The 54,810-nt window shown below is 65.8% G+C and carries 56 protein-coding genes and 1 pseudogene (2 of these 57 running past the window's edge); 24 read left to right on the top strand and 33 right to left on the bottom strand.

Annotated features, from left to right (window positions below; translation table 11 throughout):
* Together AC3A4M_RS12660 and AC3A4M_RS12655 are read left to right on the top strand one after the other, a co-directional pair.
* On the top strand, positions 1 to 452 hold the 3' portion of the coding sequence (locus AC3A4M_RS12660; RefSeq protein ID WP_498736070.1) for an IclR family transcriptional regulator. Its footprint begins 343 nt before the window's first position; the window shows 452 of its 795 coding nt (coding positions 344-795); its start codon lies off the left edge, out of view; its stop codon occupies positions 450 to 452.
* A gap of 47 nt (positions 453 to 499) precedes the next feature.
* Positions 500 to 1,243, top strand: coding sequence for a maleylpyruvate isomerase family mycothiol-dependent enzyme (locus AC3A4M_RS12655; RefSeq protein WP_498736069.1), 744 nt, complete (start codon positions 500 to 502; stop codon positions 1,241 to 1,243).
* 13 nt (positions 1,244 to 1,256) lie between these two features.
* Here AC3A4M_RS12655 and AC3A4M_RS12650 read toward each other — a convergent pair whose 3' ends face one another.
* The 4 genes from AC3A4M_RS12650 to AC3A4M_RS12635 all read right to left on the bottom strand — a co-directional run bounded on the left by AC3A4M_RS12650 (position 1,257) and on the right by AC3A4M_RS12635 (position 4,903).
* Positions 1,257 to 2,762, bottom strand: a complete 1,506-nt coding sequence (locus tag AC3A4M_RS12650; RefSeq protein WP_498736068.1) for an acyl-CoA synthetase — start codon at positions 2,760 to 2,762, stop codon at positions 1,257 to 1,259.
* A gap of 105 nt (positions 2,763 to 2,867) precedes the next feature.
* Positions 2,868 to 3,527 carry a pentapeptide repeat-containing protein gene (locus tag AC3A4M_RS12645; protein ID WP_498736067.1) on the bottom strand — a complete coding sequence of 220 codons (660 nt, stop codon included), beginning with the start codon at positions 3,525 to 3,527 and terminating at the stop codon, positions 2,868 to 2,870.
* A 62-nt stretch (positions 3,528 to 3,589) separates the two neighbouring features.
* The gene (locus AC3A4M_RS12640; protein ID WP_498736066.1) at positions 3,590 to 3,994 is read right to left on the bottom strand and encodes a hypothetical protein; all 405 of its coding nucleotides are present in this window, start codon (positions 3,992 to 3,994) and stop codon (positions 3,590 to 3,592) included.
* 204 nt (positions 3,995 to 4,198) lie between these two features.
* Positions 4,199 to 4,903, bottom strand: a complete 705-nt coding sequence (locus AC3A4M_RS12635; protein ID WP_498736065.1) for a transglycosylase family protein — start codon at positions 4,901 to 4,903, stop codon at positions 4,199 to 4,201.
* Between the two features lie 674 nt (positions 4,904 to 5,577).
* Between AC3A4M_RS12635 and epsC the strand changes: the two genes are divergently transcribed.
* Entirely contained in the window at positions 5,578 to 6,165 is a 588-nt protein-coding gene (gene epsC / locus AC3A4M_RS12630; RefSeq protein ID WP_498736064.1) for a serine O-acetyltransferase EpsC, read from the top strand.
* A gap of 81 nt (positions 6,166 to 6,246) precedes the next feature.
* Here epsC and AC3A4M_RS12625 read toward each other — a convergent pair whose 3' ends face one another.
* Entirely contained in the window at positions 6,247 to 6,792 is a 546-nt protein-coding gene (locus AC3A4M_RS12625) for a hypothetical protein (RefSeq protein WP_498736063.1), read from the bottom strand.
* Between the two features lie 303 nt (positions 6,793 to 7,095).
* On the opposite strand from AC3A4M_RS12625, the gene AC3A4M_RS12620 reads away from it, so the two are divergent.
* Complete coding sequence (locus tag AC3A4M_RS12620; RefSeq protein WP_498736062.1) at positions 7,096 to 7,593, top strand: GNAT family N-acetyltransferase; 498 nt, start codon at positions 7,096 to 7,098, stop codon at positions 7,591 to 7,593.
* A gap of 3 nt (positions 7,594 to 7,596) precedes the next feature.
* Here AC3A4M_RS12620 and AC3A4M_RS12615 read toward each other — a convergent pair whose 3' ends face one another.
* On the bottom strand, positions 7,597 to 8,913 hold the full coding sequence (locus AC3A4M_RS12615; RefSeq protein ID WP_498736061.1) for a hemolysin family protein: 1,317 nt from the start codon (positions 8,911 to 8,913) through the stop codon (positions 7,597 to 7,599).
* 183 nt (positions 8,914 to 9,096) lie between these two features.
* Here AC3A4M_RS12615 and AC3A4M_RS12610 point away from each other — a divergent pair, with 183 nt between their 5' ends.
* Both AC3A4M_RS12610 and AC3A4M_RS12605 read left to right on the top strand, forming a co-directional pair.
* Positions 9,097 to 10,590 carry a DUF4389 domain-containing protein gene (locus AC3A4M_RS12610; RefSeq protein ID WP_498736060.1) on the top strand — a complete coding sequence of 498 codons (1,494 nt, stop codon included), beginning with the start codon at positions 9,097 to 9,099 and terminating at the stop codon, positions 10,588 to 10,590.
* A 92-nt stretch (positions 10,591 to 10,682) separates the two neighbouring features.
* Entirely contained in the window at positions 10,683 to 11,357 is a 675-nt protein-coding gene (locus AC3A4M_RS12605) for an endonuclease/exonuclease/phosphatase family protein (RefSeq protein ID WP_498736059.1), read from the top strand.
* Between the two features lie 67 nt (positions 11,358 to 11,424).
* Here the strand turns inward: AC3A4M_RS12605 and AC3A4M_RS12600 are convergent, their stop codons facing one another.
* Entirely contained in the window at positions 11,425 to 12,408 is a 984-nt protein-coding gene (locus tag AC3A4M_RS12600) for a hypothetical protein (protein ID WP_498729845.1), read from the bottom strand.
* A gap of 157 nt (positions 12,409 to 12,565) precedes the next feature.
* Here AC3A4M_RS12600 and AC3A4M_RS12595 point away from each other — a divergent pair, with 157 nt between their 5' ends.
* The 3 genes from AC3A4M_RS12595 to AC3A4M_RS12585 all read left to right on the top strand — a co-directional run bounded on the left by AC3A4M_RS12595 (position 12,566) and on the right by AC3A4M_RS12585 (position 14,633).
* Positions 12,566 to 13,051 (top strand): hypothetical protein, encoded by a 486-nt coding sequence (locus AC3A4M_RS12595; protein ID WP_498736058.1) that lies wholly within the window; start codon positions 12,566 to 12,568, stop codon positions 13,049 to 13,051.
* 80 nt (positions 13,052 to 13,131) lie between these two features.
* Entirely contained in the window at positions 13,132 to 13,626 is a 495-nt protein-coding gene (locus tag AC3A4M_RS12590) for an ABC transporter substrate-binding protein (protein ID WP_498736057.1), read from the top strand.
* Positions 13,623 to 14,633, top strand: a complete 1,011-nt coding sequence (locus AC3A4M_RS12585) for a cation diffusion facilitator family transporter (protein ID WP_498736056.1) — start codon at positions 13,623 to 13,625, stop codon at positions 14,631 to 14,633. Before AC3A4M_RS12590 ends, AC3A4M_RS12585 begins: the two co-directional genes overlap by 4 nt.
* 33 nt (positions 14,634 to 14,666) lie before the next feature.
* On the opposite strand, the gene AC3A4M_RS12580 is transcribed toward AC3A4M_RS12585, so the two are convergent.
* Entirely contained in the window at positions 14,667 to 15,290 is a 624-nt protein-coding gene (locus tag AC3A4M_RS12580) for a GNAT family N-acetyltransferase (RefSeq protein ID WP_498736055.1), read from the bottom strand.
* A gap of 52 nt (positions 15,291 to 15,342) precedes the next feature.
* On the bottom strand, positions 15,343 to 15,966 hold the full coding sequence (locus AC3A4M_RS12575; protein WP_498736054.1) for a LysE/ArgO family amino acid transporter: 624 nt from the start codon (positions 15,964 to 15,966) through the stop codon (positions 15,343 to 15,345).
* A gap of 124 nt (positions 15,967 to 16,090) precedes the next feature.
* Here AC3A4M_RS12575 and AC3A4M_RS12570 point away from each other — a divergent pair, with 124 nt between their 5' ends.
* The 3 genes from AC3A4M_RS12570 (at position 16,091) to AC3A4M_RS12560 (ending at position 17,477) form a co-directional block, all read left to right on the top strand.
* Complete coding sequence (locus AC3A4M_RS12570; protein ID WP_498736053.1) at positions 16,091 to 16,285, top strand: DUF2795 domain-containing protein; 195 nt, start codon at positions 16,091 to 16,093, stop codon at positions 16,283 to 16,285.
* A gap of 46 nt (positions 16,286 to 16,331) precedes the next feature.
* Positions 16,332 to 16,880, top strand: a complete 549-nt coding sequence (locus AC3A4M_RS12565) for a LysE family translocator (RefSeq protein ID WP_498736190.1) — start codon at positions 16,332 to 16,334, stop codon at positions 16,878 to 16,880.
* A 135-nt stretch (positions 16,881 to 17,015) separates the two neighbouring features.
* On the top strand, positions 17,016 to 17,477 hold the full coding sequence (locus AC3A4M_RS12560) for a DUF3817 domain-containing protein (protein WP_074700475.1): 462 nt from the start codon (positions 17,016 to 17,018) through the stop codon (positions 17,475 to 17,477).
* 12 nt (positions 17,478 to 17,489) lie between these two features.
* Here the strand turns inward: AC3A4M_RS12560 and AC3A4M_RS12555 are convergent.
* From AC3A4M_RS12555 to AC3A4M_RS12540, 4 genes and pseudogenes are all read right to left on the bottom strand, one after another.
* A pseudogene (locus tag AC3A4M_RS12555) lies at positions 17,490 to 18,368 on the bottom strand (2-hydroxy-3-oxopropionate reductase); the annotation flags it as partial.
* Between the two features lie 58 nt (positions 18,369 to 18,426).
* Positions 18,427 to 18,948 (bottom strand): metallophosphoesterase family protein, encoded by a 522-nt coding sequence (locus AC3A4M_RS12550; protein ID WP_498736052.1) that lies wholly within the window; start codon positions 18,946 to 18,948, stop codon positions 18,427 to 18,429.
* Positions 18,948 to 19,424 carry a TetR family transcriptional regulator gene (locus tag AC3A4M_RS12545; protein WP_169995448.1) on the bottom strand — a complete coding sequence of 159 codons (477 nt, stop codon included), beginning with the start codon at positions 19,422 to 19,424 and terminating at the stop codon, positions 18,948 to 18,950. Before AC3A4M_RS12545 ends, AC3A4M_RS12550 begins: the two co-directional genes overlap by 1 nt.
* A gap of 109 nt (positions 19,425 to 19,533) precedes the next feature.
* Positions 19,534 to 22,632, bottom strand: a complete 3,099-nt coding sequence (locus AC3A4M_RS12540; protein WP_498736051.1) for a replicative DNA helicase — start codon at positions 22,630 to 22,632, stop codon at positions 19,534 to 19,536.
* Positions 22,633 to 23,232: 600 nt separating this feature from the next.
* Here AC3A4M_RS12540 and AC3A4M_RS12535 point away from each other — a divergent pair.
* The gene (locus tag AC3A4M_RS12535; RefSeq protein ID WP_498736050.1) at positions 23,233 to 23,976 is read left to right on the top strand and encodes a hypothetical protein; all 744 of its coding nucleotides are present in this window, start codon (positions 23,233 to 23,235) and stop codon (positions 23,974 to 23,976) included.
* 39 nt (positions 23,977 to 24,015) lie between these two features.
* Positions 24,016 to 24,453 (top strand): DUF1801 domain-containing protein, encoded by a 438-nt coding sequence (locus tag AC3A4M_RS12530; protein WP_498736049.1) that lies wholly within the window; start codon positions 24,016 to 24,018, stop codon positions 24,451 to 24,453.
* Positions 24,454 to 24,536: 83 nt separating this feature from the next.
* Here the strand turns inward: AC3A4M_RS12530 and AC3A4M_RS12525 are convergent, their stop codons facing one another.
* The 14 genes from AC3A4M_RS12525 to AC3A4M_RS12460 all read right to left on the bottom strand — a co-directional run bounded on the left by AC3A4M_RS12525 (position 24,537) and on the right by AC3A4M_RS12460 (position 37,086).
* Positions 24,537 to 24,845 (bottom strand): hypothetical protein, encoded by a 309-nt coding sequence (locus tag AC3A4M_RS12525; protein WP_498736048.1) that lies wholly within the window; start codon positions 24,843 to 24,845, stop codon positions 24,537 to 24,539.
* Positions 24,846 to 24,908: 63 nt separating this feature from the next.
* Positions 24,909 to 25,748 carry a PhzF family phenazine biosynthesis protein gene (locus AC3A4M_RS12520; RefSeq protein WP_498736047.1) on the bottom strand — a complete coding sequence of 280 codons (840 nt, stop codon included), beginning with the start codon at positions 25,746 to 25,748 and terminating at the stop codon, positions 24,909 to 24,911.
* Between the two features lie 78 nt (positions 25,749 to 25,826).
* The gene (locus AC3A4M_RS12515) at positions 25,827 to 27,464 is read right to left on the bottom strand and encodes an alkaline phosphatase D family protein (protein ID WP_498736046.1); all 1,638 of its coding nucleotides are present in this window, start codon (positions 27,462 to 27,464) and stop codon (positions 25,827 to 25,829) included.
* Positions 27,465 to 27,650: 186 nt separating this feature from the next.
* Positions 27,651 to 28,100 (bottom strand): 50S ribosomal protein L9, encoded by a 450-nt coding sequence (gene rplI / locus AC3A4M_RS12510; RefSeq protein WP_074700463.1) that lies wholly within the window; start codon positions 28,098 to 28,100, stop codon positions 27,651 to 27,653.
* Between the two features lie 25 nt (positions 28,101 to 28,125).
* On the bottom strand, positions 28,126 to 28,365 hold the full coding sequence (rpsR, locus tag AC3A4M_RS12505) for a 30S ribosomal protein S18 (protein ID WP_026543915.1): 240 nt from the start codon (positions 28,363 to 28,365) through the stop codon (positions 28,126 to 28,128).
* Positions 28,366 to 28,425: 60 nt separating this feature from the next.
* Positions 28,426 to 28,983 (bottom strand): single-stranded DNA-binding protein, encoded by a 558-nt coding sequence (locus tag AC3A4M_RS12500; RefSeq protein ID WP_498736045.1) that lies wholly within the window; start codon positions 28,981 to 28,983, stop codon positions 28,426 to 28,428.
* Positions 28,984 to 29,079: 96 nt separating this feature from the next.
* On the bottom strand, positions 29,080 to 29,385 hold the full coding sequence (rpsF, locus tag AC3A4M_RS12495) for a 30S ribosomal protein S6 (protein WP_498729869.1): 306 nt from the start codon (positions 29,383 to 29,385) through the stop codon (positions 29,080 to 29,082).
* A 252-nt stretch (positions 29,386 to 29,637) separates the two neighbouring features.
* Positions 29,638 to 30,054 (bottom strand): hypothetical protein, encoded by a 417-nt coding sequence (locus AC3A4M_RS12490; RefSeq protein WP_498736044.1) that lies wholly within the window; start codon positions 30,052 to 30,054, stop codon positions 29,638 to 29,640.
* 98 nt (positions 30,055 to 30,152) lie between these two features.
* Positions 30,153 to 30,905 carry a response regulator gene (locus AC3A4M_RS12485; protein ID WP_498736043.1) on the bottom strand — a complete coding sequence of 251 codons (753 nt, stop codon included), beginning with the start codon at positions 30,903 to 30,905 and terminating at the stop codon, positions 30,153 to 30,155.
* Positions 30,898 to 32,157 (bottom strand): sensor histidine kinase, encoded by a 1,260-nt coding sequence (locus AC3A4M_RS12480; RefSeq protein WP_498736042.1) that lies wholly within the window; start codon positions 32,155 to 32,157, stop codon positions 30,898 to 30,900. Before AC3A4M_RS12480 ends, AC3A4M_RS12485 begins: the two co-directional genes overlap by 8 nt.
* 22 nt (positions 32,158 to 32,179) lie before the next feature.
* Positions 32,180 to 33,025: an ABC transporter permease gene (locus tag AC3A4M_RS12475; RefSeq protein ID WP_498729874.1), complete on the bottom strand. Its 846-nt coding sequence runs from the start codon at positions 33,023 to 33,025 to the stop codon at positions 32,180 to 32,182.
* Between the two features lie 4 nt (positions 33,026 to 33,029).
* The gene (locus tag AC3A4M_RS12470) at positions 33,030 to 34,043 is read right to left on the bottom strand and encodes an ABC transporter ATP-binding protein (protein WP_498729875.1); all 1,014 of its coding nucleotides are present in this window, start codon (positions 34,041 to 34,043) and stop codon (positions 33,030 to 33,032) included.
* A gap of 179 nt (positions 34,044 to 34,222) precedes the next feature.
* Positions 34,223 to 35,407 carry an MFS transporter gene (locus tag AC3A4M_RS12465; RefSeq protein WP_498736041.1) on the bottom strand — a complete coding sequence of 395 codons (1,185 nt, stop codon included), beginning with the start codon at positions 35,405 to 35,407 and terminating at the stop codon, positions 34,223 to 34,225.
* Entirely contained in the window at positions 35,404 to 37,086 is a 1,683-nt protein-coding gene (locus tag AC3A4M_RS12460; protein ID WP_498736040.1) for an ABC-F family ATP-binding cassette domain-containing protein, read from the bottom strand. Before AC3A4M_RS12460 ends, AC3A4M_RS12465 begins: the two co-directional genes overlap by 4 nt.
* A 498-nt stretch (positions 37,087 to 37,584) precedes the next feature.
* On the opposite strand from AC3A4M_RS12460, the gene AC3A4M_RS12455 reads away from it, so the two are divergent.
* Positions 37,585 to 37,989: a DUF7793 family protein gene (locus AC3A4M_RS12455; RefSeq protein WP_498736039.1), complete on the top strand. Its 405-nt coding sequence runs from the start codon at positions 37,585 to 37,587 to the stop codon at positions 37,987 to 37,989.
* 40 nt (positions 37,990 to 38,029) lie between these two features.
* On the opposite strand, the gene AC3A4M_RS12450 is transcribed toward AC3A4M_RS12455, so the two are convergent.
* Both AC3A4M_RS12450 and AC3A4M_RS12445 read right to left on the bottom strand, forming a co-directional pair.
* Complete coding sequence (locus AC3A4M_RS12450; RefSeq protein ID WP_498736038.1) at positions 38,030 to 40,873, bottom strand: helix-turn-helix transcriptional regulator; 2,844 nt, start codon at positions 40,871 to 40,873, stop codon at positions 38,030 to 38,032.
* Between the two features lie 69 nt (positions 40,874 to 40,942).
* Entirely contained in the window at positions 40,943 to 41,770 is an 828-nt protein-coding gene (locus AC3A4M_RS12445) for a fumarylacetoacetate hydrolase family protein (protein WP_498736037.1), read from the bottom strand.
* A gap of 228 nt (positions 41,771 to 41,998) precedes the next feature.
* Between AC3A4M_RS12445 and AC3A4M_RS12440 the strand changes: the two genes are divergently transcribed.
* Together AC3A4M_RS12440 and AC3A4M_RS12435 are read left to right on the top strand one after the other, a co-directional pair.
* Complete coding sequence (locus AC3A4M_RS12440; RefSeq protein ID WP_498736036.1) at positions 41,999 to 42,250, top strand: hypothetical protein; 252 nt, start codon at positions 41,999 to 42,001, stop codon at positions 42,248 to 42,250.
* Between the two features lie 134 nt (positions 42,251 to 42,384).
* A complete protein-coding gene (locus AC3A4M_RS12435) occupies positions 42,385 to 42,564 on the top strand; it encodes a hypothetical protein (RefSeq protein WP_169995410.1) in 180 nt (59 codons plus the stop codon).
* A 140-nt stretch (positions 42,565 to 42,704) separates the two neighbouring features.
* Here AC3A4M_RS12435 and AC3A4M_RS12430 read toward each other — a convergent pair whose 3' ends face one another.
* Both AC3A4M_RS12430 and AC3A4M_RS12425 read right to left on the bottom strand, forming a co-directional pair.
* The gene (locus tag AC3A4M_RS12430; RefSeq protein ID WP_498736035.1) at positions 42,705 to 43,364 is read right to left on the bottom strand and encodes a response regulator; all 660 of its coding nucleotides are present in this window, start codon (positions 43,362 to 43,364) and stop codon (positions 42,705 to 42,707) included.
* A complete protein-coding gene (locus AC3A4M_RS12425) occupies positions 43,361 to 44,779 on the bottom strand; it encodes a sensor histidine kinase (RefSeq protein ID WP_498736034.1) in 1,419 nt (472 codons plus the stop codon). Before AC3A4M_RS12425 ends, AC3A4M_RS12430 begins: the two co-directional genes overlap by 4 nt.
* A 176-nt stretch (positions 44,780 to 44,955) precedes the next feature.
* Here AC3A4M_RS12425 and AC3A4M_RS12420 point away from each other — a divergent pair, with 176 nt between their 5' ends.
* From AC3A4M_RS12420 to nagA, 3 genes are all read left to right on the top strand, one after another.
* Complete coding sequence (locus tag AC3A4M_RS12420; protein WP_498736033.1) at positions 44,956 to 46,056, top strand: ABC transporter permease; 1,101 nt, start codon at positions 44,956 to 44,958, stop codon at positions 46,054 to 46,056.
* Positions 46,057 to 46,104: 48 nt separating this feature from the next.
* Complete coding sequence (locus tag AC3A4M_RS12415; protein ID WP_498736031.1) at positions 46,105 to 46,797, top strand: ABC transporter ATP-binding protein; 693 nt, start codon at positions 46,105 to 46,107, stop codon at positions 46,795 to 46,797.
* A 70-nt stretch (positions 46,798 to 46,867) separates the two neighbouring features.
* Positions 46,868 to 48,046, top strand: a complete 1,179-nt coding sequence (gene nagA / locus AC3A4M_RS12410) for an N-acetylglucosamine-6-phosphate deacetylase (protein WP_498736030.1) — start codon at positions 46,868 to 46,870, stop codon at positions 48,044 to 48,046.
* Between the two features lie 63 nt (positions 48,047 to 48,109).
* Here the strand turns inward: nagA and AC3A4M_RS12405 are convergent, their stop codons facing one another.
* Positions 48,110 to 49,606: a phytoene desaturase family protein gene (locus tag AC3A4M_RS12405; protein ID WP_498736029.1), complete on the bottom strand. Its 1,497-nt coding sequence runs from the start codon at positions 49,604 to 49,606 to the stop codon at positions 48,110 to 48,112.
* Positions 49,579 to 51,036, bottom strand: coding sequence for a glycosyltransferase family 87 protein (locus AC3A4M_RS12400; protein ID WP_498736027.1), 1,458 nt, complete (start codon positions 51,034 to 51,036; stop codon positions 49,579 to 49,581). The genes AC3A4M_RS12405 and AC3A4M_RS12400 overlap by 28 nt, the downstream gene beginning before the upstream one ends.
* A gap of 109 nt (positions 51,037 to 51,145) precedes the next feature.
* On the opposite strand from AC3A4M_RS12400, the gene AC3A4M_RS12395 reads away from it, so the two are divergent.
* The 4 genes in view from AC3A4M_RS12395 to AC3A4M_RS12380 are tightly spaced (at most 6 nt apart) and all read left to right on the top strand, a layout consistent with a single transcriptional unit that may run on beyond the window.
* The gene (locus AC3A4M_RS12395) at positions 51,146 to 52,369 is read left to right on the top strand and encodes a cytidylyltransferase domain-containing protein (RefSeq protein ID WP_498736026.1); all 1,224 of its coding nucleotides are present in this window, start codon (positions 51,146 to 51,148) and stop codon (positions 52,367 to 52,369) included.
* Positions 52,369 to 53,283 (top strand): N-acetylneuraminate synthase family protein, encoded by a 915-nt coding sequence (locus tag AC3A4M_RS12390; protein ID WP_498729896.1) that lies wholly within the window; start codon positions 52,369 to 52,371, stop codon positions 53,281 to 53,283. The genes AC3A4M_RS12395 and AC3A4M_RS12390 overlap by 1 nt, the downstream gene beginning before the upstream one ends.
* A 6-nt stretch (positions 53,284 to 53,289) precedes the next feature.
* Positions 53,290 to 54,261 carry a glycosyltransferase family 2 protein gene (locus AC3A4M_RS12385; protein WP_498736024.1) on the top strand — a complete coding sequence of 324 codons (972 nt, stop codon included), beginning with the start codon at positions 53,290 to 53,292 and terminating at the stop codon, positions 54,259 to 54,261.
* Positions 54,258 to 54,810, top strand: partial view of a polysialyltransferase family glycosyltransferase gene (locus AC3A4M_RS12380; protein WP_498736023.1) — the beginning only. Its footprint extends 899 nt past the window's final position; only the first 553 of its 1,452 coding nucleotides appear in the window; the start codon lies at positions 54,258 to 54,260; its stop codon lies beyond the right edge, outside the window. Before AC3A4M_RS12385 ends, AC3A4M_RS12380 begins: the two co-directional genes overlap by 4 nt.

Genomic DNA, 54,810 nt, shown 5'->3' with positions numbered 1-54,810 from the left:
TCGGCACGCAGGTACGCTTCCTCAGCACCGTTGAGGGCTCGAACATCCTGCGGATCGGCGACCGGCAGGGAACGGTGCTGCCCGCGAATTCCGCCTCGGGAGGCAAGGCCATCCTGGCGGAACTGGACCTGGAAGTGCTGGAGCAGTTGTTCCGCACCAACAATGCGGACATCAGCGGCGCCGCCATCCCCGCCGCCGACTACCCCGCCTTCCTGCAGGAACTCGACGCCATCCGCGCCAATGGGTTCGCCGCCAACTTCGAAGGAACCGAGGAAGGCGTCAGCGCCCTCGGCGCAGCCATCCATGACGCCGCCGGAGTAGTGGTCGGCGCCATAAGCGTGGCCATTCCGACAACGCGCTTCCGCAAGCAGTTCGACGCCGGCCTGGTCCAGGAAGTGTTCAAGACCCGCCAAGCGCTCGAAGCTGACCTGGGATCGGCGTTCGCCGGGTAGGGTCGTGGGTACCGTTGAATCTAAACGCCTCTCGGCAAGGAGCACCCATGGCAGCGAGTCATGACTTGGCCACCGACCCCGCTCTGCAGGAAGCGCTGCTGACCGCGCGCCGCGGGACCGAGTTTTTCGGCCGCAAGCTCAACGAACTGCCCGACGACGCGTTCCAGGCGCCCTCGCTGCTGCCGGACTGGACCCGCGCCCACGTCATTGCACACGTAAGCTACAACGCCCGTGCGATCGCCCGCCTGATGAAGTGGGCCAACACCGGCATCGAAACTCCCATGTATTCCTCCTGGGACGCACGCAACGCGGAAATCGAGCACGGCGCCGCCCTGGCTGCCAAGGAACTGCGGGACCTCTATCAGGACTCCGCCACGCAGCTCGACGCCGCCTGGCGCGACACACCGCCGGACGCCTGGAAACACAAGGTCAAAACCGCCCAGGGCCGGGCCGTCCCCGCCGCGGAAACCGTGTGGATGCGCACCCGCGAAACCTGGATCCACGCCGTCGATCTGGACAATGGTGCTGCCTTCGACCAGCTCCCCGCCAACGTCCTCAAACGCCTGCTCCAAGAGATCACCGGAGCCTGGCAAAGCCGCGGCGACGGCAAAGACCTGCTCCTCAAAGTCTCCGATAACCCAACCGTGCTCGAATTCGGCGACCTCGACTCCGACAATCCCGAAGTCATCACCGGCACCCTCGCCGACGTCACCGCCTTCGCTGCCGGCCGCTCCACCAAAGGCATCACCTCCAGCAAACAGCAAAGCCCGACGGCGCCCCGCTGGCTCTAGTAGCTAGTCGGCATCAGGCATTGGCGCGCAGCGCGTGCTTCTGGATCTTCCCGGTGGCGTTGCGGGGCAGCTCGTCGACGAGCACGATGTCGCGGGGCACCTTATAGGTGGCCAGGCGCTGCTTTAGCTCTTCGCGCATCGCTTCGCTGGTCACGTGGGTATCGGGCACGAGGACAACGAAGGCCCGCCCGGTCTCGCCCCACTTATCGTCCGGCACGCCGATAACGGCTGCCTCCTGCACGCCTGGGACGCTGAGCAGGGCGTTCTCCACCTCGGCGGGGTAGACGTTCTCGCCGCCGGAGATGTACATGTCCTTGACCCGGTCCTTGATGTACATGTAGCCGTCCTCGTCGACTACGGCGATGTCGCCGGAGTGGTACCAGCCGCCGTCGAGGGCCTTTGCGGTCTCCTCGGGTTTGTTCCAGTAGCCGGCCATGACGTTGGGACCCTGGACGATGACCTCACCGGGAACCCCGGGCGGGACGGGCTTGCCGTCGAGGTCCACCACCTGGTTCTCGGTAAAGAAGTGGGCACGGCCCGCAGATCCCGCCTTGGCCAAGCCGTCACGGGGTTCAAGCATGCAGACGCCGGGGCCGGTTTCGGTCATCCCGAAGCCCTGCATGATGGCGACCTTCTTGTCCTGCCAGGTCCGGATGGTCCGCTCCGGCAGCGGCGAGCCGCCCACCATGAACCCGCGCACGGTGGAGAGGTCTGCGGTCGGAAATGCCGGATCGCTGCTCAGGGCGTCGAGCATGGCCGGCACCAGGAACGACGATGTCACCCGGGACTGTTCCATCTCGGCCAGCACGGCCGCGGCCTTGAACGTCCGGTGGATGATGATGCGCCCGCCCAGCGTGAACGTGGGCAGCGTCATCATGTTCAGCCCGGCGATATGGAACAGCGGGGCGGCGGCAAGGTGCACCTCGTCCTGACGGAGATTCTGGCCGATCAGCGCGTTGACGTACTGGTAGAACAGATTGTTGTGCGTCAGCATCGCCCCCTTGGGGCGGCCGGTGGTTCCTGAGGTGTACATGATCAGGGCGAGGGCCTCGAGATCGACGTCGACCTGGACGGGTTCTCCGCTTCCGGCGGCCAGGAAGTCCTCGAAGAGAGCTCCCGGACCACCGCCGTCGACGCTGAGCCACTGCCGAATCTCGAGCTCGGCGGCGAGTTCCTCGGCGTTGCCCCGCTGGTCCTCACCGAAGACCACAACGGTGGCGCCGCAGTCACGCAGGATGTAGTCAATCTCGGGCTTCCGGAGCCGGGGGTTGATCAGTACGCAGACCGCGCCGATGAGGCCGGCGGCGAAGAACGTTTCCAGCAAGGCAGGATGGTTAAACCCTGCGTAGGCCACCCGGTCGCCCTTGGAAACACCGGCACTGGCCAGGGCATTGGCCAGCCGCGTGACGCGCTGATCGAACTCACGATAGGTCCGTTCCCGGCCTTCGAAGACGATGCAGACATCGTCCGGGCGGACCTTGGCGCGGCGGGCGGGCCATGAACCAATGCCGAGATTCACTGCAACTCCTTCGTAGCGGGATCACGTTTTAAACCATTGGAACAGCCTTTTATTGATATTGTCAACGATTTAACCGGAAAGCTACGCAGGGCGAGGTAGCCTCCCTTAACCTTCCACGCGGATGCCGAGCTGTTCGGCAAGAATCGGTGCCAGCAGGTTCAGCTGATAGTCATCCACTGTTGCGCCTTTAAGTCCGCCGACGCCGCGGATCATACTGAATTCGCTGCTGCGCAGGTCGAATTCTTTAAGGACCGCGTCGGTCACGTCCAGTGTCCCGATGCGGCAGTTCCGCAACGCCACGCGCAGACCGCGGGCACCGGCGAGGTCCAGCTCGTCGATAATGCAGTCCGAGATCAGCACGTCCGTGAGCTTGGAGCTGCGCAGATTCACGTAGCCGAGTTTGCCGCCGTCGAAATGGACGGACTGCAGCGCCGAGTCGAAGACTTCGGCAGAGCCGAGCCTGGTCCGGGTCAGTTCAATGTCCCGCCAGCTCGAGCGGGCGGCACTGAAGACCGGCGCGTACAGCTCCTCGAACCGGCAGTCGGTGAACCGGGCGCCGCGCAGCTGGGTTCCGTTCAGGGCGACGGAGAGCATCTCGCACTCCAAAAACGTGATGCCGGTCAGATCCAGCCCGTCCAACTGCACGTTGGTGTAGCGCCGCCCCTCGCAATGGTCCCCGCTGAGCAGATCCGCAGAGTCGAGGTCTTCGAGATTCGCCAGCCGGACCGGATCCAGCCTGGGGGCCGCCGTCGCACTTTTTGCCATGCTGCCATCCCATCACATCCGGAAAGGACAATCGGCAGACCCAACGCCCTCCCCCGGTGCGGCTACGCCTGCCCAGCCACGGCCAGCGCGGTGAGCTCACCGGCCTTGAGCACCCCGAAGGCGAATGCCAAGAGCGCGGGCACCAGCAGCGACGAGAGGCGGAACGCATGCCCCTTCTTCCAGCGCCACAGCGCCAGCACTGCCACCGACAGGCCATAGGCGAGCGCAATCAGCGCCGTCACGGAGCTTCCTTGACCCCAGAAATAAGGAAGGCAGACGACGGCGGCAAGCAGCAGTTCGGCGATGCCCACCCGACGCTGGACGGCGGGACGGGGCTCGTCCGCATACAGAAACCACGGGAACCGGACGATGTTGGTCAAAGCACTGCCCAGCAAGAGCGCGACAAACGCTATATGGGCAAACGCCACGATAATTTCGTAAACCCCGTACCCGTCATTGGCCACCATTATGTCCCGCACACTTTCGTCCGATTGATCGTTCCTCTAGGAGGAACCGGCGGATGCGCAGTCCTGTTCCAAAACAGCTGCCGGTGAGACCGACGCCACTTCGGCCCCAGGGCAGCAGAAAGCCCCGCGCAGTTGGGGGGGAAACGCGGGGCTTTCTTGGGTAACTGCGCGGCAAAACGCAGTTGGTTTTAGGTCAGCTGGGCCTTAGTTGGCCGGCAGCTGCAGTACCTGGTCAACGAAGATCAGGTTCGGGTTGCCGACGGTGTCAGCGTTGGCTGCGTGCAGTGCCTGCCAGCCGCCCTCGATGCCAAGCTCGGTGGCAATGGTGTTGAGGGTATCGCCAGCCTGGACGGAGTAGGTCTCGCCGCTGACGGCAACCTGGGCCTGGGCCGGAGCCTGAGCGGCCGGCGCCTCGGCAACCGGGGCCTGCTGGACCGGGGCCTGCTCGACGGGGGCTTCCTGGACCGGAGCCTCAACGGGGGCCTGTGCCACGTTGTACTCGGCAGGTGCTTCCTGGACCGGTGCCTCGGCAGGTGCCGGTGCCGGCGCTCCGCCGCCGCCGCTCAGGCCGAGCTTGGCCGAGCATGCCGGCCAGGCGCCCCAGCCCTGGGTGGCCTGGACCTTCTCGGCTACGGCGATCTGCTCAGCCTTGCTGGCGTTCTGCGGGCTACCGCTGCCGCCGAATGCTGCCCAGGTGCTGGGGGTGAACTGCAGTCCGCCCGAGAAGCCGTTGCCGTTGTTGATGCTCCAGTCGCCGCCGCTTTCGCATTCGGCCAGGGCGTCCCAGGTGGCGGTGTCGGCAGCGTTGGCCGGCGTTCCGACCATGGCTACACCGGCACCGGTGAGGGCTACTGCCGCAAGGCCTCCGCGCAGGGCACGGCTGAAGTTCTTGTTCTTATTTGAGTTCACGATGCTCCGCAGGGCCACCTTCGCTCCATCCGTCCCCGGACTTCATCACGCCGCCGTCAACCACTCGTTAGATCGAGGTCATTACCGACGTCTGCCATGTTGACGGCATTTGGTGTTGGGCAGCGCCGAGCATATTCGATTTTCAGTAAGTCTGCCGGTTAGGATCCGGCTCCCCTGAGCGGGTTGCATCCCCGCACAAGCCGCCACGTTACCGGACCGTTATCAACGATGCAAAATCGTGATGAATCGTTCCGCGTGTCGCGCCGCGTGTCGTGCGTGTGCCGCTCGCCGTTTTGCTCGCTGCGCCGGGGGCAGCAGGAGGACCATTCCGACCGGCTCACGGCGAGGACATTTTCGGCTAGTTTCCAATGTTGCTGAAAGCGCTTGATGTACCGTCTCACCTGCAGAAACACTCAAAGAGTACGACGTCGGCCCGCCCCGAAATTTTCGACGGCAGCAGTGCACGTGGGAGCCACAGAAACACAAATGGATTCTGTTCGCCGAGGGCGCCCGGAAACCTCTCTGGAAAATTTTTTGGGCAACGGGTGCAGTAGGCCCGACCAACACCCCGCAACGCTTGCTGTGGAGAAACTGGAGGGTGTCGCGGGAATACCCTCGCTCGGGCCCGGGTTGCCGCGAGGGGAACCATAACCGCTATAAGGAGTTGATCGACCGTGGCCAGGAACAGCCTGCTGGCACTGCTGCGCGAGGACCTCAAGGCCGCGCGCGCCCAGGACCCGGCCGCGAACTCGGATCTGGAAGTCGGCTTCGCCTACTCCGGGGTGCACGCCGTCTGGGCCCACCGCATTGCCCACGCCATGTGGAACCGGCCGCTCCTGCGCACGGGTGCGCGGCTCCTGTCCCAGTTCGCCCGCTTCCTCACCGGGATCGAAATCCATCCCGCCGCCACCCTGGGCCGCCGCGTGTTTATCGACCACGGCACCAAGATTGTCATCGGCGAAACCGCGGTCATCGGCGACGACGTGATGATGTACCAGGGGGTCACGCTGGGCGGCCGGGCGTTGGATAAGACCAAGCGGCATCCGACCATCGGCAATCGCGTCATGTTGGGCTCCGGTTGCCGCATCCTGGGCCCCGTGACCATTGGCGACGATTCAGCGATCGGCGCCAACGCCGTCGTCGTTACGGATATCCCCGCCAACTCTGTAGCCATCGGCGTGCCTGCGCAATGGCGGCATAAGGACGGTAATTATCCGCTGGATCCTCGGCTGGACCTGATCGACCCGGCGTTCCTGCTCTGATAAAAGACCGGCAGCCGGGCAGCGGCGCCACTAGGACGCTGCCACCCGGCTGCCGTGAGGCCTTCACTGCTAGCTCAAACGTTAGCTCTGGCGGCGCTTGACCATGAAGGCGCCGGCTGCGCCCGCCGTGACCAGCAGGCCAAGACCTGCTACGCCCCATGCTGCCGGGGATACCGACGTGGTGGCGGCGGAACGGTCCGCCTTCAGTTCCTTGGGTTCCTTGTCGTCCTTGGGTCCGGTGTGACCGTCAGTCGGCGGGCCGGTGACGACAACGGAAGCAGTGCCCATTTCGCCGCTTTCATCGCCCTCCACAGAGATCCAGTGGCGGCCAGGCTTGTCGATCGAAATTTCTTCCGAGAACTCGCCCGCGGCACTGGCCGAGATCCTCATGGCGTCCCCGCGGAAGTTGTTCTTGGACTGGTTCTGGGCCACGCGGAGAGTGGCCTCTTCGTTGGCCTCGAGACCTGCACCGGAAACGGTGAATTCCTCGCCGGCCTGGACGCTGCCGGAGGAGACGACAACAGGAAGTTCGGGGGCGGGGTACTGGGCATCGGTCGCGTAGGCGGCGGTGCCGGCTGACAGGGTAAGCGCAGCGGACAGGACCACTGCTGAGACTATCTTCTTCATATTTGATGCTCGATTCGTGATGGGGAGAGTGCGAATCACTGACAAGGCCTGCGGACAGGCCAAAGGGCGCTGCTAATGCGGCGCCCCCGGAAGCGACTTTATCGTTTCACCCAAGGGAAGCAACCCCACGTTGCTTCAAAAGAGGACATATCATCTAAAGTTAACCTCGGCCTGTCGCTCCAAAACGGCCCGCCACGGTTAGGGCTTTACTTCCCGGAATCCGTGTTTGACGGGTCTTATCCGACTACGCTAGGGCGGAGATTCGCTGATGGTCTGCGGCTGAAAGGTCGGTGAGCAAAGCAGATGCTGCTGAGAGCAGCCACTCCGGATGATCTGGCCGCCTACCTGCACGGTGGCTCTGACGCTCTAGCTTCTATGTTGGGAGTCATCATTCCGGCCGGTTGGCCCGAGTACCCGTGGGTATTTGAGTTCACGCTCGAAGCACTCCAGGAGCAGACCGGCCAGGCCGAGTGGCGGATGTACTACTTTCTGGATCCGGAGCTGGGCGTCCTGGTTGGATCCGGCGGCTACAAGGGCCCGCCCAAGGACGGGACAGTCGAGATCGGCTACGAGATCGCGCCTGGCTTCCGCGGGCAGGGATATGCCACCGCTGCTGTCCGTCAGCTCGTCGATCGAGCCTTCAACACCGTGGAAGTGGCGGCGGTCGAAGCCCGCACGCTTCCGCGCACCAACGCTTCCGGGGCAGTCCTGACGAAAGCCGGCTTCGCATGCCAAGGCACTGTCCCGGACGATCAGACGGGGCAGGCGTGGCTCTGGCGGAAAACCCGCGCGGGAGCATGATACCTAGCCGCTGCGGCCGCCGTCGTTGGTTTCCTGCGGCACTTCGGTAACCCGGACACGCCCGATCCGCAGCCCCTCCATGGAGAGCACGGCCAGCAGGTGTCCGGCCACCTCCACCTGGTCGCCGGTGCGGGGCATGCGGCCCAGGCGGTCAATGATGAAGCCGGCCACCGTTTCATATCGCCCTTCCGGGAGATCGATGCCGGCCAGCGACTTGAACTCCTGCAGAATCAGGCCGCCGTCGACATCAATGGCGCCGCCGGCCTGCCGCACGCGGTCCTCCGGGTCCACCCCGGCGTCGTACTCGTCGTAGATCTCGCCGACCAGTTCCTCCACCAGGTCCTCAAGCGTGACAATCCCGTCCGTGCCGCCGTATTCGTCCACCACGAGGGCGATGTGATGGCCCTCCTTGCGCATCCGTGAGAGCGTGGGCAGCACCCGGTTGGTGCCCGGCAGCGGCAGGATTTCGCGCACCATCTCGCCGACTGTGGTGCCGGCCGCTTCGCCCGGTTCCGGGATGAGGTCGCGGATGTGGATGAATCCGAGCACCTCGTCGGAGGTCTTGCCGATCACCGGGTAGCGCGAGTACGGCAGGTTCCGGGTGTACTCGCGCGCCTCGTCCAACGTCAGCCGGCCCTCGATGAAGCGGACCTCCGGACGCGGGCGCATCACCTCCTGCAGCAGCCTCTCCCCCGCGCCGAAAACGTCGTTCAGGATGCTGCGGCTGTCCTCGCCCAGCGCCTCGTTCTGCGCCACCATGTCCCAGAGCTCCTCAGTGGTGATGGTGTCCGACTTCGCGGACGGATTCCCGCCCAGGAGCCGCACCATCGCGTTGGTGGACACGGACAGCAGCCAGATCACCGGGCGCATGACCTTGCTGAACAGGTTCAGCGGCGGTGCCAGGATCTTGGTGAATCCCACGGCGCGCTGCATCGCGAGGCGTTTGGGCACCAGCTCGCCGAGTACGAGGGACAGGTAGGCCACCACCAGGGTCATGCCGATGAACGCCACGGACTGGGCGGAGCCCGCCGCGAGGCCCAGCCCTTCGAGCAGCGGCGCGATGTCGGGAGCAATGGTGGACGCGCCGTAGGCCGCCGAGAAGAAACCCGAAAGCGTCACACCGATCTGCACGGCGGAGAGGAACCGGTTGGGGTTGCGGGCGAGCTCGGCCGTCTTGGCGCCGGACTTGCCGGAACGCCCGATCTGCCGCACCTGGCTCTCCCGGAGCGACACGAGCGCCATTTCCGTGCCGGCGAACACCCCTCCGAGCAGCACAAAGAAGAGGACCAACGCGAAATTCATCAAAGTGCCGCCATCCATAACCAGACACTATCGAAAGGTCAGCGGTGAGTCAGGGGCCGTGACCGGCGGCGGCCAGCGATAACAGGTACTGACAGCCCTTGTGCCCACGGCAGTACAGGGCCACACTGCTCGCAAAGAGATTTCCGAACGGGGCAACGGAAACGACGCATCGGCCACAGAATTTAGAAGGAGGTGGCCGCCATGAAGCCCGGTCACGTGGTGTTACTGGTCCTTGGGATCCTGCTGTCCCTGGCCGGCCTGGCGCTGGTCTCTACGGCGGCTTTCACCGGCCTGGTCCAGGCTGCGCAGGACGACGACGGCTACCTCACCTCCCAGCCGGTCCGACTGAATACCGACTCCTACGCCCTGACCAGCCAGCCGCTGGACGTGGTCATCGACGAGGAGCTGCCGCCCGGCGTGCAGCTGGGCGACGCGTTCGGCTTCCGGCTCGAGGCGCGGGCCGCCCAACCGGGACAGGACGTTTTCATCGGGATCGCCTCGGTGGACGCCGTCGATAATTATCTGGCCGGTGTGCCCCACTCCCAGCTCGCCGACGTCGAGTTCCGCCCCTTCGACGCGGACTACCGGGAGCTGCCGGGGACCTCCGAGCCGCAGCCTCCCGCCGAGCAGGACTTCTGGGCGGTCTCGGCATCCGGCCCGGGCGAGCAACGGATCAGCTGGGACCTGCAGTCCGGCAGTTGGAGCGTGGTGATCATGAACGCGGATGCCAGCCAGCCCGTCTCGGTGGACGCGCAGGCCGGCGTCAGGCCGGGCTTCCTGGGCCCGCTCACCATGGGCCTGCTCATCACCGGACTGGTCCTGCTGATCATCGGCCTGCCTCTGCTGATCCTCGGCGCAGCGGGAATCGGACGGGTCTTGGCGTCGCGGCCCTCCGCCTTGTCCGGCGACAACCCGGCGGACCGGCGCGCGGCAGGTGACCACACGCCGTCGTACTCAGGTTCTCCGGCGGCTGGACGGCCGGTTTATCCCGCCGCGCTGTTCGGCGCGCTGGACCCGGGGCTCTCGCGCTGGCTGTGGCTGGTGAAGTGGCTGCTGGCCATCCCGCACTATTTCCTGCTCTTTTTCCTGTGGTTCGCGTTTGTGGTCACCACCATCGCCGCCGGTTTCGCCATCCTTTTCACGGGCCGCTATCCGAGGTCCCTGTTCCACTTCAATGTGGGCGTGGCGCGCTGGAACTGGCGCGTGGCCTTCTATGCCTATTCCGCGCTGGGCACCGACCGCTACCCTCCGTTTACCCTGGCACCGGCCAGCTATCCGGCGGATTTCGACGTCGCCTATCCCGAACACCTGACCAACGGCCTCGTGCTGGTCAAGTGGTGGCTGCTGGCCATTCCGCACCTGCTGATCGTGTCCGCGTTCTCGAATGCGGCAATCTGGTGGGGTGCGGGCGGGGACTGGGACGGCAATTACGCCGGCGCCGCAGGCCCCTCGCTGCTGGGCCTGCTGGTCCTGATTGCCGGCGTCATCCTGCTCTTCACCGGCAGGTACCGCCGCTCGCTGTTTGACCTGATCATGGGGATCAACCGGTGGATCTACCGCGTCCTCGCCTATACGGCGCTGATGCGCGACGAGTATCCGCCGTTCCGGCTGGACCAAGGCCCGGCCGAGCCGCCGCTGGAGACCGGTGACGCCGCCCCGCCGGCAGGTCCCGACCAGCGCCAGCCTCTTGGCTGAGGGTGAAATCCTTCATTTGCGCCGTTCCCCCGTGGTGCTGTGGGTACTATTAGGGCAGCTTTCCTCGAACGGCCTATGGAAGGGGTGCTCCCGTGCTCAGAGTCATCAGCTACAACCTCCGAAAGCACCGTGCGAGCAGTGAACTGTTGAAGCTGTCCCAGGATTTCGACGTCAATGTTCTCTGCTTGCAGGAGTGCGACACCACGGATCTGCCGCCCACGCTGGGACCGCTGCATCTGGCCGATTCCACCAAAGGAAACCGGCTGGGCCTGGCGATGTACTACCACAAGGACCGTTTCACGGCCCTGGACACGAATACGTTCGCACTGAAGAAGTCCCTGCATGACTACGTCCTTTCACCTGCCCACGAGCGGCTGCTCGGAGTGAAGCTGGTCGACAACGAGACACAGCATGAACTGGTAGTCGGCTCCTTCCATGCCGCGCCGCTGACAGCGACGAATTCACTGCGGCGCCACCAGATCAAGGCCGGCCACGCAGAACTACTCACCATGGGCGGCGAAGGGATGACGCTGATGGTGGGCGACTTCAACTACCCCTTCTTCACGAAAAACCTCATCTCCCACCTCAAGGAAACCGGCTACGAGCTCACGCTCAGCAACCGCCGGACCTACACGCGCTACAAGGTCTTCCAGGGCCACTTCGATTTCGCCACGTCGCTTGGCCTGAATATCGAGAGCGTGGAAACGCTCCCCCGGGGCGAATCGGACCACCTGCCCATCCTCGTCTCGGCCGAATACCTGAATTAGCCGAGCCCACTGCCCGCATGTCCGCGGCGGACAGCAGAAACACCAACAACGACGACGCCGGGGCCGGCTAGTCGCTTAGGGCGTAGGGCGGCACGTGGCGGGCGTTGTTGAACGGCTCGAACCAATTCTCGAACTTCATCGAGGCCACGCCGGTGCCGATGCTGTCGAGGTAGTCGTCGAACCCATCCAGCGCCTCGTTGTAGAGCAGTTCCGCATCCGTGTCCTCAAGCAGGAACTCTTCCACGGTTTCCCGCCAGTCTTCGTCCAGCTCCAGGCCGGCTTCCTCGGCCAGCACCTGCGCCTCGTTCAGCAGGCAGCGCAGCGCAAGCTCCTGGGCAACGCACGACGGCGGCTGCCAGCGGCCTGCGATCCTGGTGGTCAGGTCGACGGCGACCGTGAGGAACCGTTGGGCGAACAGGGCAGTGTAGCGGTGCGCGAAGCGCGGCGGCAGGCCCGAAATGACGAACGTTTCGTCCACGTCGGCCGCAGTCGGCGTTCCCCGGCTGCGCAGCAACTCAATGTCCGAGAACAGCTCGTCCATCATGACCACGGAGGCGTGCCACAGCAGGCCGGCCACCAGTTTCGCCTGCCGCAGCGAACGACGGCGCTCCCCCTGGTCCTCAAGTTCGTCGTTATAGCCGAGCATGTCCGGGCTCAGCCCCTCCACCTGGGCGGAGAGATCGATGAAGTCCTGTTCGGTGACCGGAGCATCGGGAACGTCGGCAGGCCGGCGGTCGGCAAACTCGCCGTCGATCACGATGGCGGTGTCGGCAGCATGAATCTCGTCATCGTCGGCAGGATTGCCCGTTTCCGCGGAGACCCGGAAGGCACGCGGCTCCACTCCCTCCACCCCGGCGAGGACGTCCGCCGCCTGGATCGGATCCGAGGCGATGATGAGCGCGTTCATCGGGTCGCTGATCGCATACTCGACTTCCTGAGTGTCGGAAGCACGCGAGATCGCGCTGTCCCGGAGGGCGTCGGCGTCGATAATGTTCACCTCGATCGTCACCCGCAGGGATACCGTTTGGCCCTGCCCGCTCTCCTCATTCATGGAGAAAGCATATATCTGCCAGTCCCGCGCCGCGTCCTGTGCTGAGGGACATGGACGATGTCGTGGGATCCAGCAAGTTGGACACTGGTCCTGTACCACTTCGTTCCGCCGAACCTGACCAGACTAACGACCGCCGGCTCACCATATAGTCAATAAGGTGAGTTCAGAAGCATTGTCCCGCCCCGCCGTCGTACGCCGTCCCAATCCTTTCCAGGCGCTGACTGCGGTGATCTGCATCCCGATGGCCATCCTGGTTCCCGTGTGGGTGGTTACCGGGCGGGTGCTGTTCGGGATCTCCGGGCCGATGGTGTCGATCCTGGCGTTCACGCTCGGGCCGGTGCTGCTGCTCCTGCTGCTGTTCGCGGGGGTAAAGACCGTGGCGAACGCCGTCAGGGTGCGGCCCTTCGGCGCGCCGCTGAAGACATCCGCGCTGCTGCTGACCACTTATCTGGTGGCCTTTGGGTTCGGCTTCACCGTGCCTGATTTCGGCGAGAACGGCGGCTCGGTCCTGACGGCTCTGGCCGGCGAATCCGCGTTGGGCCTGTCGATCGCGCTGTGCAATCCGCTGGGCATCATCTCCATTGCCCTGTCCATCACCGTGACCGTGGTCTGCTACCGGGACGCCAAATACGGCCGGCATTAGCTGTTTGGACCCCTGCACGGGCTTTGGCTTGCTAGAGTCCGAAGCAGGAGCAGAACGCCACAAGCCTGGAGGTGATTGCCTTGCCGACGCCAAGGATCCGATGGGCGGTGATGCTCGCCGTCGCTCCCCTGCTGGCCGCCTGCGGGATGTCCATGCGGGCCGACCCGAACGGGACCCTGCAGGAAGTTACCGGCGGGACGATCCAGGTAGGAGTCACCGCCGCTGCTGGGGAGGAAGGCGACTGGGTTCGGCTGCAGCCAGGCGCGGAGCCTGCCGGGATCGAGCCGGATCTGGTGCGTGGTTTCGCCGCCACCCGTGAGGCCACCGTTGAATGGACCGGGGGCACCGAGCACGAACTGGTTGACGACCTTGAACACGGCGAGCTGGACCTGGTCATCGGTGAATTCGGGGCGGACACGCCGTGGACCAAGCACGCGGGCATGACACGGCCGTACATGGAAACCAAAGACGAACGCGGCAAGACGGTCAAGCACGTGATGCTCACGCCGCTGGGCGAAAACGCTTTCCTGCTCGCCCTGGATAAGTACCTGCTGGCCCAGGAGCTGCAGCCATGAGCGCCGGGAACAGCACGCAGGCCGTACACTTCGGCAACACGCGGCTGCCGGAGGAGCAGCGCGAGACCCTGCGCAAGGCCAAGAAACTCGAGTGGATCACCATCGCGTTCCTGGCTGTCACGGTGGCGCTGGTGTACCTGGTGCTCGGCAACTCGCAGGCCATGAAGGCGGCCTGGATTGAGGACATGCTCTCCTTCCTGCCGCCCATCGCGTTCCTCGTGGCCGCCCGCGTCATCCGCAAGCCGCCCACGGAGCAGCATCCCTACGGCTACCACCGCGCCATTGGGATAGCCCACTTGGTGGCCGCCGTCGCACTGCTGGTCATGGGCACCTATCTGCTGGTGGACTCGGCGCTGGGACTGATCACCGCGGAGCACCCGACGATCGGCGGTGTGGAACTGTTCGGCCGGACCATCTGGCTGGGCTGGCTCATGATCGGCGTCATGCTCCTGATCGCGGCGCCGCCGGTCTTTATCGGCCGCGCCAAGATGAAGCTGGCCGAGAAGCTGCACGACAAGGTGCTCTACGCGGACGCCGACATGAACAAGGCCGACTGGATGACCGCCGTCGCCGCCGCCGTAGGTGTGGCGGGGATCGGCATCGGCTGGTGGTGGGCCGACTCCGTGGCCGCCCTGGTCATTTCAGCGAGCATTGCCAACGACGGCGTCAAGAACCTGCGCGGTGCGGTCAGTGACTTGATGGACGCCCGGGCCCGGACTTACGACAACGCCGGCCCGCACCCGCTGCTCGGCCGGATCGACGACTTCCTGGACAACACCGGGTGGGTGGGCGAGGCCAAAAGCCGGATCCGCGACGAAGGCCATGTGTTCCATGTGGAGTCCTTTGTTGTCCCCCGCGAAGGCAGTACGCCGACGGCGGAAGACCTGGAGCAGCTGCGCGAGGACTGCGTGGATCTGGACTGGAAGATCCAGGACCTGGTGATCGTCCTGGTCCCGGAGCTGCCCGAGGAGTTCCTGCCGGGTGTCGAGACCGGCGGCGAGGACTAGCATCCGGACGATCTGCCGGACCATTTGGCCGGGTCAGTCGGCGAGCGCTTTTCGCACCAGTGCACGCCGCTTGCCCCGGCCCTCCACCAGTTCGAAGCCGGCTGCCAGAAACACCTCCAGGGTGCCGTAGTACAGGTCCTGGGCCGGTGTCTTGCCGCCAGCGGTGTCCACCGGGTACCCCTCGACTGCTCTGGCTCCGCGGCTTGCCGCATGCTCGACGGCGGCGTGCAGCAGCCGGTGGGACAGGCCGATTCCGCGGGCGTCCCGCTTGATGTAGAAGCAGGCCACCGTCCACAAGCTTGCCGGGTCCTCGCCCTCTGCCAGCCGGGCGACCGAGGAACGTTCCAGCCTGGTGTGGCACTGCCGCGGCGCCACGGATACCCAGCCCAGCGGTTCGCCGTCGAGCCTTGCTACCAGGCCGAACGGCTCGCCCGCTTCCACCCGCGCGTGCACGAAGTCCCGCCGTTCCGCGCTGCTGGAGCATGAATAGTCGCGCGAGGACAGCCGGAACCAGGAGCACCAGCACCCGCCCTGCACGCCGCCGGGACCGAAGAGTTCTTCGAAAACGGGCCAGGTCGCCGTCGTTATTTCCACCAGTTCGAGCCCCGAAAGGTCCCTTTGGGCGGTGCCCTGCTGTGTCCTGTCCAGCTGCGCCATCCTTCCAGCTTGCCAGCGCCGCAGCAGCTTGCGAAGACCTGGCGGCGGTTTTCTAGGCGCCGATCGCCATCCTGATCCCGAGCGCGAACATGACCACGGCGATCGTCCCGTCCAGGATCCGCCAGGAGGACGGCTTGGCGAAGAACCGCCGGAGCAACCGGGCCCCGAAACCCAGAGCGCTGAACCAAATGATGCTGCCCAGCATCGCCCCGCCGCCGAACCACCAGCGCGCATCGGGCGCCTGGCTGTTGGCCACCGAGCCCAGCAGCAGCACGGTGTCGAGGTACACGTGCGGGTTCAGCCAGGTCAGGGCCAGCACCGTGGCCACGGCGGCCTTGGTGCTGAGCGGACCCTGCTGCTCGCCCGCGGTGAGCGAACCCGGCCGGATGGCGCGCTTCGCCGCAATCAGGCCGTAACCGATCAGGAACGCGGCACCGGCATAACGGATGACATCGACCACCACCGGCGCGGCCTCGATCAGCGCACCGATGCCCAGGATGCCAGCGGCGATGAGCAGCGCGTCGGACAGCGCGCAGATGACAACGACGACGGCGACATGCTCGCCGCGGATGCCCTGCCGCAGCACAAACGCGTTCTGCGCCCCGATGGCGATAATCAGCGCTAGCCCGGTCCCCAACCCGAGGACCGCCGCCTGGATCAAATCAAGTGCATTCACAAGAGTCGAAGGTACTACGCTTCGGTACTGCATCACGGATGTTCGCCGGGCTATTCCCCTTCACGGGCAGGGAACGTACGTTGGATTGGTAACCCGTCCACACTCCCCTGCAGGAGGAAACCGCATGGCAGCCAATCCCAGCCCCATCGACATCCAGAAGGCCCTTGGCGGCGTCGACTATCCCGCCTCGGCCGCCGATCTGGTCAAGCACGCAGAGAACTCCGGCGCCGACAACAGCGTCCTCGAGGCACTGCGCGGCCTCCCGGAGAAGGACTACGAGACTCCCGCCGAGGTCAACAAGGCCATCTCCAACAGTTAAGAAAAACCAACGACGGCGGCCGCCCGCGCCTGGGGAATCGTCGGCGATCAGCCAGAACCGCCGGCATGCCTACGCGACGGCACTGGGCATCCACTCAGGTGCCATGATCTGGGGAATCGCGGCGGCGGTCGGTGCATCCGCTCTGCTGGCCGCCTCCGAGATAGCTTTTACGACCCTCAAACTGCTCGGCGCCGCGTACATGATCTGGCTCGGCGCCTCGCTGCTGTGGAACTCGTTGCGGCGGCCAACTATCCCCGCTCCGGACACCGGCACCGTCCCCGCGCCCCGGGGCGGTTCCCTGCTGGCATCCTGGGCCAAGGGCACCGGTACGAATCTGCTCAACCCCAAGGTCCGGGTTTTCTACATCGCGATGATCCCGCAGTTCATTCCGGACGACGCCGCTCCGCTCCTGATGGGCATAGCCTTGGCCGCGGTTCACAACCTGCTGGGCCTGCTATGGTTCACCGGCATCATTTTCGGTACCCATGTTGCCCGGAAATGGCTGCGGACACCGCAGGTGGCGAAGACAACAGACCGCATCACAGGGACGGTCATGGTCGGATGCGGCACCGCCCTGGCCTTGGAAACCCGGTAGCCCTACCCAGGCTCGTTCACTAGGCGAGGGTGCGTCGGTCCTCGGCGACGGTCCCGCGGTCCTGGGCCAAGGTGCGCTGACATGCCTCCGCCCGGTATTTTGGAAGGGATCCCTTTTCCCCAGTAGAGGACCCTTATGTCTCCGCGCGCCCTGTTCCGCTCTGTCGCCTTCGCCGAGGCGGTGACGTGGACGCTGCTGCTGATCGGCCTGTTCCTCAAGTACGTCACCGAAACCACCGAGGTGGGCGTCCGCATCGGCGGCGGCATCCACGGGTTCGTGTTCCTCTGCTACGCGGCGGTCACATGCTTCATGTGGGTCAACCAGAAGTGGCCGGCCAAGACCGGGCTCCTAGCGCTGGTTTCCGCCGTCATCCCCTATGCCACCATCCCCGTGGAAAAGTCGCTGGATAAGAGGGGCATGCTCAACGGCGGCTGGCGCCTGGCCGCCGGCGGCGAGGAACCGCATGGCCTGCTTGAGAAGCTCCAGGCGTGGGTGCTGCGCAAGCCCATCACGGCAATCGTCGTCGCACTCATCGCCGTGGCCGCCGTCTTCAGTTTCCTGCTGTTCCTCGGCCCGCCCGACACCTGGTTCGCGTAAGGCCGTCCGCGGCTAGCGGCTGGAGAGTTCCTCGACCAGCTTCAGCAGCGCGGTGTTATCCAGTTTTCCGTCGCCCTGTGCCACCAGCGCCGCCATGAGCTGAGCGGCCGCGGTGCCCAAGGGAATGGTGACTCCCGCATCCCGTGCAGCCGCGGTCAGAATACGGAGGTCCTTATCGTGCAGCTCGGCACGGAAGCCGGGCTGGAAATTCCGTTCCACCATGCTGGGCGCGCGCCGCTCCAGCACGGCGCTGCCGGCAAGACCGCCGGAGAGGGCGTTGATGGCAATGGTCGGATCCACCGAGTTGGCCTCAAGGAAAACGATGGCCTCGGCCACGGCCTGGATGTTGACCGCACAGATCAGCTGATTGGCGGCCTTGACCGTCTGTCCCGCTCCGGCCGGACCGACATGGACGATCGTCTTGCCCATGGCTTCGAACACCGGCCGGGCGGTCTCCACGTCGGCTGCTTCCCCGCCCACCATGATGGACAATGTGGCTTCGATGGCGCCGCGTTCCCCGCCACTGATCGGAGCGTCCAGCACGCCGAAGCCCCGTGCTCGGCCTGCCTCGGCGATCGTGCGTGCCGTGGCCGGCTGGATGGTACTCATGTCGATAAAGAGTGCACCCTCGCGGGCGTGGGCAAAAACGCCGTCGTCACCCAGAGCCATCGCCTCGACATCAGGCGAATCAGGCAGGCAGGTAATGATGACATCGCGGTCCCGGACGGCCTCAGCCACGGTGGCGGCCCCCGTACCGCCGGCTTCGACGAAGCGCTCCACCTTGGCCTGCGAGCGGTTGTAGCCAGCCACATCAAACCCTGCCTTGACCAGGTTGGCAGCCATCGGGCCGCCCATAATGCCCAGACCGATGAAACCTATCTTCGTCATGAAAACCTGCCTTCGTCGTTTGAAACGAGATTGTCACACCTGCCGGTCACTGTAGTGGCCATCATGCGGGTCCCGGTAATCGATTGCGGACGGTGACCAGTTCGACGTCGAGCACTTGGCCCGAGTCCACCACGGCCGTCATGTAGGTGCAGACCGGCTGGCGACGCCGGTCCGTGGGCGAGCCGGGGTTGAGCAGCCGCAGGCCGCCGGGCGACGTTGTGTCCCACGGGATGTGGCTGTGCCCGAAGACCAGCACGTCCGTCGCGGGAAACTTCGCATCGGCCCGCTTTTCGCGTCCGGTGGCGGCTCCGGTCTCGTGGATCAGGGCGAAGCGGACGCCCTCGATCGTTACTCTGGCGACCTCCGGCAGCCGCGCCCGCAGCTCTTCGCCGTCGTTGTTTCCATAGACTGCCACCAGCCGCTTGCTCCGCTGTTCAAATTCGTCCAACAGCTCCGGGGCGACCCAATCGCCGGCGTGGAAGACTACGTCCGCCTGCTCGACGGCGTCCCAGACTTGGGCGGGCAGCTGCCGCGCGCGTTTGGGAACATGGGTGTCCGCGACGAGCAGCAGCCGGCTGGCCACTAGGCGCCCTGCGCCTTCCGCTCCGGTGCCGTTTCGGCAAGAAGGGTTTCCAACCGGTTGTCCGTCAGGTAGGTCATGCCTTCGAGGATGCCCGTCAGCTTGCGGCGCTCCCCGGCGGTGAAACGGGTTTCATCCAGGATGTCGCTGACCCACAGCCCGTCCATGGCGAGGCGGACGATGATGCCGATGATGCCCGCGGGGTCCCGCGGATCAAGGTCGCGGCTGTCCAGCCTGCGGTTCAGGTAGATCAGCGCCTCGGCGAGATTCGGCCTGGCTACGGCGGTAGCGAGCAATGCCGCCTGGTTCCGGTCGGCGTTTGACCGGGCGTCGGCAAAAGCCCGGATGTAGGCCCGTTCTTCTGCCCCTGTGGGGACGGGGTCCCTTTCAGCGAGCCTGCCCAGCTGGTGGACCAGCTCGGTAATGATTTCTTCGACGTCCTGTTCGATTTCCTCGATGGGCGCCCCGGGCCTGAACATATCTCCTCCAGCTACTTGTTTGCGGGTTCTCCGCTCCTTCAAGTCTAGCCACGACCTGCTGCAACCCACCCATCGGCATGTGTTGGCTGCGTGTGAAGGCGCTCCGTACTTAGCCGTGCTCGACTGCCATGTTCGAGAAGCGTGAATAGTGGCCTTGGAAGCCGACCACGATGGTCTTAGTCGGGCCGTTACGGTGCTTGGCCACGATAACGTCTGCTTCACCCGCGCGCGGTGACTCTTTGTCATAGATGTCCTCCCGGTGCAGGAGGATGACCATATCCGCATCCTGCTCGATCGAATTATGGACAGCGATGCCGTTCGCGATGAAGTTATGGTTGCCCAAGACTGTGGCATCAAAGACCTCTTCCTCGCCGTCAGGAGTGATGCTCACGACCGAGTCCCATAACAGGTCGTTGACCGCCATTATGTCGAGTTCGGCCGAGTCCAAGATGGCAGCGACCCTTCCGAGGCGTTCTCGAGAGGGCGCGTGCTTAAACAGCGCCGAACCGCAATACTGCGTACCCAATGCCTTCTGGAATTGGCGATGTGTCATATCGCTCTCCTCCAAGACATGCCGGACGTCGTTCCAAACCTGCACAGGAACGGTATCGACGTTAGTGTTACCAGTTTTATCCCGAACGATTTCCAACAGTCGAGAACAGTTGGTAGACCTCTCCCCATGCACTCCAATTTCTTGAAGGAATCGCCGCTGGTCGTCTGCACCCGATATGTCCAACGTGTAGCCCGGGCGATAGTCAGCTTTAGGCGTTGTGTTTTTAACACGGGCACTGATTCCGAATCGAAGCAGCAGGCGCGAAATGTCATCGACCAAGCGGCGTGAGGTCGAAGCGTAATAGATCCTGCCGCCGGTCTCCGCCTTATTCACAGTGACAGAACCATCTGTCGACCACAGGTGGCGTAGAAAGAGGGCGATTTGCTTCTTTGGAAGTGCAAAGACTCCTGAAGGCAGGAACTTTTCATGACTTCTGGCGCCAAACAGACCCAGCTCATCGAGCCAGGAAGCGATGGGATTACGCTTTCCATGGGTTAGACGATATGGGGCGGGCAGCCGAAGTGTTGTGCATCGGGCCACGGGGTAATCGTCCCGCACGGCAGTGATGCCGAAATGAGTTGCGGCGTTGGCCACCGCCACGACATTTGCTTCATCTTTTGTTGCATAACGAATGGGCTGTCGCCGAACAAAAGACCCGTCGCCAATAAGGTGCGCCAACATTATGACCTTGGAATCGTCCCATTCAGACCTTTCGGATGGGCCGTTTACGTGTCGCGGAACTCCAAGCCGGTCCCCGACTGTCAGCTCCCCAAGTGGCTTCCAGCCCTCATAGGTGAAGAAAGGGTGATTTGCCGTTGCCCGGACAGTCTTTCCTGAAGAGAGAGTTAGCCGGTAGACGGGTTTCACTCCGGTGGAGAAAACATGCGTCAGGTGGCGCTCGACATAGCGGAGGCTTTCGTCGAGCGACCAAACGGGCACATCCTTGGCACCGGAAGCGAACAATTCGCCCATGGTTGTCTCAGCACCAGTATCCGAACGCAGCACGCGGGTATCGGCGGTTAGGCAACCCGATTCACGAAGGTCCGAAACCATCGGCTTCTTATCCGTACGCTGTTCAGAACCACGGTTCAGCTGCGACAGCGCAATCACGGGAACCTCGAGCTCCTTAGCCAGCAGCTTGAGCGCACGCGAGAACTCGGAAACTTCCTGCTGGCGCGACTCCACGCGCTTACCGGACGACATCAGCTGGAGGTAGTCCAGGACCACCAGCTTGAGGTCATGGCGCTGCTTCAGACGGCGGCACTTGGCGCGGATTTCCATCAGCGACATGTTGGGGCTGTCGTCGATGAACAGCGGAGCATCGTTCATCCGGCCCATGGTGGTGGCGATCTTGCCCCACTGCTCGTCCTTGATGGTTCCCTTGCGCAGGTCCTGCAGGCCGATGGTTGCCTCGGCGGAGAGCAGACGCATGGCAATCTCGTTCCGGCCCATTTCGAGGGAGAAGAAGACCGTGGTCATGTTGTTCTTGATGGCTGCCGACCGGGCAAAGTCGAGCGCGAAGGTCGAGTTGTGGGTAGGTACAAACGCGTGGCCGGCCAGGTACAGGTGCGACTCGTGGGCCACCTGGATGCACCGGACGGGAACGGAAGGAACTGAGCGGATGCCGACGATCTTCCAGCCTTCGCGGCCGGCAAGCTGCTCGTTCAGCGCACCTGCCTGATTCCGGATGAATGCGCGTCCTCCATCGTCCAGCGATGCAACGATCTCCGCCGTCGTTGCCACGGCTGCGTCGTCGTCGTTGATTTCGGTCAGCCACTGGTGCTCCGCGTCAGCAATCAGGACGCTGCCGTCGTCAAAGGTCACTTCATAGCAGGGGCGGTCCATCATCACGTCGGTCACTGCGACCACTTCAGTCGGCGTTCCATCGGCAGAGAGAACCTGGTCCCCCGCCTCGATCTCGCCCATGGTGGTCCAGCCCGTTGGCGTGGGAAGCGGAGTGTCGAGCGCCAGCGCCTTACCAACGGCCGGCCTGGCCGCGATGACGATCATCTGTCCGCCGTGCAGGCCCTGGGTCAGCTCGTCGAGTTCGTAGAAGCCGGTGGGAACACCCGTCATGCCTTCCCCGCGGTGGCCGGCAGACTCGATCTCGTCGACCGTACCTTCAATAATGTCCTTCAACGCGACATAGTCTTCAGCCGTGCGGCGCTCGGCCACGGTGTAGATCTCTGCCTGCGCCTGGTTGACGATGTCGTCGACTTCGCCGTCCTGCGAGTATCCGAGTTGGACGATCTTGGTTCCGGCATCCACCAGCCGGCGGAGCACAGCACGTTCACGCACGATCTCCGCGTAGAAGCCGGCGTTGGCAGCCGTGGGGACGGACTGAATGAGGGTGTGCAGGTATGCGGGTCCGCCGATGCGCGAGATTTCGCCGCGCTTGGTCAGCAGGTCCGAGACGGTGACGGCGTCGGCAGGTTCGCCGCGGCCGTAGAGGTCGATGATGGCCTCATAGATCGCTTCATGCGAGGGGCGATAGAAGTCGACGCCTCGCAGCACCTCGACGCAGTCGGCGATGGCGTCCTTGGACAGCATCATGCCGCCGAGTACCGACTGTTCGGCTACCAGATCCTGAGGCGGGGTACGTGCGAAGTCCGGTTCCCGGCCAGCCTGGGCGGAGTCGGCATGTACTAAAGTCACCGCTGCCTGCTTTCTCTACTAAAACGACAAACCGGGCAATCGCATCCCGCCTCGCCCGTTGAAACGGGTATATCAGCCGCCTCCGACGCTTTCCGCTGCTCCCGGTTGAGGGCACGAAAAACTAGAGACCGGATCGCGGTCTGTTGAGGGATACTCCGCAACGTTAGCCCTCTATCCACACAGAACCAAGCGAGTTATCCACCGGACCTGTGGATTAATTGTGGATTAGGCGGCGTGTCTTGTGCACAGCCTGTGTGCACAACTGTGGATAACGAAGTTAACTAGCGAGTAACAAGGCTCTGACCTGCGGAAACTTTTACTCCTCTCTGTGGATTAAAGAAATTTCTGTGGAACATTCATCCACACTCCTCGTGTTGACAGATGCCTCACATAGCCCTACACGCTGCTTATCCACGCCGTTATCCACAGCGTTTTCCACCCGCGAGCCCTGACGATGGGCCCACCCTGTGCCACTGACGTGGGTCGTTACCCGTTCGGCTCGAAAACGGAAAATCCGGCCCCTCGGGTGCCAGTTTTAGTTGAGGGCAGTCTCGGGTGGAGGGCTGCTGCCCATCTGGTTGTGCCCGTAGGATTGATCACATGGAGCTTTTCCTGATCCCCCTGCTGATTCTGGTTGTCGTCGTTGCGCTCGGCCTGCTCCTGTTGAAAACGGCCAAACGCAGATCCATACCCACCGACGACGGCGGCGAAACCAGCCGCCGGCCTGCCCGGACTGCGGCGCCCGCTACTTCCAAGGAGCATTCCGAAGTGGCCAGCAGCCGGCTGAACCAGCAACAGCACACGGCTGTCTACTCCGCTATCGCAAGGGGCGATGCGCTGCGGGCGATCAAGGACTACCGGGCTGCGACCGGAGCCGGCCTGCGCGAAGCCGCTGCCGCCGTCGCAAATATGTCCGCACATCCCCAGCCGTACACTCCCCCGCGAGCGCTCAAGCCGCAGGATAGTCCCGACACTGCCCAGCCAGACTCCGACGGCACTCCGGAGAGGAGCACCGCTTCGGAACCGGTTACCACTCCTGAACCGCTCGCCGCTCCGGAGTCAAGTACCACTGCCGACACCTCGGCTGCCCGTGCAAGCGTCACTCCGGCCACGGGCTACCGTTACCGGGCCATCGTCTCCAAGGGCGATGAGATCAGGGAGATCGCGAGTACCCGGCTCAATGACGAGGTCTTTGCCAGGATCAGGGCGAGGGCGCTGGACGGCGACAAGGAAGCCGCGGTGCAGCTGCTGATGGAACACTCGGACGCGTCCCAGCAGGAAGCGTCCGGTTTTGTGGAGCTCATCCACGACGAGCCCCCGGCCGGGGCCCCGGAAGGCCCCTGAACCTTCTCGCGGAAGCCATCCATCTGCCAGACTGCCTTCATGGCTGAAAACAAGACTGCCCCCACCGCTGCGTCCGCCCAGGCCTTTGTGGACGCCGTGGAGCATCCCGTCCGGCGGGCAGACGGACGGGTGCTGCTGGACCTCTTCGAGCAACTGACGGGCCAGCCGCCGGTCATGTGGGGGCCGTCCATCATCGGCTTCGGCAGTTACCACTACAAATACGCCAGCGGTCGCGAAGGTGATGGTGCCGCCGTCGGTTTCTCCCCGCGCAAGGGCAACCTCGCGCTCTACGGACTGACCTACGCGCCCGAGTCGGCGCCGCTGCTGGAGAGGCTGGGCAAGCACAAGACCGGGGCAGCCTGCCTCTATGTCAACAAGCTGGCAGACGTGGACCTCGCGGTCCTCAGGGAGCTCATCACCCTCGGCTACAAACACATGACGACGGCGGTCCACGAGTCGCTGCAGAGCCAGTCCTAGCCGGAGCGCAGGGCGCAGTCAGGGGCTAATGGGCGCAGGCAGGGCTTAGCGGCAGTGCGAGGGCTTAGCGGGGGCCACAGGGCCTAACCGGCGAGCAGCCAGACCCACAGCCACACCGGCGGCACGGCGCAGGCAATCCCGAGGATAAGGCCGGTTGCGGCCAGCCGGCGGGCGTGGGTGCGCCGGGCGGGGGCGGAAACCGCCAGGGCCACGCCACCCAGCGCGAACATGAGCACGGGCAATGCCACGAGCGGAGCCAGGATCAGTCCGGCTCCGCCGGTCGCCGCGGCGTAGATCAGGACCAGGATGAGCAGGAGCGCGGCGAGCCCCGACGAGACGAGCGCCCAAAGCGCGGTGCGGGAACGGTTCCGGGAAGTTTGCGCAGTAGCCACCCGTCTATTGTCCGGTGCCGGACCGCAGCAGGGCCAATCCGCCCCGGCCGCCGCGGGTCTCGCCTACAGCTCCACCGTGCCGCGGACGACGGTCTGCACGTCGCCACCGACCCACACATCACCGTCTTCGGCCCGGACGTACAGCCGCGCATCCCGGCCCAGCCTCGACCCCTGCCGGACGGTATAGCTCGCCGGGGCGGCGCCCTCGCCGATCAGCCACTGCCCCAAGGCGGCATTCAGGCTCCCGGTTGCCGGGTCTTCGGCGGGAACCGCCTCGAAGCCCATCAGCCCGCGGACTTCGAAACCGACTTCGCCGCCCTCCGGATAGGCGCCAATAAGTCCGACGCCGAAGGGCGCGAGAGCGGCGTAGTCCGGCTCCACCTCGAGCACTGTCCGGGCATCGGCGAGCTGGAGCGCCTGCCAGCGGGGGCCGTTGTCCGCCCACTGGTGGCGGACGACGGCGGAGCGCTCCAGCCCCAGCGCGGCACAGATCCGCTCAACGTTTTCCTCCGGCAGCTCGCCCGTACGCACCCGTGGCGGGGCAGCGAAAGCGAGCCGCCCGCCGTCGTTCTTGAGGTTGATCAGCCCGGCTTCGCATTCCTGCACCAAACCGGAGTCGTTTTGCGGGCTGCCGCCGTCCTGCAGCCAGACCGCGGCGCTGCCCAGGGTCGGGTGCCCGGCGAAGGGCAGCTCTTCGCTCGGTGTGAAGATCCGCACACGGTAGTCGGCCCCGGGCTGCGTCGGCGGCAGCAGGAAGGTGGTCTCGGAGAGGTTGGTCCAGTTCGCGAAGCGTTGCATCTGCTCCGTGGAGAGGTCCTCCGCGCCGCCGACCACCGCCAGCGGATTGCCGGTTCCGGGACCGGTGGTGAAGACATCAACCTGGGAAAACGCGTGGGTACTCACGTCCGTAGCCTACTCGGTGCGGCCGTCCGTCGGCCGTGCACGCAGATCAGCGTTCCGACCGCTCAGCCTTCGGGCCGGTCAGCGCTCGGGCAGCAGGGTCTTGCTCCACAGGACGGCACCCCGGGCATTGCGCAGGCTCACCGTGAAGGCGTCGTCGCCGTCGAGCTCCACGTGGCCGAAGAACTGGGCCTCTCCGGTCCGCGGCGACTGGTTGGTGTGGCCGGCCTGCGAAAACACGACCTCGGGGCCGAAGGTCAGGTCCATCTCGTTGGGCCCGAAGCCGCCGGCGTTGATGGGTCCCGCGACAAACTCCCAGAACGGATCGAAGTCCTTGAACGCTGCCCGTTCCGGCGCGTAGTGGTGCGCCGCGCAGTAGTGGACATCCGCTGTCACCCAGACGACGTTCTTGATGCGGTTGTCCTTGAAGGCCTTGAGCAGCCTGGCCAGTTCCAGTTCGCGGCCCAGCGGGGCGCCGTCGTTGTTGTTGGCGATGCTCTCCTGCGCCTTGCCGTCCGGCACGATGATACCCAGCGGCAGGTCGGCCGAGATGACTTTCCACGTGGCCTTGGACTTTTTCACCTCGTGGATCAGCCACTGCAGCTGCTCTTCGCCGAGGATGCTGGTGGCTTTTTGTTCCAGTCCGGCGGTGTTTTCGCCCTTGTAGGTGCGCATGTCCAGCGCGAAAATATCCAGCTGCGGTCCGCGCTCGATCTTGCGGTAGATCCGCGCCGGCTCGAAGCCTGTGGTGCCCTTCCGTGTGGCGCGGCTGTCTGTGATCGGCATGTACTCCTGCCAGGCCTGCCGGCCGCGGGCGGCAAGCGTATCGATGTCGCGGACGGTGTAGCGCGGGTCGTCGATGACCTCGCCGTGCCACCAGTTGTTGTGCGTCTCGTGGTCATCCCACTGGGCGATCACCGGCACCTCCGCGTACATGGCGCGCAGGTTGGCGTCCATCATGTTGTAGCGGTGGCGCCCGCGGTATTCGTTCAGGGTTTCGGCGACCTTGGAGACCTCTTCGGTCACGAGGTTCTTCCAGATCCGGCCGTCCGGCTCCGTGACTTCGGCCGAGATGGGGCCGTCGGCGTAAATGGTGTCGCCGCAGTGGATAAAGAAGTCGGGGCGGGTCTCGTGCATGGCCCGGTACCCGAGCATGCCGCCTATCTCTTCGTTGATGCCCCAGCCCTGGCCGGCCGTGTCACCCGTCCAGACGAAGCTTTGGCCACGTTGGTGCTGGGGGCCGAGAGCCTGGCCGCGGCCGAACGCGCCCGGGCCGTCCGGCGTCGCGAAGGAACCGTGGACAACCTCGCCAGGCACACCGCGTTCATCCTCGAACCGCAGCGACAACTGGAACCGGCTGCCGGAGGGCAGGTTGCGCGCGTCGATCTTCGCCGTGAAGTCCGATTCCTCGGTGGCCCAGCCGCCGCGCAGCACCCGCTCGAAGGCACCCTTGCCGCGCAGGACGCGGCCGTCGTCGTCGGTTGACCGCAGGGTGGCGATCAGGCGGCCTGGGCCGGAGGCGCGGGACCAGAGCACGGCGGACCTGCTGGTGACATCGCCGGTAGCAATGCCGCTGGGCAGCGTCAGACGCTTGCGGACCAGCGGGACGCCAACGGCCGATGGCCGGGAAAATGCCGACGCTGGCGCGGCACCTGCGGCGACGGTTCCGGCTGCTGCGAAGGCACCAAGGACAAGGGAACGGCGGGAAATCTCAGGCATGGCCCTACTGTGGCCGAACGGCCTGACGCGTTGGTGGCCTGGGTGTGAACGCACGGTGAGCGTCGAGTGACGGGAGCGTAGGCAGGAGCGAACCCGGGCAAGGCAAAGGACCCCCACCCGCGAGGGCAGAGGTCCTTCAGCAAATGTCCGGCATCACCGCACGCGGATCAACCAATCATCGGGCTATTAGCCTGCAACGACCTGAAGGTCGATGACAGCGGCTACGTCCTCGTGCAGACGGACGTTGGCCTGGTACTTGCCAACCGACTTGATGTGCTCAGGCAGTTCAACCTTGCGCTTGTCGATGGCGCCCAGACCTGCAGCCTCAACAGCTGCTGCAACGTCGGCGGGCTTGACGGTACCGAACAGGCGTCCGGACTCGCCGGCCTTGACGGTCAGCTTGACCGGCTTGGCGGACAGGGACTGGGCCTGAGCCTGAGCGTCTTCCAGGGAAGCGTGCTCGCGGGCTGCGCGGGCAGCCTTGATGGACTCAACCTGCTTCTCGCCGCCCTTGGACCAGGCCAGAGCGAAGCCGCGGGGCAGAAGGTAGTTACGGGCGTAACCGTTCTTTACCTCGACGACGTCACCTGCGGTACCGAGACCGGTTACTTCGTGGGTCAAAATGAGCTTTGCCATGTTTGTACTCTCCTCTTCGCTTCGCTTAGCCGCGGCCAGCGCCGGAGTAAGGCAGCAGAGCAACTTCGCGGGCGTTCTTGATTGCCAGTGCGATCTTGCGCTGCTCCTGCACGGTTACACCAGTAACGCGGCGGGCGCGGATCTTTCCGCGGTCGGAGATGAACTTGCGCAGCAATGCTACGTCCTTGTAGTCGATGACGGTGACGTCAGCGGCCTTCAAGGGGTTGGACTTTGGTTTGGGCTTACGGAGTTCAGCCTTAGCCATCGTGGAGCTCCTTTATCTAGTGGAGCCCGCAGAACGTTTCTGCGGGATGGGGTGTTTTGTTTAGAAGGGCGGTTCGTTCGAGTCAGGACCGTTGCCCCAGCTGCCGGCGTTGCCGCCGCCTGCCGGTGCGCCCCAGGGGTCATCCTGAGGTGCGGACTGCGGAGCGGATTGCGGTGCTCCCCAGCCCTGGTTCTGGTTTCCGCCGAAGCTACCGCTGTTGCCGCCGCCGAAGCCGCCCTGGCCACCGCCGGAGCGCTGGGTGCGGGTGACCTTTGCGGATGCATAACGCAGCGAGGGGCCGATTTCGTCGACCTCAAGCTCCATCACGGTGCGCTTTTCGCCTTCTTTGGTCTCATAGGAACGCGACTTCAGTCGCCCCTGAACGAGCACGCGGGTGCCCTTGGTCAGGGTCTCGGCGACGTTCTCTGCAGCCTCACGCCATACCGACGCGCGGAGGAACAGGGTTTCCCCGTCCTTCCATTCGTTGGACTGGCGGTCAAAGGTCCGCGGCGTGGAAGCAACGGTAAAGTTTGCTACTGCCGAGCCTGACGGAGTGAACCGGAGTTCCGGATCGTTGGTGAGGTTACCAACGACGGTGATTACGGTTTCGCCTGCCATACTGCCTCCTGATGTCCTGATCCGCGGATTGTTAATGCCCGCGGTTCTGCGTTCTGAAGAGTGGAGCCGGTGGGGCTCCGAAGATCAAAGCTGAAATTACTCAGCGGAGATCTTCTGCTCCTCCGGGCGGATGATCTTGGTGCGCAGGATGGTCTCGTTCAGACCAAGCTGACGGTCAAGCTCAGCTGCGGTTGCGGGGGTAGCGGTGAAGTTAACCACTGCGTAGATGCCTTCGGACTTCTTCTTGATCTCGTAGGCAAGACGGCGGCGTCCCCAGATGTCGACCTTGTCGACGGTGCCACCGTCGGTGCGGATGACGTTGAGGAACTTTTCGAGCTGAGGCTCAACGGTACGCTCTTCGACCTCGGGGTCGATGATTACCATCAGTTCATAAGCACGCATTGTGAACCCACCTCCTTCGGGCTAGACGGTCACGGTATTTCCGTAACAGGAGGTTCTATTGCGTTGTCCGGCCGCAGAACCACCGCAGACTCTTTCGGGTGTTTTGGTTATTCTCACAGAAAAAAGCCGGTGGCAGCGCCAGCACAGACTCATCAAGCTTACCGGACAGGTGGGCCGGGGAGTTAATCCGCGGATTGGCGCGGGTTCTGGCCCGGCTTCAGTACGGCCGTCTTGTCCTCCACAGCCCGGCGTTTAGCGGCCGGGCAGGCCGGAAACGTCGACTACTTCGCATCGCTGGACCCACCACTTCTCGCAGCCGACCGTGACGACGGCGGTTCCGGCGTCACCATAGCCGGTGTCGAAGTCCGTGGTGACCTCCACGACGGAGAGCTGGTCCAGCTTCTCGATCCGGGCGGCCTGCTTGATCTCGTAACTGCTCAGCAGCTGGCTGTCCAGATAAGCGGTGGCACTGATCTTGGACTGTTCGGTGGCGGAGTTCAGGTAGGCCAGGTGGTTCATCACCACCACGGCGAGCACCGCGACGACGGCGAGGGCCACGATCGTGAAACCCAGGGCGGCCGCAAGGTTGCGTCCGACCGAGCGGGTCTTGCCCGCGGCAGATTCACCGTCTTCCTCGTGGACCCGCTCATCCAGCTCTTCCAGATTCATGTCCCCCAACACCTTCCGTAGAAGGCCACCTTATCCCGGCGCGGACGGAAAGTGGATGGGAAAAGGTTGGGGAACACCGAGCGCAGGGCCGCGCCCGGTCAGTAATCCAGTCCCTGGCTCGGGACCACCAGGCCTGTCTCGTACGCGTAGACCACGGCCTGCACCCGGTCACGCAGGTGCAGCTTGCTCAAAATCCGCCGGACATGCGTCTTCACGGTGGCCTCGGAGAGGAAGAACTTGTGCGCGATCTCGGCGTTGGACAGCCCCTCGGAGATCGCGGACAACACCTCGAGCTCCCGCGGCGTGAGGTCATCGAGCAGTGGGTCCCGCTGCGGCGCCACGGCGGGGCTGGCGTCGGCCGGCAGCGCCCGGACGTAGGTTTCCAGCAGCCGCTGCGTTACCCGCGGGGCCACCACGGCGTCCCCGCTGGCCACCAGCCGCACGGCGTGGACCAGCTCGTCCGGCGCCACATCCTTGAGCAGGAACGCACTCGCCCCGGCCTGCAGCCCGGCAAAGGCGTACTCGTCCAGATCGAACGTGGTCAGGATGATGATCCGGGCGCACAGTCCGGCTGCGGTGATCTGCCGGGTGGCCTCGATGCCGTCCAGCACGGGCATGCGCACATCCATCAGCACCACGTCCGGCGCCAGCTGCCGGACCAGCTCCAGCGCTTCGGCACCGTTGGACGCCTCGCCCACGATCTCGACGTCGTCCTCGCCTTCGAGGATCAGACGGAATCCCATGCGCAGCAGCGGCTGGTCATCGACCAGCAGCACCCGGATGGGTCCGGACGGTGCCGGCGGCTCCGTTGCTTCAGTTGGTGCAGTTGATTCAGTGCTTTCCTCAGCCATATGCAGGCTCCTCCCCCGGCCAGTACAACGTTGCTTCAACCATCCAACCACCATTGGGACGCGGACCGCAGTCCACCGTGCCGTGGTAAATCGCCGCGCGTTCGCGCATGCCGGTGATGCCCTGCCCGGCGCCCAGGGACTTCACCGACGCCGGGGCGTGCCCGTCGTCGGTCACCCGGATGTTCACCACCGAGCCGGCCCGGGTGATGTCCACCTTGACCTCGCTCAGGCCGCGGGCATAGCGCAGCACGTTGGTCAGCGATTCCTGCACGATCCGGAACACGGTCAGCTTGAAGTTCCGGTCTTCGGGCAGCACCGGCCCGCTGGTCACTACCCGCAGCGGCAGCCCGGCGGCGCGGAAGCCTTCGATCAGTTCCATCAGCTCGCTCCCGGCCGGCTCCAGCGGTGCGGCCGGCTGGGCGTCGTCGCGCAGCACGCCGAGCACGCGGCGCATATCGGCGAGCGCGGTGCGGCCCGTGACGGAGAGCTGGTCGAGCACGTCCGCGGCCCGCCCCGGATCCTTCTTAACAACGACGGCGGCGCCATCCGAGAGCGCGATCATCACCGACAAGGAATGGGCCACCACGTCGTGCATTTCGCGCGCAATCCGGGTGCGTTCGTTGGCCGAGGCCAGCAGGGCATTGTCGGCTGCCCAGCGGCGCAGCTCCTCTTCGTGGTGCCGGTCGCGCCGCACGGTGATCCCGATACCGGCGGCAATGACGTTGAACAACAGAATGACGACGCCGGAGATCAGCCCGATGTAGGGCGGCAGTTCCCCGGAGGCGATGCTTTCGGCGATTTCGGCCGGCATTTTGAAGGCCATGGCGACCAGCAGCGGGGCCCCGGCGAGGACGGCCGCCACCAGCGCGTGCAGCGCCCGGACCGTGGTGGCTACGGTGTAAATGGCCAGCCACATCCCGATGGAGCTGCTGCCGGTACTGGTTAACAGCACGGTCAGCACGTCCCCGACGACTATGGCCGCCAGGACCAGCCAGGGGAAATGCCGGCGGAACACCAGCGCCGCGGAAGCCCCCGCCAGCAGGATCAGCGGCAGCCATTCGCCGATGCCGATGCTGTAGATCGCGTTGCCCAGGCCGAACAGGAAGTTGGCCACCACCAGCAGCCAGTCCATCGCCACCGGGTGGGCATGGAAATAGCGGCGGAAAGGTCCCCGCCGCTTGGAAGATATCTCAGCGAAGGAGACGGCGGCCGTTCGCTCCGCCGCCTCCCTCGCTGAAGTCTGTGTGCTCATGCTGGTGAGCTTATCCCCGGGCCTAGACGTCCCGGGACTTGGTGGTCACCGCGGCAGCGGCGAGCAGCACCGCGGTCCACGCTGCCATCACCAGACCGCCCTGCAGCTGGGTCAAGTCGCCGTCGGCAATTTCCAGCGCCAGCAACTGGCGGCCGGCGTTGGAGGGGAGGTACGGAACCACGCCGTCCTGGATCCAGTCGAACTGGAGGATGCTCGCCACTATCGGCAACACCAGCAGCAGGGCCACCAGCGTGACGATCCCGCCGGCGCTGTTGCGCAGCAGCGACCCCAGGGCCAGGCCCATCAGGGCCACCAGCGCCAGGTAGACACCGGAGAGCAGCAGCGACTGCACGAAGTTCTCCACGTCCAGCCCGTAGTCCAGTCCATAGCTGGCCAGGATGGGCTGGCTGAGGAAGTACGTGGCGAAGCTGGAGACAATACCGACGACGGCGGCTACCGCGGCAACGACGACGGCCTTGGCCACCAGCGGGGACAGGCGCCCCGGTACGGCGGTCATGGTGGAGCGGATCATGCCGGTGGAGTATTCGGAGGCGATCAGCAGCACGCCCAGGGCGCCGATGATTAGCTGACCGAAATCGATGCCGCCGGTGGCCATCATGTAGAGCATGGATTCGTCCATGCCCATGGCGGCCGGGTCCTGCCCGCTTTCGCGGATGGACTCCATGCCGGAGCCCATGCCCCAGGCGCCGAGCAGGCCGATGCCGATCATCACCACGACCGTGGTGGCCAGCAGGATCCAGGTGGAGCGCAGCGTGGTGAACTTGATCCACTCCGAGTGCAGAGACCGGACGAAACTCACGCCGCTGCCGGTGGCGTGGGCCGGCTTGTTCATGGTTGCAGTGCTCATGGCCTTACTTTCCTTCCCTGCTGGTGCCCGCGGGGGCCAGTTCGGCCGGCGGTGCCGGCTGTCCCGGCAGTGCCGTCTGTCCTGGAAGTGCTTGCTGAGGGGTTTGGGTGTCGATGTTCTGCGAGTGGTATTCCACTTCGTCCTTGGTCAGGTCCATGTAGACCTCTTCCAGCGAGGCCTGCAGCGGGGTGAGTTCGTAAACCAGCACCTGCTGTTCCAACGCGGCCCGGGCGATGTCGCGGGGGTCAACGCCGGTGATCTCCAGCAGCGCCGTGTCGCGGGTGTCCACACTGACGCCGGGAGCTGCGAGCGCGCGGATCAGGGCCTCCGGGTTGTCCGTACGGACGCGCGAACGCACCTGGTTCTGGCTGTTCAGGAAGTCCTGCATGCTGGCATCGGCAATGATCTTGCCGCGGCCGATGACCAGCAGGTGGTCCGCGGTCTGCGCCATTTCGCTCATCAAGTGCGAGGAGAGGAACACGGTGCGGCCTTCGGCGGCGAGCGAGCGGACCAGGTTGCGGACCCAGAGCACGCCTTCGGGGTCGAGTCCGTTGACGGGCTCGTCCAAAATGATGGTCTGCGGATCACCCAGCAGCGCGGCGGCTATCCCCAGCCGCTGGCCCATGCCGAGCGAGAAGCCGCCCACGCGCTTCTTTGCGACGGCGCCGAGGCCGGTCAGGTCGATGACCTCCTGCACCCGCTTCGTCGGGATCCCGTGTGTGGCGGCCATGGCACGCAGGTGGTTGTAGGCACTGCGGGAGCTGTGGACCGCCTTGGCGTCCAGGAGCGCGCCGACTTCGCGCAGCGGCGCCTTGTGCGCGGCATAGTGCCTGCCGTTCACCTTGACGTCGCCGTTGGTGGGCCGGTCCAGCCCCATGATCATGCGCATGGTGGTGGACTTGCCCGCGCCGTTCGGGCCGAGGAAGCCGGTGACTTTGCCCGGCTGCACGGTGAAGGAGATGCCCTGCACGGCGGGTTTCTTGCCGTACACCTTGACCAGGCCGTGTGCCTCGATCATGTCTGCCGTCCTTAAAGTTCGGGGTTGCGGGCGGAGAAGATTCCCGCACCAACTACGCTACGGGCCGGGGACGTCAGCGTAACCGCACTGCAGGATGATCTTGGCGGCCGTCGGCGTAGTCCTTGAGGACTACAGGGCGGTCCGCGGGAGGCCGGCCAACGGGCAGGACAGTACCCGCCCTACCGCCGGACGGGCTCTTGTTCGCGGGCGGCGGGGGCGGTCAGCAGTGAGGCGACCATGAGCACGGCCACCGCGAGCAGGGCGTTGCGGATGCCCACATGCTCGCCCAGGAAGCCGAGGAACGGCGGTCCGGCTAGGAACGCCACATAGCCCAGGGTGGAGACCACCGAAACGCGTTCTGCGGCGAAGGCCCGGTCATCGGCCGCGGCGGACATGCCCATCGGGAAGCCCAGCGCGGCGCCCGCGCCCCAGAGGACCGCGCCGAAAACGGCAAGCGGCACGTCGGGGGCGAGGACGAACACCAGCAGGCCCACCAGCGCCGTGCTCATGCTCACCCGCAGCACCAGGACGCGGCCCCAGCGGTCGATGAACCGGCCTCCGACCAGCCGCAGCAGCGTCATCGAGGCTACGAAGATGCCGAACAGCACGGCGCCGATGGCCTCCGATGCGCCCAGCCCCACCACCGTGGCCTGGGCGATCCAGTCATTGGCGGCGCCCTCGGTCAGTGCCGCACCGAGCACCAGCACACCGATCAGCACGGTGCGCTGTTCGCGCCAGGCGGCGAACTTGCCGCGGCGGGGTGCGCCGTCGTCGTCGTTAGGTTGTTCCGGCGCATGCGGCAGGAAGTATCTGGGCACGGTGAGGACGGCGACGGCCACCAGCACGGCCATGAACAGCAGATGCACCGCGAGCTGGATCTGGAGGACGGACAGCGCCGCGCCGATCATCGCGCCGATGAAGGCCCCCAGACTGAAGGCGGCATGGAACTGCGGCATGATGGTGCGCAGCAGTCGGCGCTCGACGTCGGCGCCCTCGATGTTCTGCGCCACATCCCACCAGGCGACGCCGACCCCGTAGACAAACAAGGCCGCCGCGGCCCCCGGGACGGAGCCCGCGAAGAGCGCCATGGCCAGCCCGACGGCGGCGAGCGCCGCCACAGTGCCGCCCGCGCGCACGGTGTTAGCCGTGCCGATGCGCGCCGAAATCGGACCGGCCAGGGGCAGCGAGATCACCGAGCCCAGCCCGAGTGCCAGCAGCAGGGCGCCGATCTGCCCCGCGGAAATCTCCAGTGCGGAAGCAGCTGCGGGAATCCGGGCCGCCCAGCTGGCAAAGACCAGTCCGTTCAGCCCAAAGATGATGAAGGTGGCGTACTTGGCGCCGGTGACGGAACCGGGCTGCCTCATCGCTGGCGGACCACGCGCTCTTCGTCCCAGACCGGTGCGTCGCTCTCGTAAACCTTGCCGTCGGACCCGAAGACCAGGAAGCGGTCGAAACTGCGGGCAAACCAGCGGTCGTGGGTGACCGCGAGGACCGTACCCTCGAACGCATCGATGGCGCGCTCGAGTGCCTCGGCCGAATGCAGGTCCAGGTTGTCGGTGGGCTCGTCGAGCAGCAGCAGGGTGGCGCCGGAGAGTTCCAGCAGCAGGATCTGCAGCCGGGCCTGCTGGCCGCCGGAGAGCGAGTCATACTTTTGCTCCGCCTGCTGCGCCAGCCCGTAACGATCCAGCACTGCGGCCGCCGCCTCCCGGCCCAGGCCGGAGCGGTGTTCGTCGCCGCGGTGCAGGATGTCCACCAGGGTGCGGCCGAGCAGGTCGGGGCGGACGTGGGTCTGCGCGAAGAAACCCGGGCGGATCCGCGCGCCGAGCTTAACCGTGCCGGTGTGCGGAACCTCGGCGATCTCGACCTCGGAGACCGGGAGGTGCTCCTTCTCCGGGTCGGTGCCGCCGCTGGCCAGCAGCCGCAGGAAGTGCGACTTGCCTGAGCCGTTGGAGCCGAGCACGCCCACGCGGTCGCCGAACCAGATCTCGGTGCTGAACGGCTTCATCAGGCCGGTCAGCTCCAGCTTGCTGGCGACGATAGCGCGCTTGGCCGTGCGGCCGCCCTTGAGCCGCATGTGCACGTTCTGCTCGATCGGCACGGCCTCCGGCGGGCCGGCCTCAAGGAACTTCGCCAGCCGGGTCTGTGCCGCATGGTAGCGGTTGGCCATGTCGGAGCGGAAGGCCGCCTTGTTCTTGTACATGTTGACGAGTTCCTTGAGCTTCACGTGCTCCTCGTCCCAGCGCTTGCGCAGCTCCTCGAAGCGGGCATTGCGGTCCGCGCGCGCCTGCAGGTAGCTTTCGAAACCGCCGCCGTGCACCCAGGCGGTGGCGCCGAGCGCACCCGGTTCCAGCGTGACGATCCGGTTGGCGGCGTTGGCCAGCAGCTCCCGGTCGTGGCTGACGAAGAGCACGGACTTTTTGGAGTCGTTCAGTTTCCCTTCCAGCCAGCGCTTGCCCGGGACGTCCAGATAGTTGTCCGGCTCGTCGAGCAGCAGGAGCTCGTCCGGGCCGGAGAACAGGGCTTCGAGGACCAGGCGCTTCTGCTCGCCGCCGGAGAGGGTCGACGCCGCGCGGTGCTGGGCGCGGTCAAAGGGAATCCCGAGCGCGGCCATGGTGACTTCGTCCCAGACGGTTTCCAGCTCGTAACCGCCGGCGTCGCCCCAGTCCGCGATCGCCTGGGCGTAGCGCATCTGGGTGGGCTCGTCGTCGTGCTCCATCATGGCCAGTTCGGCCGAATCCACCGCCTTGGCGGCGGCCGCGAGGGCAGGGGGCGCGGCGCTCACCAGCAGGTCCCGCACCGTGGTGTCGTCCCGGACCTGGCCGACGAACTGGCGCATGATGCCCATGTTGCCGGAGCGGGAGACGGCGCCCTCGTCCGGGGTCAGGTCGCCGGCGATGATGCGCAGCAGGGTGGTCTTGCCGGTGCCGTTCGGCCCGATGAGAGCGGTTTTGGCGCCGTCGCCGACCTTGAAGCCGACGCCGTTGAGCAGCTGGCGTCCGTCGGAGAGGAAGAAATCAATATTGGTCACGTCAAGATGGGCCACCGTTACAGTGTGTCACTTCCGGCGGGTGAGGTAGACATTGCCCGGTTTCGGCCGAAGAGACCCGCGGCCCGCGGCGAAACCGGCCCCGGACAGACGAAATGGCTCAAAGTCAGGCCTCCCCAAGAGCCAACTCACTTCGAGCCATTTCGTATCTGCAGCCGCGAATATCCGGTGCTATGCACCACAGCCGGGTCTCCCCAGCCGCCCCCAACGGACTAAGCTGCTGCCGGATCCGGTCCGGTTTCCCGTTCCGTTTCCAACAAAATCAATTCTGCTCGGCCATAGAGCGTTTGACCAGCGTTAACCACCCCAGTTAGGAAAAGCTAGGGTGGCTGTGGTCCGGCACGGTCCTGTGGTCTGCAGGAAGCGCGGTGGCCGGAAGCGCCGCGGCTGCCGGTAGCAGCAGGTATGCCCGTACCCTGCGCGGCAGTTTATCGTTACATTTAAGACAGCCGCTTCGCTCCAGCCCAGCGAGCGCCACCCATCCCAGGAGGAGCCATGGAACCGATCGCCATCGAAGGAGACAAAGCCACCCTGGAGCTCACGGGGGACGGGATCCTGAACCTGCGGTGGACGGAAGGGGTGCGGATCGAAGCCGAGGACGCCCACGCCGCGATGCGGGAGGTCAACAACCTCTCCGGCACCGATGAGCATCCGATGCTGGTCGACATGGCGACCACGCAGTCCGTGAGCCGCGGTGCCCGCGCGGTCTTCTCGATTCCCTGCGCCGCGAACCGGATAGCGCTGCTGGGCAAATCCGCCGTGGACCGGGTCATCGCGAACTTTTTCCTCGGCGTGCACACCCCGCCGTGCCCCACGCGGTTCTTCAATTCGCGGTCCGAAGCCATGGCGTGGCTCAAGCAGGGGCAGGACGCGAATCACGACGGCGCCGCAGCCGGCTGAATCCGCTGCCCCACCGGCTGAACGTGTGCCCCATCCGCGCTTAATCGCGGGCGTCGACGACGCCGGCGAGTGCCTTGCGCGAAGAGATGCCCAGCTTGGAGAAGGACCGGGACAGATGCCACTCCACAGCCTTGATGGTGATGAACAGTTCCGCGGCGATCTGCCGGTTGGTCATGCCCTTGGCCGCCAGCGAGCAGACGCGGTTCTCCGCGGCCGTCAGCCGGTCCGCCTTGTTCTCCGCGATCAGCGGCAGCCGCGCATCATGCGCGGCCAGCAGCTCGGTCATGCGCCGCGCCACAGAGGCCGCGCCGATGCGGTTGCCCAGCACCAATGCCTTGCGGCCTGCCGCCAAAGCCTCCTGCCGGTGCGCTGACAGCGTGTCCGCATCCTCTCCACCGAGGCAGATCTCGGCCAGATCCGCCAAGGCGAGGGCCTGGTCGTAGCGCCCCTCGTTCGCTTCCAGCAGGCCGATGGACTCGCGGAGCATCAGCACCGCGGTTTCCGGTGGCTGCGCGAGCGCCGCCACCCGCAGCGTCATGCCGGTCAGCCGGGGTGCGCCGAAGGCACGGACCTTGTCCAACGCCTCCTCGGCCACCGCCGCGGCGTACTCCTTCTGGCCCAGACGCACCGCGCTTTCCACCGCACTCCGGGTCCAGGCACTCAAGGTCGGGCCAAGCCCCACGGCCAGATCCATCGCGGCCGTAAAGTGCTCCAGCGCGGACTTGTGGTCGCCGTGCGCGGCCAGCACGGTCCCGTGCAGCTGCAGCGCCATCGCCTGGACCAGCGGAACCCGTTTTTCCTCCAGCGGGACCTTGGCCAGCAGGGCATCCGCCGCCTCCAGATCATCGCGCGCGACGTAAACACTGGCGAGCACAAACGCGGCCACCTCGATGTAGGTGCGCCAGCCGGCATCAGCCGCGCGCATACTGGCCTCCAGGTCCACCTGCGCCAACCGCAGCCGGCCGCGGTTCAGGTGGATGGCGCCGCGGCAGTAGGCCAGGGTGGCGTGTGCCATCAGCGAGGACTTGGCCCGCGCTTCGGCAATGGCCGCGTCCAGCAACTCCAGGGCTTCCGCGTCCCGTTCGGCACCGTTGAGGGCGCCGGTCAAGAAGTTGATGATGCTGGACTCGGCCCCGTTTTCTTCCAGAATGAGGCCGCCGGCGTAGCCCCGGACCGCCAGCTTCCCACTGAGCGCGGCGTCCGTGCCGCTGATGGTCAGGCGCAGCGCCTCTTGCGCCAGCAGCAACCGGTCCCCCGGACCGTCCTCGGACGGGTCCTGGTTGAGGATTCCGGCGAGCTCAGTCGAATATTGCGAGGCGATCTGCAGTTGCTGGAAGCCAGCACCCGACGCCAGCGCAATCACCCGCCGTCGTAAATCGCCATGGTCGCCCGGGTCGTTTTCCAATTCCTTCAGCGCCTTGCCGAAGCAGTCCGAGGCTCGTTCCACCTCGTTCATGTCGTAGAGCACTTCCGCGTGGCCGACCAGCAGCTCCACCCGTCGGACCGTTCCTTCGGTCAGTTCCAACGCGTCCTCGGCGAGCCGCGCTGCGGTTTGCGAATCGCCTGCGCCCTGATGCGCGTACGTGGCCTCGATCAGCAGCTCCTGCCGCAGGCGGTCCGGGAGGGTGGACTCCTGCAGGGCCCGGTCGGTCAGCTGGGCGGCGAGAGCGTAGGCGCCCTGGCGTCTTGCCTGCGCCCCAGCGGCCAGCAGGATCCGGGCGCCGTCCTCGTCACCGTCCGGCAACGTCTCCAGCAGATAGTTGGCAATCAGGGCAGGCTGTGCGCCTTCGGCCATCAGGACGCCGGCCGCACTGCGGTGCAGGGATGAAACCTCTTCCTCGCCCAGATCCGCCAGCAAGGCCTCCGCCACGAGTGCATGCTGGATGGCAGGCCGCGGCTTCACCGAGGCCAGAAACCGTTCTTCCTCCAGCCTGGCCAGCGACTCATTCAACTCCGCCGTCCGCAGGTCCAGCATGGCCTTCAGCCGCGCCGCGCTGGCGTCCATTCCAAGAACAACGACGGCGCCAAGCACCTTCCGGTCAAGCGCCCCGAGCCGGTGCAACCGGCCGCGCAGCACAGCTGCCTCATTGGGCGAGGCTTCGGCAGGCCTGGCCAGCGGCTGGTCCCGCTCCAGCAGTTCGTGGATGAAGAACGGCACTCCGCCGCTTGCGGCCTGGACGCGGGCCGCGTTGACCTGGACGTTACTTTCCTGCCGCTCCAGAATCCAGCTCTCGATGGCCTTCTGGCTCAGCGGCTCCAGCTGCCAGTGCAGAGGGACACTGGAGGGAACGTAAGGATCGCGGTCCGAAATCCGGTCCCCTTCCAGCAGCGCGCTTGTGTCGATGCCTTCGGGATGTTCGGCGCCGGGTCCGGTGCGGACGCCGCGCAGCAGGAGCACGGGAACGTCGATCAGCAGGCTGCCGATATCCAGAAGGGCGCCCAGGGAGAGCTCGTCGAGCCACTGGGCATCATCAACCACGGCGATCACGGGCTGGTCCTGGCTCCGCGAGCGCAGCACCCACGAGGCCGAATAGCTCAGGGCGTCGCTCTGGGCCGGAACGCCGGTGGTGGTCAGGAATGTGTGCAGCAGCGCGCCCTGGCCGTCAAAGGGCGGCGCGTCCGCGGGCAGCCGCTGGGCCAGCGGAGCGAACCACTGCCACAGCATGGCGCCGGGCAGCTGCCGCCGGGCGTCGCCGCGGGCCCGCAGGATCTTCCAATCACGGGCCTGGGCATCGCGGCAGATTTCGTCCAGCAGCGAGGTCTTGCCGATACCCGCAGGGCCGCTGACCGTCAGCTCCGTGTTGCGTCCGGACGCGACGGTGTCCGCGAGGGTCCGCCACTGAGCGAGTTCGCGGTCCCGACCGAATAACCGTGTCTGCCCCATCTTTCGATCCTACGGCCGCACCAGAACATTTACGACGGGGCGACCGAAAGTGACATTCCGGGCGCGGGATTAACCCGCCGCCGGCTCCGCAACGCACTTGTTGCGCAGCTCGCCGATTCCCTCGATCCGGGTCACCAATTCGGCGCCCACCGGAATCCACTCACGGGGCTTGCGGGCCAGGCCGACGCCCGCCGGAGTGCCGGTGGCGATGATGTCGCCCGGTTCCAAGGTCATGAACTCGCTGATGTAGGAGACCAGCTTGGCGCAGGAGAAGATCAGGTCCGACGTCGTGCCGGACTGCTTGACGACGCCGTCCAGCTCGCATTCCACGGCCAGGCCGTCCTCGGGGTCGATTTCGTCCGCTGTAACGACGACGGGGCCCACCGGCGTCATCCGGTCCCAGTTCTTGCCCTGGAACCACTCGGACGTCCGGCCCTGCCAGTCGCGCACGGAGACATCGTTCATCACCGTGTAGCCAAGAATGGCGTCCTTGGCTGCGGCCTCGTCCACCTTGCGGATGGTCTTGCCGATCACGATGGTCAGCTCGGCCTCCCAGTCGATCTTGCGGCTGGCTTCGGGCATTTGCACGTCATCGGTGGGGCCCACCAGGGCGTTGTGCATCTTGGTGAAGATCGTAGGTTGCTTCGGCACGTCCTGCCCGACTTCTTCGGCGTGGGCGTAATAGTTCAGTCCGGCGCAAAGGATCTTGCCGGGGCGCAGGATGGGCGTGTCCAGGTCGGCGGCGGCCGGTTCCTGCCCTGCTTCGCCGGCAAGGGTGCGCCAGTCCTCGCGCAGCAGGAGCTCGCCGACATCCTTTGCCGGAAGGAAGGTGGTTACGCCGTTCTCCTGCCGGAACGCCTGCGTTGTCCCGTTCCGCCGTACTGTACCCAGTCGCATCCAAACCTCCTGCGGGCAGCTGCACACCGCCGTCGTCCATTTGTTTTTGCGGTGATGCCCGCTCCTCCGCACAATATATCGCTTTCGCAATATCGCTTTCGCACGGAAGCCCTGCAGCGAAGCGGCCGGGCCCGAACGATAACGGGTCGACACAATTTTGCGCCCGCAGGGGTCCAAAACGGGCCGGGAGGGTTCATAATAGTCCAACTCGGTGACAGGAGGGCCGTTATGTTATTCCTTTCGACCTCAGAAGCCCTGCTCTGGCCGCAGTTGAGGAAACTCGAACCGGGACAACGTATGCGTCTTCGCCGTGGCGTCCTGATCGGGCGGACCAAGGACGGCAGGGCCTACCTCGACGGGGCCTTCCGAATGCTGGTTACCGGTCCGTCTGCCGAACCCTGCGGTCCCTGGTGCCGGCTCGGCGCGGTGGCCGAAGCCGGCACCCAGGAAGATGATGCGCAGGACGCGAGGGCGTCCTAGGTCGTGGCTCTGAGAACGGCTGATGGCGGTTCATAAATGCGAAATCTAGTCGAGGGAAGATGATCATTCCGGCTAGAGTTGTGCCCACTGCCTCAGCGACGAGGCGGGAATTCAATCAAGGAAATCAACGACGCATGAACTTTGAATCGCACTCCGTGACGCTCAAGATCTGGGACCGCTCGACCACGAACGAATCGCTAGATGCCGCAGTCGCCGACGTTGCCCTGAGGGCAAACGTCTCGAAGGATCTGGTCAGAGTTACACGGAGCGGGCCCAAAGTCTTCACGATCGGTGTCGCCAGCGACCTGTCATAGGACGCCTTAACCGACTGAGGCTCTTGTCGGACCAAATGCCTCAAAATATTGGCCGAACTTCCGGCATTTATTGAACTCGGGAGGGCCTCGAAGAGGCAAGGCGCGACATTCCTGGGCGCGCTCGGCTGACCCCGCGAGCATCAGGCCGGGCGGATGATGCGGCGCTTGGTGGCTTCGGCGATGGCGGCCGTGCGGTTGTCCACGCCGAGCTTGGCGTAAATGTGCACCAGGTGGGTCTTGACGGTGGCCTCGGAGATGAAGAGCTTGCGGGCGATTTCCTTGTTTGGCATGCCGGTTGCCAGCAGTTCCACCAGCTGGACCTCGCGGGCGCTGAGCGCCGGTTCGGGGTTGCGGATCCGGCCCATCAGGCGGGCCGCAACTTCCGGGGCCAGCGCAGTTCGGCCGGCCGCGGCGGCCAAGACGGCTTCGCGGATCTGCTCCGGCGGGGCGTCCTTGAGCATGTAGCCGGCGGCTCCGGCCTCCACGGCGGCGAGGATGTCCGCGTCCGTGTCATAGGTGGTCAGGATGAGCACCGGCGGCGCGGCGTTGCCGGCGTCGCCGTTGGCCTTGATCCGCGCCGTCGCGGTTACCCCGTCCATCCCGGCGCCCATCTGCAGGTCCATCAGCACCACATCCGCGGGCTCGCCGAGGGCTGCCAGACGGTCCAGCTCCTTCAGCGCGGCAGCCCCGTCCGCGGCTTCGGCCGCCACGGTCATGCCTTCGAAGTCGGAGAGCATGGCGCGCAGCCCAGTGCGCACCACGGGATGGTCATCGACCAGCAGAATCCTGATCCCGCTCACTCCCGCTCCTCCCCCGCACCGGTGCGCAACGGCAGCCGGATGGCCACCACGGTTCCCTCACCCGGCGCGGATTCCAGGTCCAGCCGGCCGTTCAGCGCGGCAACCCGTTCCCGAAGCGCCAGCAGGCCGAAGCCACCGCCGTCACTGTCCCTCTCCCCGCGCCCCGCCGCCGCCGGGAGACCAAGGTTAGCGCCGCCGTCGTACTTTGAAGGATCAAAGCCCACGCCGTCGTCGTAAATATCCAGTGTCACGTCCTCGTCCAGAAAACCCAGGGTCACGACGGCGGTGCGCGCCTTCGCGTGCGCCAGGACGTTCGCCAGGCTCGCCTGCGCAGCCCGGAGCAGCGTGACCTCGTACGGCGCGGGCAGCCGGACGCTGTTGCCGTCGAGGTTGAAACGGCAGCGCAGCTGGTCCCCGCGCCCCGCGGCCTGCCGCTCGGTGGCCGCACACAGCCGGGCCAGGCTGTCGGCCAGGGCGCTGGCGCCGTCCTCCCGCGGCTCGAGTTGCGGGGAGGACAGACCGCGGATGAAGCTGCGCGCCTCGGCCAGGTTCTCCGAGGCCGTGGACTGGGCCAGGCGGATGCGCTCGGCCGCCGTCGCGGTGTCGCCGGCATCCAGCGCCGTGGCCGCGCCGCGGGAGACCAGCACGATGCTGGACAGGCCTTTGGCGAGGGTGTCGTGGATTTCCCGGGCGAGCCGGCCGCGTTCGGCAAGTACCCCGGCGTCGTGCTGGGATTGGGCCAGTTCGGCCCGGGTCCGGCGCAGCTCGGCGAGCGCGCGCCGCTGGTTCTCGCCGTCGAGATACAGCGCCCGGTAGGCCATCGCCATGAACACGGCGAACACCGCCCCTACCATCGGGCCGATCAGCATCGCCGGCTCCAGCCGGCCGTTGTGCCACCACTGGGACAGAATCACGACGCCGGTCAGCATGGCGACGGCGAACACGGCGTGGGCGGTTTTGAGCACATGCAGGTGGAGGAAGAACAGCGGGAAGGCCAGCCAGACGAAGTTGCCGCTGACCGCCGCGAGCGCCACCCAGAGCACCGTCACCACCGCCAGCCAGGCCGCCCCGTAGCGGCGAGGATCCGGGCCTGTTCCGGTGGTGGTGTGCCGCTTCTCGACGATCGTGCCGGCGAGGTAGACACCGGCCAGCAGGATCCCGAGCAGCAAGGCCAGCCAGCTCCGCGGCGCATGCGGGGCGTTGACCAGTGTCAGAACGACGGCGAAGGCGAGCAGGCCGGCGAAGCCAGTGTGCAGTCCGATCCGCAGCACGCGCAGCACCAAGGCGCCCGCCGACGGCTGGACGGGCCCGGATTCCGGCCGCGTCCGGCCGGGCCGTCCCGCTTCGGCGAAGCCAGGCTCGGGCTCGGGCTCGGGCCAGGCCTCGGTCTCGGCGGGGTCGGTCGGGACAGACATGCTCCCAGCGTAGCCACCACTCACGCAGCGGGCATCAACCATTCGGTTGACTGGGGAATCAACCTTCTGTCCGCCGCGGATCAACCGCTTCCGCGATGTGTCCGCGCGGCTTTCGGGAAAGGCTGGATACAGCGGCCGAACGGCGGCCAAGCACTCCACCGAAAGAAGGAAACATCGTGTTTTTGGCACTGCGGGACATCCGGTTCGCGAAGGGCCGATTCGCCCTGATGGGAACCGTGGTGGCCCTGATTACCCTGCTGCTGGTCATGCTCTCCGGCCTCACGGCAGGCCTGGGCAACCAGTCCATTTCCGCCATCGCCGGGCTGGCTCCGGCGGTCAACACCGTGGCATTCGTCGCGCCCGTGCGCAACGAGGCGAAGGCTTCCTACACAGAGTCGCAGATCTCGCGCGACCAGCTGGACGCGTGGCAGCAGGCGGACGGAGTGAAGCATGCCGAGGCCTTCGGCATCGCCCAGACCCGTTTCTCCGCGGGCGGCACCACCAACGTGGCCGTCTTCGGCGTCGAGCCCGGCGGCCGGCTGGCCCCCGCCCCCGTGCCGGACGGGACGGTGGTCCTCAGCCGGACCATTGCGGACGACTTGGGCGTTGCCGCCGGTGATCCGGTGGAAGTTGGCGGCCGGCAACTGCTGGTCTCCGCCGTCGTCGACGACCAGTGGTACTCCCACACGCCGGTGGTCTGGACCTCGCTAGCGCAGTGGCAGCAGGTCGCCCATATTAACGACGGCGGGGCCGCCGAGGGCCCGATCGCCACCGCCGTTGCGGTGGAGTTGGCGGACGGGGATCCTGCAGGACCCGCCGCTACGGCGGCCAATGGAGCCGCCGGCACTGTGACCACTTCCGTGACCGGTTCATTCCAGGCACTGGGTTCGTACAAGAGCGAGAACGGCTCGCTGCTGATGATGCAGGCCTTCCTCTACGGGATCTCGGCGCTGGTGATTGTCGCCTTCCTGACCGTCTGGACCATCCAGCGCACGCGCGATATTGCGGTGCTCAAGGCGATGGGCGGCTCGGACGGCTACCTGCTGCGCGACGCGCTGACCCAGGCCGCGATCGTCCTGGTCGCCGGGGCCGCCGCCGGTGGTGGCGTGGGCATTGTGGGCGGCTACTTCGCCGCCCAGGCCGCCCCGTTCCTGCTCACCGCGGCCAGCACCGTGCTGCCGATCGCGGGCATCGTGCTCCTGGGCATGGCCGGCGCCGTCGTCGCGGTCCGCCGCGTGACGAAGGTAGATCCGCTAACCGCCCTCGGTGGCAACTAAGCCGGGCGACCTCCCGATACCTCCACCCTCTAACTAAGGACAACACCCATGACTGCAGTACTGAACCTCGTCAACACCACCCTCGAGTACCCGGACGGCGACACCACGGTCACCGCCCTGGACAGCGTCAACCTGTCCGCCCGGGCCGGCACCATCACCTCGCTGGTCGGCCCGTCGGGCTCCGGCAAGTCCTCCTTGCTCGCCGTCGCCGCCACGCTGATCCGGCCGACGTCGGGACTCGTCCTCCTCGACGGCGTGGACGCGACGGCCCTTTCCGCGCGGGAAACGGCCACCCAGAGGCGTGAAACCATCGGCATCATCTTCCAGCAGGCCAACCTGTTCGCCTCGCTGACCGCCGTCGAGCAGCTGCAGATCGCCGAGCACCTGCGCGGCGGATCGCCGAAGAAGTCGAAGGCCCGGGCCCTGGAACTGCTGGATGTGGTGGGCCTCACCGATTCCGCACGGCGCCGCCCGCACCAGCTCTCCGGCGGGCAGCGCCAGCGGGTCAACATCGCCCGCGCGCTGATGGGTGAGCCGAAGCTGCTGCTGGTGGACGAACCGACGGCGGCGCTGGACCACGAACGCTCCGAGGCCATTGTCCGGCTGCTGGTCCGCGTGACCCGGGAGTTCAAGGTGGCCACCGTAATGGTCACCCACGACACCGAGTACATCCCGCTGACCGACGCCGTCGCCACCATGCGCGACGGCAGACTGACGGCGCTGGAACAAGTCGCCGTTTAGCACCTGACGCTCTACTGTCGAGGTGAGTCAGTCCGTTCCGATGTGCCGATCCGGGAGAACAGTGAGGCCCATGCGCACCGTCATCCATTCCGCCCGCCGCATCGCCGATGGGGAGATCGTTGTGGGTTCCTGGGTGCTCCTTGAGGACGGCCGAATTACCGACGCCGGCACCGGCAGCTGGTCCGGAACCGTTGCCGGTCGGGAGGTTGCAGGGATCCGGGAGGTCGACGCCGCCGGTGCCTATCTAGTGCCGGGGTTCGTGGATATACATTGCCATGGCGGCGGCGGTGGTTCGTTTGACGACGGCGACACCTCCCGCGGCCCGCTCACTCATCTGGCGTACGGGACCACCAGTCTCCTCGGCTCGCTGGTTACCAATCCGCTCGAAACCCTGGAAGCCGCGCTGCGCCGGCTCGTTTCAGACGCTCCGGCCAATGCGACGGTGAAGGGCTTCCACCTCGAGGGTCCTTTCCTGGCGGCCAGCCACTGCGGCGCCCACAATCCAAGCTTCCTCGCGGCGCCTACGGTTGAAGCCGTGGACCGGCTCGTCGACGCCGGCGGCGGCCTTTTGCGCCAGGTGACCATCGCCCCGGAACTGGACCCCGGCTTTGCCGCCATCCGCCGACTGGCCGACCATAAGGTGGCGGTCGCCGTCGGACATACGGACGCGGACTATGACACTGCCCGCGCTGCTTTCGACGCCGGCGCCAGCATCCTCACCCATGCCTTCAACGCCATGAACGGCCTGCACCACCGCGCGCCCGGTCCGGTCGCCGCGGCATTCGACTCACCCCACGTCACGCTGGAAGTGATCGCCGACGGGCACCACATCCATGACGCGCTGCTCCGGTTGGCGTTTCAAGCCGCCCCGGGCCGAGTTGCCCTCATTACCGACGCCATGGCGGCGGCAGGCTGCGGGGACGGCAGCTACCACCTTGGTTCGCTCCCGGTTGAAGTGAACGACGGCGTTGCCCGGCTGCCCCGTGGAGGGCCCATAGCCGGCAGCACGCTCACCATGGATGCAGCGCTGCGGCGTGCCGTTGCGGCCGGAATCCCGCTGCCGGAGGCCGTGGCCGCAGCCACCTCGGTGCCCGCCCGGGCCGCCGGGCTGGACCTCGGTGGTGTAGGTACTATCGCCGTCGGTTCACAGGCAGACTTGATACTCTTGGACCAGGACCTTCGGCCGCACCGGATCTGGCGGGCGGGAGAAGAGATGCCAGGAACAAAGGGGCGCGATCAGCAGGACTAACCATCCGGCTCTGATGGGCCAGCCGGGCAAACCAATCCGGATCCCGGTCTCTACAGCAGGAAGCTACGGCCCCAGTGTGGGCATCGGCAGCCCGAAGTCTTCCTTCAACGCCAGCCGGGCGGCGTGGTAGCCGGCCATTCCGTGCACACCGGGACCTGGCGGCGTTGCGGCCGAGCACAGATACACCCCGTCCAGCGGCGTCTGCCACGGTTTGGTGCTCAGCACGGGCCGGGCCAGCAGCTGCGCGACGTCCACCGCGCCGGTGCCGAAGTCCCCGCCGACATAGTTCGGGTTGTACTGCTCATATTCCGCGGCGGACATACTGTGCGAGGCAACAACGGCGTCGGAAAAGCCCGGCGCGGCCGCCTCCAGCTGCGCGGTGATCACGTCCGTCATATCGCGGGTCGAACCCTGCGGCACGTGGCAGTAAGTCCACAGGATATGCCGTCCCGCCGGCGCCCGCGTGGCATCGAAGACGCTTGGCTGGGAGACCAGGACAAAGGGCTTCTCAGAGTGCCGCCCGCGGGCAATGCCCCTCTCCGATGCCGCGACCTGCTCCCGGGTTCCGCCCAGATGGACGGTTCCGGCCCTGGCCAGCTCGGCGTTGGCCCACGGAACGGGTTCGGACAGAATGAAGTCCACCTTGCCGGCGCCGGGGCCGTACCGGTAGGAGATCAAGGACTTGGCATAGCCGCGCGGCAGCCGTCCGCCGGCGAGCCGGACCAGCTCCTGCGGCGAGGTGTCCAGCAGCACGGTCCGGGCATCGGTCAGTTCGGCCAGGGAATTCACCTTGTGCCCGGTGACCAGCTTGCCGCCGTGGTTCTTCAGGTCGCGGACCAGTTCGTCGATGATGGCCTGCGAACCGCCCACCGGCAGCGGGTACCCCACCGCGTGCGCCAGCGACCCGAGCATCAGTCCAGCTCCGGCAGCCACCGGCCGCTGCAGGCCGCCCGGCGTATGGGCCATCACACCGGATAACAATGCCGGAGCAAAATATTCCTTAAAGCGCATATTCCAGGCTGGGCTCCCCTGCTCCAGCGAACGCAGTCCGTACCGCAGCGCCGAAACCGGATGGCGCGGCAATCGCAGCAGCTGGTTCATGGTCAGGTCCAGCACGTCGCGGGAATGCGTGACCAGGGGCTCCATCAGCGACCGGAAGGCCGCCCCGTCCGCACCCAGCGAAGCAGCGGTGCGGTCCAGGTCCCGGTAGGCAAAGGCGGCTTTCGCGCCGTCGATAACGTGCGAATAGGAGATGTCCGGGGTAATGAGCTCGATCCGCTCGGCCAGCCCGAAGTCCCGGAAGAACGGAGCCGCCACCGCCATTGGGTGGACCGCGGAGCAAACATCATGCCAGTGCCCGGGCTCCATCAGCTCCGTCGTGCGGGCACCGCCGCCGGGTGTTTCACCGCCCTCGTAGACGGTGACCTTCAGCCCGGCCCGGGCGAAGATGACCGCCGCTGCCAGGCCGTTCGGCCCGGATCCCACCACGGCCGCATCGGGAAGTGACATGTACGTTCCGCCTTCCTGCCGGACTACCGGCTGCCGATCCGTGAACGCCATCTGTGAACAGCGTAGCTGTCCAGCACCAGCACATCGCCGGAACGGTCGAAGGGGCCGCCCTGCGGATCGTCGGTCTCCAGCCGGCGGACCGGATCGTGCTCGGGGTGCAGGATGGAGCGGACAACCTTGTAGGCGATGTATGCCGTCGCTGCTATATGCGCGAGCACGGCCAGCACGTAATAGGCGCCGTCGATATTGTGCTCGGGCGCGCCGCCGCTGGTGAATTGCCCCAGATACATCCAGACGGCCCACCAGTGCAGCAGTTCGACGAACTGCCAGATGAGAAAGTCCCGCCAGCGAGGATAGGCGAGCGCCGCCAGCGGAATCAGCCACACCACGAACTGCGGTGAGTACACCTTGTTGGTCAGCACCAGGGCCGCCACGATCAGGAACACGATGGACGCCAGTCGCGGCCGCCGCGGGGCGGACAGCACCAGCAGCGCAATCCCGATACAGGCCAGCAGGAACAGCACCAGCGACGCCCTGTTGATGAACTCCGGCCCCAGCTGCGGCAGCCCTTGCCCCTGCACCGTGGTGTTGTAGGCGTACCAGATCGAGGAATAGCCGGCCTCTCGGTCGCGGCTGAACCCCAGGAAGAAGGCCCAGCCGGCAAAGTCGGCCACGATGAAGGGCAGGTTAACGGCCAGCCAGGTTCCCGCCCCGGCAGCAGTAGTGACCACCAGCGGGCGGTACTTTCCGGTCCGGATGGCCAGCAGCAGCACGGCGCCCAGGATCAGCAGCGGATAGATCTTCATGGCGGTGCCCAGCCCGATGAACACCCCGGCCAGCACCAGCCGTCCGCGCGCGAAGGACAGCATGGCCAGCGCCGCCAGCATGGCCGCCCAGAGATCCCAGTTAATGGTCCCGGCCACCACGATCCCGGGCGCCAGCGCCACCATCGCGGCATCCCAGGGCCGGCGGTGGCTCATTCTCGCCGTCGCAATCACGGTGATGATCCAGACCACGGCCACCAGCGTCGCATTCACGTCGAAGTAGGCCAGCGAGCGTTCCGCCGACACCCCGGAGCCGGGAACCAACAGCGCCGTGAATCCGGCCAGCAGTCCCATCAGCACCGGGTACTCGAAAACACCGCCCGGCGTGAGGAACGGGAACATGCCCTCCGCGAGGCCACGGGTTTCGAACAGGACGGGCCAGTCCGAGTAGCAGCCCATGTAGAAGTAGTCCGGCAGCACCCAGCCGGCCACGCGGCAGGGCGTCTTGACCAGCACGGAGAGCAACGCCGCCAGCGTGGTGAGCACAATCAGCACGCGTTCCACGGTAAAGAAGCCCGGCTCCACAATCCCGGGAGCGGTCCGGTGTCCCAGCGGTCCGCCGATCAGTTCGGTGAACCGGCGCAGCAGCGGATCGTTGCGGCTGGGCACCACAATGCGCAGCGGCAATCTGCGGCGCGATGGGCGGAACCGGGACATGGCACCAACAGTACTGGCCGGTCCTGGTTAACAAAACGTCGGCTATCCATAACCTTCCCTTAACCTTAGGCACCCCGTCCGGCCACCCGGGCTCCCTACGGTGGCTTCAATGAGCACCACCGATCCCCAAGAAGTTCTGGTTGTGATCCCTGCCCGCGGCGGCTCAAAAGGGATTCCGTTCAAGAACCTGAAGCCAGTTTCCGGCCGTTCCCTCGTGGCCCGCGCCGTGGAAGCCGCCCGCAACACACCCCTGGTCACCGACGTCGTCGTCAGCACGGATTCCGCCGACATCCGGTTCGAGGCAGAGCGTTTCGGCGCCCGCGTTGTTGAACGCCCGGCCGAGCTCTCCGGCGACACGGCCACCAGCGAATCCGCCGTCCTGCACGCCCTGGACGCTCTCGACCAGGAGTTCGGCACCCGGCCGGTCGTCACCGTGCTGCTGCAGTGCACCTCCCCCTTCATCGATCCCGCGGACCTCAACGAAGCGGTCCGCAAGGTTCTCGACGGCGAGGCGGACGTGGCGTTTTCGGTCGCCGAGAACCATAACTTCCTCTGGACCAAGAACGACGACGGCGCCGTCACCGCCGTGGGCCACAGCGCGGACTTCCGGCCCCGCCGCCAGGACCGCGAACCGCAGTACCGCGAGACCGGCGCGTTCTACGCCATGCTCACCGAGGGCCTCACCGAACGCCGGCACCGCTTCTTCGGCCGGCTGGACCTGCAGGTTGTGCCCGAAGATCACGCCATCGAGATCGACTCGCTCGAAGATCTGGCGCTGGTCCAGGCAATGGCTGCGCCCGCCGAAACCACCGCCGTCGACGTCGACGCCCTGGTGATGGATTTCGACGGCGTCCACACCGACGACCACGCCTTCGTCAACTCCGAAGGCGAAGAGTTCGTCCGCGTCAGCCGCGGCGACGGCATGGGCATTGCCCGCCTGCGCAGGGCCGGAGTGCCCCAACTGATCCTCTCCACCGAGACAAACCAGGTGGTGACCGCCCGGGCCAACAAGCTCGGCGTCGACGTCGTCCAGGACGTCAAAGACAAGGCCGAAGCAGTGTCCGAATGGATGGCTGTGCGCGGACTTGATCCGGAACGCGTTGCCTTTGTCGGCAACGACGTCAACGACCTGCCCGCCATGGGCAAGGTCGGTTGGCCCGTGGCCGTGGCGGATGCCCGGTCTGAGGTCAAGGCGGCAGCGCGCATCGTGCTGTCGCACAACGGGGGTGAAGGGGCGGTCCGCGAAATCTGCGAACTCGTCCTCGCCGCCCACACGGCCGCCGCGACCGGCAGCCGGAACGCAATTGCAGAAATGACAGAAAGAGCCTCCTGATGACTACCGAAGCAACCCAGAACTACCTTCCCACCGGCGCTCCGGCACCCGTCGCTATCGGTGACGTTCAGGTCGGCGCAGGCCAGCCCGTCTACGTAATCGGCGAAATCGGCATCAACCACAACGGCGACATCGAGATCGCCAAGCAGCTGATCGACGTCGCTGCCGCCGCGGGCGCCAACGCCGTGAAGTTCCAGAAGCGCACCCCGGAAATCTCCACCCCGGCCGACATGCGCGACAAGATGCGTTCCACCCCGTGGGGCGAAATGACCTACTTGGACTACCGCTACCGCGTCGAGTTCGACATGCCGATCTACCAGAAGCTGATCCAGCACGCCGCCGACAAGGGCCTGCACTGCTTCGCTTCGCCGTGGGATGTTCCCTCCGTGGCCTTCATGGAAGAGGCCGGCGCGCTGACCCACAAGGTTGCCTCCGCTTCGGTCACCGACATCGAACTGCTCACCGCCCTGCGCGAAACCGGCAAGCCGATCATCCTCTCCACCGGCATGTCCACCATCGAGCAGATCGACAAGGCCGTGGAAACCCTGGGGACCGATAACCTGATCCTGATGCACGCCACTTCCACCTACCCGCTGCCCCCTGAGGAGGCCAACCTGCGCATGATCACCACGTTGCAGGAGCGCTACCAGGTGCCGGTGGGCTACTCGGGCCACGAGCGCGGCCTGCAGATCTCCCTGGCCGCTGTCGCTCTCGGCGCGGTCACCGTGGAGCGCCACATCACCCTGGACCGCACCATGTGGGGCTCGGACCAGGCGTCCTCGCTGGAGCCGAAGGGTCTCGAAGCCCTGGTCCGCGACATCCGCATCCTCGAAGATGCCATGGGCGACGGCGTCAAGCAGGTCTTCCCGGGCGAGCTGGCCCCGCTGTCCCGCCTGCGCCGAGTGGATGCATAAGTACCTATGAACAAGCCATTACTGAGTGTCATCGTTCCTGCGAAAGATCAGGCCCCTTTCATCCGCGATTCGATGACCAGCCTGATGCGCCAGTTCGATGACCCCTCGGTAATGGAGATCATCGTCATCGATGATGGTTCCACCGACGGGACCGGGGAGCTGGCAGCAGCCTTCACCAGCCAGCTCCCCGGCCTGAAGATCCTCCGGAACGAGACCGCCCACGGCGTGGCCACCGCCCGGAACCACGGTCTGGACGAGGCAACCGGCCGCTACATCACCTTCCTGGATCCGGATGACTGGTACGCACCGGGCCACCTGCCCAGGATCACCACGGAGATCCAACAGCTGGGCGTGGACTTCCTCCGCGTGGACCACATCCGCCACACCAACGGGATCCGCACCATCCACAAGGCCCCGCAGGCCCGCCGCGGGGTCCGGCTGAACCCGCGCGACGACATTGCCCCGTACAACCTCTCCACGATGGTGGACTACCCCTTCCCGCCCTTCGGGATTTTCGACGGCGGACTCAAGGACGCGGGCATGCTCCACTTCCTCGACGGCCGGCAAACCGCCGAAGACCGGCCCTGGGTCTGGCGGCTGCATCTGAAGGCCGAGTCCTATGCCGTGAGCACCCAGCTGGGCGCCTTCTACCGCCGCGGCGTGTCCAGTTCGCTGACCCAGGTCTTCGACCGCCGCCAACTGGACTTCCTGCCGTGCTTCCAGGAGGTCTTCCGCCTGGTCGCCGAAGACCCGGAGCCGGAGCGCTTCTGGCCCAAGGCGGCCCGCCAGTTCCTGGCCATCGCCTGCCACCAGCTCAAACGCGCCGAACAGATGGACAAGCACTATCTGGGCGAGCTGAACACCGGCATCCGGGCTACGCTGGACACCCTGCCGGAACATGTGTCCGAGGAGAGCCTGGCGCTGCTCGACCACAAGCGCCGCCAGCTGATCAAACCTGCACTTCGGAGCGCCGCATGAAAGAGCTTTTTGTTGTCTCAACGCTGTACCAGTGCATCTCGCTGGCAGCGGCCATCGATAGCGGCCGCATCCCGGAGCGCGGCGCCGAACGTATCCTCGTCCTGACCAACAGTGCCCTGATACCGGAAGTTTCCGTGCCGTTCCACGAATCCGCCGGCTTTACCGAAGCGGCCTCCCGCTTCGACCGGACGGTGGATCTGAGCGAGCTGCTCTGGCCCCGCCGGCCCGGCCAGTTCAACCCGCGCGGCGAGGAACTCGATATCTGGGAGCGCCTGCTCCGCGGGAAGTGGGGGCTCGGCGACGGCCCGCTGCACCTCTATGTGGAGTCCATCCAGGTCAATCCCGCCGTCGCGCTTTGCCGTATTTTTGCCAGCGCCACGATCTCCGTCCACTCCGACGGCCTGATGAGCTACGGTCCCACCCGGAACCGGCTGCCGCGGGACCTGGCCCAACGACTGGACTCGCTGCTGTACGTGGATCTGGTGCCCGGCCTGGTCCCCCAGTTGCTGCGCGAGCACAACCCGCAACTGGTTCCGATCGACGCCGCCG

The organism is Arthrobacter sp. Soil_C_60 (assembly GCF_057656375.1).
The sequence above is the reverse complement of the archived record's forward strand: the minus strand, read 5'-3'. Positions and strand labels throughout refer to the sequence as shown.

What these genes read in the sequence shown, in the direction of transcription:
- AC3A4M_RS12610 (WP_498736060.1), top strand. Translation starts at nt 9,097, where the DNA reads ATGAAGCCCGGTCACGTGGTGTTACTGGTCCTTGGGATCCTGCTGTCC.
- AC3A4M_RS12485 (WP_498736043.1), bottom strand. Translation starts at nt 30,905, where the DNA reads ATGGCTGAGGAAAGCACTGAATCAACTGCACCAACTGAAGCAACGGAG.
- AC3A4M_RS12570 (WP_498736053.1), top strand. Translation starts at nt 16,091, where the DNA reads ATGGCAGCCAATCCCAGCCCCATCGACATCCAGAAGGCCCTTGGCGGC.
- rpsF (WP_498729869.1), bottom strand. Translation starts at nt 29,385, where the DNA reads ATGCGTGCTTATGAACTGATGGTAATCATCGACCCCGAGGTCGAAGAG.
- AC3A4M_RS12625 (WP_498736063.1), bottom strand. Translation starts at nt 6,792, where the DNA reads ATGAAGAAGATAGTCTCAGCAGTGGTCCTGTCCGCTGCGCTTACCCTG.
- AC3A4M_RS12515 (WP_498736046.1), bottom strand. Translation starts at nt 27,464, where the DNA reads ATGCCTGAGATTTCCCGCCGTTCCCTTGTCCTTGGTGCCTTCGCAGCA.
- AC3A4M_RS12445 (WP_498736037.1), bottom strand. Translation starts at nt 41,770, where the DNA reads ATGCGACTGGGTACAGTACGGCGGAACGGGACAACGCAGGCGTTCCGG.
- AC3A4M_RS12475 (WP_498729874.1), bottom strand. Translation starts at nt 33,025, where the DNA reads ATGAGCACTGCAACCATGAACAAGCCGGCCCACGCCACCGGCAGCGGC.
- AC3A4M_RS12455 (WP_498736039.1), top strand. Translation starts at nt 37,585, where the DNA reads ATGGAACCGATCGCCATCGAAGGAGACAAAGCCACCCTGGAGCTCACG.
- AC3A4M_RS12640 (WP_498736066.1), bottom strand. Translation starts at nt 3,994, where the DNA reads ATGGTGGCCAATGACGGGTACGGGGTTTACGAAATTATCGTGGCGTTT.
- AC3A4M_RS12500 (WP_498736045.1), bottom strand. Translation starts at nt 28,983, where the DNA reads ATGGCAGGCGAAACCGTAATCACCGTCGTTGGTAACCTCACCAACGAT.
- AC3A4M_RS12405 (WP_498736029.1), bottom strand. Translation starts at nt 49,606, where the DNA reads ATGGCGTTCACGGATCGGCAGCCGGTAGTCCGGCAGGAAGGCGGAACG.
- AC3A4M_RS12655 (WP_498736069.1), top strand. Translation starts at nt 500, where the DNA reads ATGGCAGCGAGTCATGACTTGGCCACCGACCCCGCTCTGCAGGAAGCG.
- AC3A4M_RS12390 (WP_498729896.1), top strand. Translation starts at nt 52,369, where the DNA reads ATGACTACCGAAGCAACCCAGAACTACCTTCCCACCGGCGCTCCGGCA.
- AC3A4M_RS12465 (WP_498736041.1), bottom strand. Translation starts at nt 35,407, where the DNA reads ATGAGGCAGCCCGGTTCCGTCACCGGCGCCAAGTACGCCACCTTCATC.
- AC3A4M_RS12395 (WP_498736026.1), top strand. Translation starts at nt 51,146, where the DNA reads ATGAGCACCACCGATCCCCAAGAAGTTCTGGTTGTGATCCCTGCCCGC.
- AC3A4M_RS12400 (WP_498736027.1), bottom strand. Translation starts at nt 51,036, where the DNA reads ATGTCCCGGTTCCGCCCATCGCGCCGCAGATTGCCGCTGCGCATTGTG.
- AC3A4M_RS12470 (WP_498729875.1), bottom strand. Translation starts at nt 34,043, where the DNA reads ATGATCGAGGCACACGGCCTGGTCAAGGTGTACGGCAAGAAACCCGCC.
- rplI (WP_074700463.1), bottom strand. Translation starts at nt 28,100, where the DNA reads ATGGCAAAGCTCATTTTGACCCACGAAGTAACCGGTCTCGGTACCGCA.
- AC3A4M_RS12490 (WP_498736044.1), bottom strand. Translation starts at nt 30,054, where the DNA reads ATGAATCTGGAAGAGCTGGATGAGCGGGTCCACGAGGAAGACGGTGAA.
- AC3A4M_RS12440 (WP_498736036.1), top strand. Translation starts at nt 41,999, where the DNA reads ATGTTATTCCTTTCGACCTCAGAAGCCCTGCTCTGGCCGCAGTTGAGG.
- AC3A4M_RS12545 (WP_169995448.1), bottom strand. Translation starts at nt 19,424, where the DNA reads ATGTTCAGGCCCGGGGCGCCCATCGAGGAAATCGAACAGGACGTCGAA.
- AC3A4M_RS12560 (WP_074700475.1), top strand. Translation starts at nt 17,016, where the DNA reads ATGTCTCCGCGCGCCCTGTTCCGCTCTGTCGCCTTCGCCGAGGCGGTG.
- AC3A4M_RS12620 (WP_498736062.1), top strand. Translation starts at nt 7,096, where the DNA reads ATGCTGCTGAGAGCAGCCACTCCGGATGATCTGGCCGCCTACCTGCAC.
- AC3A4M_RS12600 (WP_498729845.1), bottom strand. Translation starts at nt 12,408, where the DNA reads ATGAATGAGGAGAGCGGGCAGGGCCAAACGGTATCCCTGCGGGTGACG.
- AC3A4M_RS12580 (WP_498736055.1), bottom strand. Translation starts at nt 15,290, where the DNA reads ATGGCGCAGCTGGACAGGACACAGCAGGGCACCGCCCAAAGGGACCTT.
- AC3A4M_RS12615 (WP_498736061.1), bottom strand. Translation starts at nt 8,913, where the DNA reads ATGGATGGCGGCACTTTGATGAATTTCGCGTTGGTCCTCTTCTTTGTG.
- AC3A4M_RS12425 (WP_498736034.1), bottom strand. Translation starts at nt 44,779, where the DNA reads ATGTCTGTCCCGACCGACCCCGCCGAGACCGAGGCCTGGCCCGAGCCC.
- AC3A4M_RS12585 (WP_498736056.1), top strand. Translation starts at nt 13,623, where the DNA reads ATGAGCGCCGGGAACAGCACGCAGGCCGTACACTTCGGCAACACGCGG.
- nagA (WP_498736030.1), top strand. Translation starts at nt 46,868, where the DNA reads ATGCGCACCGTCATCCATTCCGCCCGCCGCATCGCCGATGGGGAGATC.
- AC3A4M_RS12415 (WP_498736031.1), top strand. Translation starts at nt 46,105, where the DNA reads ATGACTGCAGTACTGAACCTCGTCAACACCACCCTCGAGTACCCGGAC.
- AC3A4M_RS12645 (WP_498736067.1), bottom strand. Translation starts at nt 3,527, where the DNA reads ATGGCAAAAAGTGCGACGGCGGCCCCCAGGCTGGATCCGGTCCGGCTG.
- AC3A4M_RS12435 (WP_169995410.1), top strand. Translation starts at nt 42,385, where the DNA reads ATGAACTTTGAATCGCACTCCGTGACGCTCAAGATCTGGGACCGCTCG.
- AC3A4M_RS12450 (WP_498736038.1), bottom strand. Translation starts at nt 40,873, where the DNA reads ATGGGGCAGACACGGTTATTCGGTCGGGACCGCGAACTCGCTCAGTGG.
- AC3A4M_RS12530 (WP_498736049.1), top strand. Translation starts at nt 24,016, where the DNA reads ATGGCTGAAAACAAGACTGCCCCCACCGCTGCGTCCGCCCAGGCCTTT.
- AC3A4M_RS12535 (WP_498736050.1), top strand. Translation starts at nt 23,233, where the DNA reads ATGGAGCTTTTCCTGATCCCCCTGCTGATTCTGGTTGTCGTCGTTGCG.
- AC3A4M_RS12385 (WP_498736024.1), top strand. Translation starts at nt 53,290, where the DNA reads ATGAACAAGCCATTACTGAGTGTCATCGTTCCTGCGAAAGATCAGGCC.
- AC3A4M_RS12480 (WP_498736042.1), bottom strand. Translation starts at nt 32,157, where the DNA reads ATGAGCACACAGACTTCAGCGAGGGAGGCGGCGGAGCGAACGGCCGCC.
- rpsR (WP_026543915.1), bottom strand. Translation starts at nt 28,365, where the DNA reads ATGGCTAAGGCTGAACTCCGTAAGCCCAAACCAAAGTCCAACCCCTTG.